Source organism: Collinsella sp. LCP19S3_C9 (assembly GCF_052121575.1).
Classification (GTDB): domain Bacteria; phylum Actinomycetota; class Coriobacteriia; order Coriobacteriales; family Coriobacteriaceae; genus Collinsella.
Genome location: NZ_JBQKDZ010000014.1, coordinates 1 through 56,985 on the forward strand (window position 1 = coordinate 1; position 56,985 = coordinate 56,985).

The 56,985-nt window shown below is 58.8% G+C and carries 53 protein-coding genes and 6 tRNA genes (1 of these 59 only partly in view); 44 read left to right on the forward strand and 15 right to left on the reverse strand.

Going from position 1 to position 56,985, the window contains the following annotated elements; genetic code table 11:
• Positions 1 to 394 precede the first annotated feature (394 nt).
• From ACTQXI_RS07215 to ACTQXI_RS07290, 16 genes are all read left to right on the forward strand, one after another.
• Complete coding sequence (locus ACTQXI_RS07215) at positions 395 to 1,912, forward strand: Mur ligase family protein (protein ID WP_441048838.1); 1,518 nt, start codon at positions 395 to 397, stop codon at positions 1,910 to 1,912.
• Positions 1,913 to 2,042: 130 nt separating this feature from the next.
• Entirely contained in the window at positions 2,043 to 2,954 is a 912-nt protein-coding gene (locus ACTQXI_RS07220; RefSeq protein ID WP_427747684.1) for an HAD family hydrolase, read from the forward strand.
• A gap of 53 nt (positions 2,955 to 3,007) precedes the next feature.
• Complete coding sequence (murI, locus tag ACTQXI_RS07225) at positions 3,008 to 3,892, forward strand: glutamate racemase (protein WP_117769301.1); 885 nt, start codon at positions 3,008 to 3,010, stop codon at positions 3,890 to 3,892.
• 53 nt (positions 3,893 to 3,945) lie between these two features.
• Positions 3,946 to 4,671 carry a ribonuclease PH gene (rph, locus tag ACTQXI_RS07230; RefSeq protein ID WP_441048839.1) on the forward strand — a complete coding sequence of 242 codons (726 nt, stop codon included), beginning with the start codon at positions 3,946 to 3,948 and terminating at the stop codon, positions 4,669 to 4,671.
• A 142-nt stretch (positions 4,672 to 4,813) separates the two neighbouring features.
• Positions 4,814 to 5,455, forward strand: coding sequence for an RdgB/HAM1 family non-canonical purine NTP pyrophosphatase (gene rdgB / locus ACTQXI_RS07235; protein ID WP_118206636.1), 642 nt, complete (start codon positions 4,814 to 4,816; stop codon positions 5,453 to 5,455).
• 3 nt (positions 5,456 to 5,458) lie between these two features.
• Positions 5,459 to 5,905, forward strand: coding sequence for a D-aminoacyl-tRNA deacylase (gene dtd / locus ACTQXI_RS07240; RefSeq protein ID WP_117797049.1), 447 nt, complete (start codon positions 5,459 to 5,461; stop codon positions 5,903 to 5,905).
• Between the two features lie 114 nt (positions 5,906 to 6,019).
• Entirely contained in the window at positions 6,020 to 6,316 is a 297-nt protein-coding gene (locus tag ACTQXI_RS07245; protein WP_118206416.1) for a Veg family protein, read from the forward strand.
• 2 nt (positions 6,317 to 6,318) lie between these two features.
• The gene (gene ispE, locus ACTQXI_RS07250; RefSeq protein WP_441048840.1) at positions 6,319 to 7,215 is read left to right on the forward strand and encodes a 4-(cytidine 5'-diphospho)-2-C-methyl-D-erythritol kinase; all 897 of its coding nucleotides are present in this window, start codon (positions 6,319 to 6,321) and stop codon (positions 7,213 to 7,215) included.
• A 49-nt stretch (positions 7,216 to 7,264) separates the two neighbouring features.
• Positions 7,265 to 7,341 (forward strand) — tRNA-Pro (locus tag ACTQXI_RS07255).
• 112 nt (positions 7,342 to 7,453) lie between these two features.
• On the forward strand, positions 7,454 to 7,729 hold the full coding sequence (tatA, locus tag ACTQXI_RS07260) for a twin-arginine translocase TatA/TatE family subunit (protein WP_195838497.1): 276 nt from the start codon (positions 7,454 to 7,456) through the stop codon (positions 7,727 to 7,729).
• Between the two features lie 106 nt (positions 7,730 to 7,835).
• A complete protein-coding gene (greA, locus tag ACTQXI_RS07265) occupies positions 7,836 to 8,306 on the forward strand; it encodes a transcription elongation factor GreA (RefSeq protein ID WP_006234960.1) in 471 nt (156 codons plus the stop codon).
• 79 nt (positions 8,307 to 8,385) lie between these two features.
• Complete coding sequence (gene lysS, locus ACTQXI_RS07270) at positions 8,386 to 10,350, forward strand: lysine--tRNA ligase (RefSeq protein WP_154514782.1); 1,965 nt, start codon at positions 8,386 to 8,388, stop codon at positions 10,348 to 10,350.
• A gap of 314 nt (positions 10,351 to 10,664) precedes the next feature.
• A complete protein-coding gene (locus tag ACTQXI_RS07275) occupies positions 10,665 to 12,233 on the forward strand; it encodes a threonine/serine ThrE exporter family protein (protein ID WP_441032103.1) in 1,569 nt (522 codons plus the stop codon).
• 313 nt (positions 12,234 to 12,546) lie between these two features.
• Complete coding sequence (locus tag ACTQXI_RS07280) at positions 12,547 to 12,939, forward strand: hypothetical protein (RefSeq protein ID WP_441548449.1); 393 nt, start codon at positions 12,547 to 12,549, stop codon at positions 12,937 to 12,939.
• A gap of 171 nt (positions 12,940 to 13,110) precedes the next feature.
• Positions 13,111 to 15,753, forward strand: coding sequence for an ATP-dependent Clp protease ATP-binding subunit (locus ACTQXI_RS07285; protein WP_441048844.1), 2,643 nt, complete (start codon positions 13,111 to 13,113; stop codon positions 15,751 to 15,753).
• A 322-nt stretch (positions 15,754 to 16,075) separates the two neighbouring features.
• Positions 16,076 to 17,533 carry an aminoacyl-histidine dipeptidase gene (locus tag ACTQXI_RS07290; RefSeq protein WP_441048845.1) on the forward strand — a complete coding sequence of 486 codons (1,458 nt, stop codon included), beginning with the start codon at positions 16,076 to 16,078 and terminating at the stop codon, positions 17,531 to 17,533.
• 80 nt (positions 17,534 to 17,613) lie between these two features.
• Here ACTQXI_RS07290 and ACTQXI_RS07295 read toward each other — a convergent pair whose 3' ends face one another.
• On the reverse strand, positions 17,614 to 18,198 hold the full coding sequence (locus ACTQXI_RS07295; protein WP_441048846.1) for a manganese efflux pump MntP: 585 nt from the start codon (positions 18,196 to 18,198) through the stop codon (positions 17,614 to 17,616).
• A gap of 248 nt (positions 18,199 to 18,446) precedes the next feature.
• Between ACTQXI_RS07295 and disA the strand changes: the two genes are divergently transcribed.
• From disA to ACTQXI_RS07345, 10 genes are all read left to right on the forward strand, one after another.
• Entirely contained in the window at positions 18,447 to 19,487 is a 1,041-nt protein-coding gene (gene disA / locus ACTQXI_RS07300; protein ID WP_370450554.1) for a DNA integrity scanning diadenylate cyclase DisA, read from the forward strand.
• Entirely contained in the window at positions 19,487 to 20,215 is a 729-nt protein-coding gene (ispD, locus tag ACTQXI_RS07305; RefSeq protein WP_441048847.1) for a 2-C-methyl-D-erythritol 4-phosphate cytidylyltransferase, read from the forward strand. Before disA ends, ispD begins: the two co-directional genes overlap by 1 nt.
• Entirely contained in the window at positions 20,205 to 20,699 is a 495-nt protein-coding gene (gene ispF, locus ACTQXI_RS07310) for a 2-C-methyl-D-erythritol 2,4-cyclodiphosphate synthase (RefSeq protein ID WP_006234975.1), read from the forward strand. The genes ispD and ispF overlap by 11 nt, the downstream gene beginning before the upstream one ends.
• 3 nt (positions 20,700 to 20,702) lie before the next feature.
• Positions 20,703 to 22,169, forward strand: coding sequence for a cysteine--tRNA ligase (cysS, locus tag ACTQXI_RS07315; protein WP_441048848.1), 1,467 nt, complete (start codon positions 20,703 to 20,705; stop codon positions 22,167 to 22,169).
• Positions 22,170 to 22,336: 167 nt separating this feature from the next.
• On the forward strand, positions 22,337 to 23,251 hold the full coding sequence (gene rlmB / locus ACTQXI_RS07320) for a 23S rRNA (guanosine(2251)-2'-O)-methyltransferase RlmB (protein WP_441048849.1): 915 nt from the start codon (positions 22,337 to 22,339) through the stop codon (positions 23,249 to 23,251).
• A gap of 3 nt (positions 23,252 to 23,254) precedes the next feature.
• Positions 23,255 to 23,932: an NYN domain-containing protein gene (locus tag ACTQXI_RS07325; protein ID WP_154514764.1), complete on the forward strand. Its 678-nt coding sequence runs from the start codon at positions 23,255 to 23,257 to the stop codon at positions 23,930 to 23,932.
• 225 nt (positions 23,933 to 24,157) lie between these two features.
• Positions 24,158 to 24,232, forward strand: a tRNA-Thr gene (locus tag ACTQXI_RS07330).
• A gap of 410 nt (positions 24,233 to 24,642) precedes the next feature.
• Positions 24,643 to 27,870, forward strand: coding sequence for a helicase-related protein (locus ACTQXI_RS07335; protein WP_441548450.1), 3,228 nt, complete (start codon positions 24,643 to 24,645; stop codon positions 27,868 to 27,870).
• Complete coding sequence (locus ACTQXI_RS07340; protein WP_441545463.1) at positions 27,864 to 28,460, forward strand: DUF4391 domain-containing protein; 597 nt, start codon at positions 27,864 to 27,866, stop codon at positions 28,458 to 28,460. Before ACTQXI_RS07335 ends, ACTQXI_RS07340 begins: the two co-directional genes overlap by 7 nt.
• Before the next feature lie 5 nt (positions 28,461 to 28,465).
• The gene (locus tag ACTQXI_RS07345; RefSeq protein ID WP_441545462.1) at positions 28,466 to 30,511 is read left to right on the forward strand and encodes a site-specific DNA-methyltransferase; all 2,046 of its coding nucleotides are present in this window, start codon (positions 28,466 to 28,468) and stop codon (positions 30,509 to 30,511) included.
• Between the two features lie 97 nt (positions 30,512 to 30,608).
• On the opposite strand, the gene ACTQXI_RS07350 is transcribed toward ACTQXI_RS07345, so the two are convergent.
• The 5 genes from ACTQXI_RS07350 to ACTQXI_RS07370 all read right to left on the reverse strand — a co-directional run bounded on the left by ACTQXI_RS07350 (position 30,609) and on the right by ACTQXI_RS07370 (position 32,913).
• Positions 30,609 to 30,785, reverse strand: a complete 177-nt coding sequence (locus tag ACTQXI_RS07350) for a hypothetical protein (RefSeq protein WP_441545461.1) — start codon at positions 30,783 to 30,785, stop codon at positions 30,609 to 30,611.
• Positions 30,782 to 31,207 carry a hypothetical protein gene (locus tag ACTQXI_RS07355; RefSeq protein WP_441032131.1) on the reverse strand — a complete coding sequence of 142 codons (426 nt, stop codon included), beginning with the start codon at positions 31,205 to 31,207 and terminating at the stop codon, positions 30,782 to 30,784. Before ACTQXI_RS07355 ends, ACTQXI_RS07350 begins: the two co-directional genes overlap by 4 nt.
• Positions 31,207 to 31,890 carry a DUF4417 domain-containing protein gene (locus tag ACTQXI_RS07360; RefSeq protein WP_441545460.1) on the reverse strand — a complete coding sequence of 228 codons (684 nt, stop codon included), beginning with the start codon at positions 31,888 to 31,890 and terminating at the stop codon, positions 31,207 to 31,209. Before ACTQXI_RS07360 ends, ACTQXI_RS07355 begins: the two co-directional genes overlap by 1 nt.
• Before the next feature lie 140 nt (positions 31,891 to 32,030).
• On the reverse strand, positions 32,031 to 32,594 hold the full coding sequence (locus tag ACTQXI_RS07365; protein ID WP_441548451.1) for an ImmA/IrrE family metallo-endopeptidase: 564 nt from the start codon (positions 32,592 to 32,594) through the stop codon (positions 32,031 to 32,033).
• Between the two features lie 13 nt (positions 32,595 to 32,607).
• Entirely contained in the window at positions 32,608 to 32,913 is a 306-nt protein-coding gene (locus ACTQXI_RS07370; RefSeq protein WP_441548452.1) for a helix-turn-helix domain-containing protein, read from the reverse strand.
• A gap of 212 nt (positions 32,914 to 33,125) precedes the next feature.
• Between ACTQXI_RS07370 and ACTQXI_RS07375 the strand changes: the two genes are divergently transcribed.
• Both ACTQXI_RS07375 and ACTQXI_RS07380 read left to right on the forward strand, forming a co-directional pair.
• The gene (locus tag ACTQXI_RS07375) at positions 33,126 to 36,275 is read left to right on the forward strand and encodes a type III restriction-modification system endonuclease (protein ID WP_441545458.1); all 3,150 of its coding nucleotides are present in this window, start codon (positions 33,126 to 33,128) and stop codon (positions 36,273 to 36,275) included.
• 37 nt (positions 36,276 to 36,312) lie between these two features.
• On the forward strand, positions 36,313 to 36,897 hold the full coding sequence (locus ACTQXI_RS07380; RefSeq protein WP_441545457.1) for a hypothetical protein: 585 nt from the start codon (positions 36,313 to 36,315) through the stop codon (positions 36,895 to 36,897).
• Between the two features lie 114 nt (positions 36,898 to 37,011).
• Here ACTQXI_RS07380 and ACTQXI_RS07385 read toward each other — a convergent pair whose 3' ends face one another.
• Positions 37,012 to 37,335 (reverse strand): hypothetical protein, encoded by a 324-nt coding sequence (locus ACTQXI_RS07385; protein ID WP_441548453.1) that lies wholly within the window; start codon positions 37,333 to 37,335, stop codon positions 37,012 to 37,014.
• 254 nt (positions 37,336 to 37,589) lie between these two features.
• Positions 37,590 to 37,745: a hypothetical protein gene (locus ACTQXI_RS07390; protein WP_441545455.1), complete on the reverse strand. Its 156-nt coding sequence runs from the start codon at positions 37,743 to 37,745 to the stop codon at positions 37,590 to 37,592.
• 293 nt (positions 37,746 to 38,038) lie between these two features.
• Here ACTQXI_RS07390 and ACTQXI_RS07395 point away from each other — a divergent pair, with 293 nt between their 5' ends.
• The 16 genes from ACTQXI_RS07395 (at position 38,039) to leuB (ending at position 49,869) form a co-directional block, all read left to right on the forward strand.
• The gene (locus ACTQXI_RS07395) at positions 38,039 to 38,710 is read left to right on the forward strand and encodes a hypothetical protein (RefSeq protein ID WP_441545454.1); all 672 of its coding nucleotides are present in this window, start codon (positions 38,039 to 38,041) and stop codon (positions 38,708 to 38,710) included.
• A gap of 86 nt (positions 38,711 to 38,796) precedes the next feature.
• Positions 38,797 to 39,738 (forward strand): hypothetical protein, encoded by a 942-nt coding sequence (locus tag ACTQXI_RS07400; protein ID WP_441548454.1) that lies wholly within the window; start codon positions 38,797 to 38,799, stop codon positions 39,736 to 39,738.
• Between the two features lie 539 nt (positions 39,739 to 40,277).
• Positions 40,278 to 40,359 (forward strand) — tRNA-Tyr (locus ACTQXI_RS07405).
• A gap of 10 nt (positions 40,360 to 40,369) precedes the next feature.
• Positions 40,370 to 40,445: transfer RNA gene (locus ACTQXI_RS07410), tRNA-Thr, on the forward strand.
• Positions 40,446 to 40,448: 3 nt separating this feature from the next.
• Positions 40,449 to 40,525: transfer RNA gene (locus ACTQXI_RS07415), tRNA-Met, on the forward strand.
• Between the two features lie 96 nt (positions 40,526 to 40,621).
• Positions 40,622 to 41,812, forward strand: a complete 1,191-nt coding sequence (tuf, locus tag ACTQXI_RS07420) for an elongation factor Tu (protein ID WP_154514756.1) — start codon at positions 40,622 to 40,624, stop codon at positions 41,810 to 41,812.
• 278 nt (positions 41,813 to 42,090) lie between these two features.
• The gene (gene rpmG, locus ACTQXI_RS07425; RefSeq protein WP_102372646.1) at positions 42,091 to 42,240 is read left to right on the forward strand and encodes a 50S ribosomal protein L33; all 150 of its coding nucleotides are present in this window, start codon (positions 42,091 to 42,093) and stop codon (positions 42,238 to 42,240) included.
• 13 nt (positions 42,241 to 42,253) lie between these two features.
• A tRNA-Trp gene (locus ACTQXI_RS07430) sits at positions 42,254 to 42,329 on the forward strand.
• A gap of 76 nt (positions 42,330 to 42,405) precedes the next feature.
• Positions 42,406 to 42,744 carry a preprotein translocase subunit SecE gene (gene secE, locus ACTQXI_RS07435; RefSeq protein ID WP_154514754.1) on the forward strand — a complete coding sequence of 113 codons (339 nt, stop codon included), beginning with the start codon at positions 42,406 to 42,408 and terminating at the stop codon, positions 42,742 to 42,744.
• A gap of 3 nt (positions 42,745 to 42,747) precedes the next feature.
• Positions 42,748 to 43,284, forward strand: a complete 537-nt coding sequence (gene nusG, locus ACTQXI_RS07440) for a transcription termination/antitermination protein NusG (RefSeq protein WP_427718370.1) — start codon at positions 42,748 to 42,750, stop codon at positions 43,282 to 43,284.
• Between the two features lie 120 nt (positions 43,285 to 43,404).
• Positions 43,405 to 43,833 carry a 50S ribosomal protein L11 gene (gene rplK, locus ACTQXI_RS07445; RefSeq protein ID WP_022093893.1) on the forward strand — a complete coding sequence of 143 codons (429 nt, stop codon included), beginning with the start codon at positions 43,405 to 43,407 and terminating at the stop codon, positions 43,831 to 43,833.
• 116 nt (positions 43,834 to 43,949) lie between these two features.
• The gene (rplA, locus tag ACTQXI_RS07450; protein WP_154514750.1) at positions 43,950 to 44,657 is read left to right on the forward strand and encodes a 50S ribosomal protein L1; all 708 of its coding nucleotides are present in this window, start codon (positions 43,950 to 43,952) and stop codon (positions 44,655 to 44,657) included.
• Between the two features lie 426 nt (positions 44,658 to 45,083).
• Entirely contained in the window at positions 45,084 to 46,619 is a 1,536-nt protein-coding gene (locus tag ACTQXI_RS07455) for a 2-isopropylmalate synthase (RefSeq protein ID WP_441545452.1), read from the forward strand.
• Positions 46,620 to 46,660: 41 nt separating this feature from the next.
• Positions 46,661 to 47,926, forward strand: a complete 1,266-nt coding sequence (leuC, locus tag ACTQXI_RS07460; RefSeq protein ID WP_441048853.1) for a 3-isopropylmalate dehydratase large subunit — start codon at positions 46,661 to 46,663, stop codon at positions 47,924 to 47,926.
• A gap of 251 nt (positions 47,927 to 48,177) precedes the next feature.
• Positions 48,178 to 48,690: a 3-isopropylmalate dehydratase small subunit gene (locus ACTQXI_RS07465; protein WP_427727054.1), complete on the forward strand. Its 513-nt coding sequence runs from the start codon at positions 48,178 to 48,180 to the stop codon at positions 48,688 to 48,690.
• A 69-nt stretch (positions 48,691 to 48,759) separates the two neighbouring features.
• Positions 48,760 to 49,869, forward strand: a complete 1,110-nt coding sequence (gene leuB, locus ACTQXI_RS07470; protein ID WP_441048854.1) for a 3-isopropylmalate dehydrogenase — start codon at positions 48,760 to 48,762, stop codon at positions 49,867 to 49,869.
• Positions 49,870 to 49,919: 50 nt separating this feature from the next.
• Here the strand turns inward: leuB and ACTQXI_RS07475 are convergent, their stop codons facing one another.
• The 7 genes from ACTQXI_RS07475 to ACTQXI_RS07505 form a co-directional block, all read right to left on the reverse strand.
• A complete protein-coding gene (locus ACTQXI_RS07475) occupies positions 49,920 to 50,630 on the reverse strand; it encodes a metallophosphoesterase family protein (protein WP_441048855.1) in 711 nt (236 codons plus the stop codon).
• Positions 50,627 to 52,543: a BMP family ABC transporter substrate-binding protein gene (locus ACTQXI_RS07480; RefSeq protein WP_441048856.1), complete on the reverse strand. Its 1,917-nt coding sequence runs from the start codon at positions 52,541 to 52,543 to the stop codon at positions 50,627 to 50,629. The genes ACTQXI_RS07475 and ACTQXI_RS07480 overlap by 4 nt, the downstream gene beginning before the upstream one ends.
• 116 nt (positions 52,544 to 52,659) lie before the next feature.
• Positions 52,660 to 53,427 carry a mechanosensitive ion channel family protein gene (locus ACTQXI_RS07485; protein WP_441048857.1) on the reverse strand — a complete coding sequence of 256 codons (768 nt, stop codon included), beginning with the start codon at positions 53,425 to 53,427 and terminating at the stop codon, positions 52,660 to 52,662.
• A 334-nt stretch (positions 53,428 to 53,761) separates the two neighbouring features.
• A complete protein-coding gene (locus tag ACTQXI_RS07490; RefSeq protein WP_441048858.1) occupies positions 53,762 to 54,556 on the reverse strand; it encodes an ABC transporter ATP-binding protein in 795 nt (264 codons plus the stop codon).
• The gene (locus ACTQXI_RS07495; RefSeq protein WP_427718394.1) at positions 54,549 to 55,472 is read right to left on the reverse strand and encodes an ABC transporter permease; all 924 of its coding nucleotides are present in this window, start codon (positions 55,470 to 55,472) and stop codon (positions 54,549 to 54,551) included. Before ACTQXI_RS07495 ends, ACTQXI_RS07490 begins: the two co-directional genes overlap by 8 nt.
• Positions 55,473 to 55,675: 203 nt before the next feature.
• On the reverse strand, positions 55,676 to 56,656 hold the full coding sequence (locus ACTQXI_RS07500) for an ABC transporter substrate-binding protein (protein WP_427747699.1): 981 nt from the start codon (positions 56,654 to 56,656) through the stop codon (positions 55,676 to 55,678).
• 158 nt (positions 56,657 to 56,814) lie between these two features.
• Positions 56,815 to 56,985, reverse strand: the 3' end of a protein-coding gene (locus ACTQXI_RS07505) for a hypothetical protein (RefSeq protein ID WP_441048859.1). The gene runs 618 nt beyond the window's last position; 171 of the gene's 789 nt are visible here — the last part of the coding sequence; its start codon lies beyond the right edge, outside the window — the gene reads right to left on this strand; the stop codon is at positions 56,815 to 56,817.

Here is a 56,985-nt window from a genome sequence, read left to right on the forward strand (position 1 = left end):
TGCGGCTTCTACGAGCATACGAGGCGCCAGATGATCGATCGTCCCCAGCCCTTCTGGGACTATTGGCAACGGCAGGGAGCGGCTACGTCAATGCTGGTCTAACAGAGAGTTGGAGAACAGCATGAGTTCCATGACGCCGACGCTCGAAAGCAGCGACGTGTCCTTGTAGAGCATGACAAACTCACTGGTCATCCCCGCATCGCGCGCATTTGTAGGGCGGGGGTTTTGTTATTTCGAATTAACCGTGCGCTGGTCCTTGCAAGTTTTTAGGGTGCTGAGACACTCGCAAGGTCAGGTGGCATATTAGGATGGTTGATAATACAGGGGCGCGACCGGATTCATCTGGGACGGTTTTTGCTCTTTTAAGGTTAGGTTTAGCGAGAAAGGTCGTTATATGTCGGGTACGACGAAGGAGAAGCTGGCTTTGATGCGCTATGTGGAGCTGCTCGAGGCCGAGGCCCTTGTTGTTTCCAAGCCGGATACTCTTTGCGACCAGCGCATCGAGTTTGCGACCGACGACTCGCGCCAGGTACGTCCGGGCACATTGTTTGTCTGCAAGGGCCGTGCGTTCAAGCCCGAGTATCTGGTCTCGGCGATTGCCGAAGGCGCCGTGGCGTACGTGTCCGAGGTTGATTACGACGTCGATATTCCCGCTGTGATCGTCAACGATATCCGCCGTACGCTCGCTGTGGTGGCGGACGCCTATTACGGTCATCCCTCGGGCAAGGTGAAGGTCTGCGCTTTTACGGGCACCAAGGGCAAGTCGACCTGCAGCTTTTATCTGCGTGGCATTCTCGCCAACGAGGCTAAGCTCACGGGCCGTCATCGACCAGCCCTCAACACGGGTATCGAGTTCGATGACGGTATCGAGGCCGGTCCTTCTAAGCTAACGACCCCCGAGTCCTTCCTTTTGCAGTCGCGTATCGCACATGCCGCCGAGGCGGGCGCTCCGTGGCTGGTCATGGAGGCGTCGAGCCAGGGCCTCAAATACGAGCGTACGGGCAAGATTGACTTTGAAGTGGGCGCCTTTACCAATATCGGTGAGGACCATATCTCGCCGATCGAGCACCCCACGCTCGAGGATTACTTTGCCAGCAAGCTCAAGATTTTTTCGCAGAGCCGCTTTGCCGTGGTCAACCTCGATATGGACCACGTCGACCGCGTGCTCGAGGCGGCGTCCCGCTGCGAGCGCACGGTGACGTTCTCGCTGACCGATGGACGCGCCGACGTGCGTGCGTTGGCCATTCGCAACGGCGATTGCGGCGTGATCGCCACGGTCCGCACGCCGCGCTTTACGCGTGACATCGTGATCCCCACGCCCGTCAAGTTCAACGTGTCCAATGCGCTTGCCGCTATTGCCTGCGCCGAGGCCCTCGGCATTTCCGAAGAGGGCATCGTCCATGGCTTTGAGGGCGTCTTTGTTCCCGGTCGCATGGAGCTCTATCCGTCTGCATCGGGCAAGATTTTGGGCGTCGTTGACTATGCGCACAACGGCATGAGCCTCGAGACGCTTTTGCGCGACCTGCGCGAGAACTATCCCGAGCGCGAGCTGGCGGTTGTCTTTGGTGCAACGGGAGGCAAGGGTGTCGATCGCCGTACTACGATGGGTATCGCTGCCGGCAAGTACGCCGATCGCATCGTGATTACCGAGGATGACCCGGGCCCCGAGGACGTCGAGGACATCTGCGCCGAGATCGCGCGCAATGTCCAGGCGCAGGGAAACGATAGCTGGCAGATCGTGTGCGACCGCGCCGCCGCTATCGAGACGGCCGTGCGCGAGACCGACCGCCCCGCTGTGGTTATCGTGACCGGCAAGGGCGAGGAGGAGTGCATGCTGCGCAAGAACGGACCCGAGCCCTGCGAGCGTGATGGCTCGGTTCTCAAGCGCATCCTTGCGGCGTACGACGCCTAAGCGCTGCTGCCTTTAGGATGGCGTCTACGGATCCTCGACGCCCGATGATGCGGTGCCTCCCAAGCGTGTTCACCTTAGGGAAAACGCGGTACCAAGATTAAGTCTTTTCTACGTAATAAATGGAGTGACCATGTCCCACAACACCCTGCCGACCGTTGCCGAGCTTTCGGGCGAGATGCGCGAGCGCCTTGCCAAGGTCAAGTACGTCTTTACCGATCTGGACGCCACGATGCTCGCGCCCGGCTCGTGCGTGCTGCGCGACAACGACGGCAATCCCTCGACCAAGCTCGTCGAGGCCGTCGTGGCGCTTGCCCGCGCTGGCATCCAGGTAATTCCCACCTCGGGTCGCAACCGCACCATGATCCACGAAGATGCCCGCGTGCTCGGCCTCAACTCCTACATTGGCGAGATGGGTGGCCTGGTCATGTACGACCTCAAGGCCAACGACTGGGAGTATCTGACCGGCGACATGCCTTACGACCCCGCCTGCGGCCTTACGCCGCACCAGGTGATTGAGCAGACCGGCGTGTGCGAGAAGATTCTCGCTCGCTGGCCGCACAAGATCGAGTACCACAACGACATGTCGACTGGCTATAAGTACCGCGAGGTCACCGTCGGCATGCGCGGCGATATTCCCGATGACGAGGCGCAGGCCATCCTCGACGAGGCCGGCTGCGGTCTGGTCTGGGCCTGCAACGGCCACTTGACTCATCTGTCCAAGCCGACGACCCTCGAGCTCGATCGCGTCGAGGACGGTCGTGCCTTTAACATCAATCCGTCGGGTCTCGACAAGGGCGTGGCGGTCGCGCGTTTCTGCGAGCGTCTGGGCATCGAGCGCGACGAGACGCTGGCACTCGGCGATTCCGAGTCTGATTTCTACATGGCCGACCACGTGGGCACGTTCTGCCTGGTCGAGAACGGTCTGACCAGCGCCGGCGCGTCCGAGTTTCTTGCGTCCTGCGATAACGCCTTTGTCACGCGTGGCAGGATCGTTGACGGCTGGGCGGCGACGGCGGAGCTGCTCGTCGCGGCCCGTTCATAGCGCAGTGCCGTTACGCTTGGCCATATCTTTTCGAGAGAGAATCTGGTGAGGTAATGTCCGATATCGAGAATCTGGCCGGTGATACGCGCCCCATCGGCGTGTTCGACTCGGGTCTGGGCGGCTTGACGGTTGCGCGCGCGATTGCGACGGCGCTTCCGCACGAGTCCGTCTACTACTTTGGCGATACCAAGCGCTGCCCTTACGGCACCCGCACCGAGGACGAGGTGCGCTCGTTTGCGCTACAGGCGGGGCGCTGGCTTTCGAGACACGACGTCAAGATCATGGTCATCGCCTGCAATACGGCGACGGCAGCGGCGCTTCGCCTGGCTCAGCAGGTGCTCGATGTCCCCGTGATTGGCGTAATCGCGCCGGGCGCGCGTGCCGCCATCAACAGCACCCGCACGCGCCGTGTGGGCGTGCTCGCCACCAACCTCACCATCCGCTCGGGCGCCTACACGCGCGCCATCCAGGACTTGGATGCCGGCGTGGACGTGTATGGCTGCCCTGCCTCGAGCTTTGTCGAGGTTGTCGAGCACGAGCTCGCCTCGGGCGCGCATCTGCAGGAGCAGTGGCTCGAGAACGAGGATATTTTTGATACGCCAGCCGTTCGCGCGCTGGTCAACGCCACAGTCGAGCCACTGCACGATCGTGGCATCGATACCGTGGTGCTCGGCTGTACGCACTTTCCGCTGCTGGTGGGCCCCATCCGTCATGCGTTGGGGCCCGGGGTGCGCGTGGTGAGCTCCGCCGAGGAGACCACCCGCGAGCTGACCGATATCCTCACGCGCCGTGAGCAGCTGGCGGGCAACACCGCCGAGCCGCAGCATCGCTTTGCCACCACGTCCGACAACATTGCCGAGTTTGCGGTGGCGGGCAGCTTTATCTTTGGCCAGCCGCTCAAAAGCATCGAGCATGTCGATATCGACGAACTCGGTTAGGCACGCAATGTCGCCGGAGTCCTCGCCACATCTTTTGCCGAAAGGATAGTTCCATGGAATACATGCAAGTCAACCGCGCCAACGGCCGCGCCGCAAACGAGCTGCGTCCCGTTAAGCTCACCCGCGGCGTCATGAAGCACGCCCACGGCTCGTGCCTGGCAGAGTTTGGCGACACGCGCGTGCTGTGCGCCGCCACCATCGAGGAGGGCGTTCCGGGCTGGCGCAAGGGCGCCAAGGCCGGTTGGGTAACGGCGGAATATGCGATGCTGCCGGCGTCGACCGGCAAGCGCTGCAAGCGCGAACATGCCAACCGCAAGGGCCGTTCCATGGAGATCGAGCGCTTGATCGGCCGCAGCCTGCGCACCGTCGTCAATATGAAGGCGCTCGGTGAGTACACCGTTACCGTTGACTGCGATGTGATCCAGGCCGATGGCGGCACGCGTACGGCGAGCATCACCGGCGCCTGGGTGGCGTTGCACGACGCCCTTGCCATGTGGGCCGAGGCGGGCAAGCTCGAGCGCATTCCGCTTACCGGTCAGGTTGCCGCTATCTCCATGGGCGTCGTCGACGGCAACACCCTGCTCGACTTGGATTATTCCGAGGACAGCCACGCCGAGGTCGACATGAACCTCGTTGCCACCGACTCCGGCGAGATGATCGAGCTCCAGGGTACCGGCGAGCAGGCGCCCTTCGACCGCAAGCGCCTCAACGCCCTGCTCGATCTGGGCGACAAGGGCATCGCCGAGCTCATCGAGCTTCAGCGTCAAGCCCTCGCCTAACCTGCCAAAAGGGGATGTTGATTTTGGCAGGTTTAATCTGCGAAAACGCCGAAGTATAAGACTGCCGTTGATTGAGAGGGGAGAGGCCGAGGCCCTCGTCGTCCTCTACACGGCATTGCTATAAGAGACAAGGAGGCCAGCTATGGCACTTGAGAAGATTGACATCGACACCCTCGACCCGGCGGCGACCATTGTTGTGGCCACGGGTAACGCCCATAAGCTCACCGAGATCGAGGCCATTTTGGGCAAGGTCATGCCCGAGGTGCGCTTTGTGGCGCTCGGCCAGCTGGGCGATTTTGAGGACCCCGAGGAAAACGGCACGACGTTTTTGGAGAACGCCATCATCAAGGCGCAGGCTGCGGTCGAGGAGACGGGCCTTATGGCCATCGCCGACGATTCCGGCTTGGTCGTCGACGCGCTGGACGGCGAGCCGGGTGTGTATAGCGCGCGTTATGCGGGCGTACACGGCGATGATGCCGCCAACAATGCCAAACTTCTCGTTAATCTGGAAGGCGTGGCAGACGAGGATCGCACCGCACGCTTTATGAGTGTCGTTGCGCTCATCGACCAAGACGGCCTGGTCACCTATGGCGAGGGCGCCTGCGAGGGCGTTATCGCACACGAGGGCCGCGGCGACCACGGCTTTGGCTACGACCCGCTGTTCCTGCCGGTCGATACGCCGGGCAAAACTATGGCCGAGCTCACAGCGGACGAGAAGAACGCCATCAGCCATCGTTTCCATGCACTCGAGCACCTGTCCGCCAAACTCACGGGCGAGGAGTAGGCCGTGCGTGCGGTGGTGCAGCGCGTGCTCAACGCCGGTGTGACGGTCGACGGCGAGTGCGTGGGCCGCATTGGGCGCGGCTATCTGGTATTGCTGGGCGTGGGCCATGGCGATACGCGTGCCGAGGCCGATAAACTATGGGGCAAGCTCCGCGGGCTGCGTATCAACGAGGACGAGAACGGCAAGACTAACTTGGCGCTTGCCGATGTCGACGGCGAGGTGCTCGTGGTGTCGCAGTTTACGCTGTTTGCCGATTGCCGCCACGGCCGTCGTCCGTCGTTTACGGATGCTGGCGCGCCCGATGTTGCCAACGAGCTTTACGAGTACTTTCTGACGCTCGTCGCCCAGGACGTCGACCACGTGGCGCACGGCATCTTTGGCGCCGACATGAAAGTCGACCTGGTCAACGACGGCCCGTTCACCATTGTCCTCGATACCGACAATCTGTAAGTAGTCTAATTAGCTACTTGCGTGGGGTTGTAACAGGGTGCTATAGTATTAGAGTTTTGTCTATCTTAGGGGTATTATCCCCTTTTTGAATTGCACCTTCTGGAGGCCCTGTTCATGGAAGAGATGGAAGTCAATTACGTCGACGACATCCACGAGAAGCTGACCGATATGGTGGGCGATCGCGTCAAGGTGAAGGCCAACATGGGCCGTACCCGCGTTGTCGAGCGCATGGGTACCATCAAGAGCGTCCACCCGGCTGTCTTTATCGTCGAGGTTGACGAGCGCCGCGGCCGCAAGTCGCGTCAGTCCTACCAGTACATCGACGTCCTTACCGGTCAGGTTGAACTGTTCGACCCCGAGAGCGGCGAGCACATCTTTACTCCGCTCGGCAACCAGCTCGAGGAGCATTAACGGTGACCGATCGGTCCCTCATCCTTACTGCGCCGGCAAAGATTAACCTCTACCTGGGGGTTCATACCGAGCGCGATGCCCGCGGCTACCACAAAGTCGATTCCCTGATGGCAGCTGTCGGCCTAGCCGATACCGTGACGGTCACGCCGGCGCAGGCGTTGACCGTCCAGACGGTTCCGGCATCAGATTTTCCCATGCAAAAGAATACTGCCTACCGCGCCGCCGTCGCCATGGCCGATCATTTCGGGCGCGAGGCAAACGTGTGCGTGACGATTGAGAAGCGCATTCCGCTGTGCGCCGGCCTGGGCGGCCCCTCGACGGATGCCGCGGCGGTTATCGTTGCCCTGGCTGAGCTGTGGGGCATCGACCGCACTGATCCTGCGCTGGACGAGATTGCGCGTGGCATCGGCGCCGACGTGCCGTTCTTTTTGCATGCGAGCCCCGCATTCTACGTGGGTGGGGGAGACGTTCTGGCAACTGAGTACCCCGCGCTTCCTGTGACGCCCGTTGTGCTGGTCAAGCCGCGGGAGGCGAGCGTTTCGACAATTGAGGCCTATCGACGTTTTGACGAGGCCCCGGTGTCCGCGACTGCGCCCGGTGCCATTGCATCGGCTCTTAGCGTGAGTGATGCGAAGATGGCGTATTCGCTCATCCATAACAACTTGGGCGTCATTTCTGCTTTGATGGAGCCGCAGATCCAGGCGGTTCTCGACTGGCTGCGCGCACAGGAGGGAACCGTTGCCGTGGACGTGTGCGGGTCGGGTGCCTGCTCGTTTGCCATTTGCGACACCGCCGCCACGGCCGAAAGGCTTGCCGGGGCTGCCCAGCAAAATGGCTGGTGGTCCTGCGCGACTGAGCTTATTCCCAACACGGTTCAAATCGACGCGCCAAAGAAATAAAAATTTCTCTAGCACGCGGCGAAAAACTTTGTTACTATAGTCGAGCTAACGGGTTGTGGCTCAGTTTGGTAGAGCACTGCGTTCGGGACGCAGGGGTCGCTGGTTCAAATCCAGTCAACCCGACCAGAGCATGAGAAGGGACCGCTTCTTGCGGTCCCTTTTTTTAGCTATTGTTGTGATACCGCGATACCCGCGGTATACTCATTCGAGCTTGTCTCGCTGTTTTGTGGAGGTCTACATGTTTGGACTGAGGGCTCCTGAGCTCATCATTATTCTCGTCGTTGTCCTGATTATCTTCGGGCCCAAGAACCTGCCGAAGCTCGGCAAGTCCCTCGGCTCTACCGTCAAGAATATCCGCGAGGGTATGGAGGGCGACGATAAGGACGAGACCAAGCAGGCCGAGGACGTTGTGGTCGAGGAGTCCGAGGAGGACAAGAAGATCGCAGAGCTCGAGGCCCAGCTCGCCGCTGCCAAGAAAAAGAAGGCAGAGGACGGCGACGCGGACGCAGAGTAGTCCCATCCCTTTGGGGTGAGCACCTGACCGGCTTGCCCGCAGGCTAGCCGGTCTTTTTCGTTATGTTGACAGTTGATTGTTACATCATAGTTGGGGAGATATCCGTATGGACGCAAGCCAGATCGTACTGACCGCTGAGGGCCGCCAGAAGCTCGTCGAGGAGCTCGCTTGGCGTGAGGGCGATTACGCCAAGGAGATCGTCGAGGACATTAAGGAAGCCCGCGCGTTTGGCGACCTTTCGGAGAACTCCGAGTACGATGCCGCCAAGGACAAGCAGGCTCAGAATGCTGCTCGCATTGCCGAGATTCAGGCTATTCTCGCCAACGCTCAGGTTGCTGCCACCACGGGCGATCTGACCGTCTCTATCGGTTCCACCGTTTCGCTGATTGATCCCAACGGTGAGGTCATGGAAGTCACGCTCGTCGGTACCACCGAGACCAACTCGCTCGAGCACAAGATCTCCAACGAGTCCCCGGTCGGCCACGCCATCATCGGCCACGGCGAGGGCGACTCCGTCGAGGTCGTTACGCCTTCCGGCAAGACTCGCGTCTACACCATCGCCAAGATCGCACGCTAGACCACGGTCCCGCGTAAAGGTATGTTTTCGCTCCCTGGGACCGAATCCTGGGGAGCGTTTTAGTTTGAGGAGCTAACTTATGGCAGAGAACCAGAACGCCGCCGAGCAGGCATCGACGCTCAACGACGAGCGCGCCACGCGCCTGGCCAAGCGCGCCGCCCTGTTCGAGGCGGGCCAGAACCCCTATCCCGAGCACTCCGAGATCGAGGACTACGTTGCCGACATCGAGGCTAAGTATGCCGATCTTGCCGATGGCGAAGACACCGAGGACGTCGTGAAGATCGGCGGCCGCGTGGTCGCCAAGCGTGGTCAGGGCAAGATCATGTTCATCGTCGTGCGCGACGCAACGGCCGAGATTCAGCTGTTCTGCCGCATCAACGACATGGATGAGGCAGCCTGGAATACGCTCAAGGCCCTCGACCTTGGCGATATCCTGGGTGTGACCGGTGTGGTTGTGCGCACTCAGCGCGGCCAGCTCTCCGTCGCCCCTAAGAGCGCGACCCTGCTCTCCAAGGCCGTTCGCCCGCTGCCCGAGAAGTTCCACGGTCTCTCCGACAAGGAGACCCGCTATCGTCAGCGCTATGTCGACCTGATCGCCAACGACGATGTCCGCGAGACCTTCCGCAAGCGCTCGCAGATCCTCTCCACCTTCCGTCGATTTATGGAGTCCGACGGCTACATGGAGGTCGAGACTCCCATTCTGCAGACCATTCAGGGTGGCGCTACGGCTAAGCCGTTCATCACGCACTTTAACGCTCTCGATCAGGAGTGCTACCTGCGCATTGCTACCGAGCTGCACCTCAAGCGCTGCATCGTCGGTGGCTTTGAGCGCGTCTTCGAGATCGGTCGTATCTTCCGTAACGAGGGCATGGACCTCACCCACAACCCCGAGTTCACCACGATGGAGGCCTACCGTGCCTTCTCCGATCTCGAGGGTATGAAGGCGCTCGCCCAGGGCGTCATCAAGGCTGCCAACAAGGCCATCGGCAACCCCGAGGTCATCGAGTACCAGGGCCAGACCATCGATCTTTCCGGTGAGTGGGCAAGCCGCCCCATGACTGATATTGTCTCTGACGTGCTCGGCAAGAAGGTCACCATCGACACGCCTGTCGAGGAGCTTGCTGCCGCCGCGCGCGAGAAGGGCCTGGAGATCAAGCCCGAGTGGACTGCCGGCAAGATCATCGCCGAGATTTACGATGAGCTGGGCGAGGACACCATCGTCAACCCGACCTTCGTGTGCGATTACCCCATCGAGGTCAGCCCGCTCGCCAAGCGTTTTGAGGACGACCCGCGTCTGACCCACCGCTTTGAGCTGGTCATCGCCGGCCACGAGTACGCCAACGCATTCTCCGAGCTCAACGACCCGGTCGACCAGGCTGAGCGCTTTGCCGCCCAGATGGCCGAGAAGGCCGGCGGCGACGATGAGGCCATGGAGTATGACGAGGACTACGTGCGCGCCCTCGAGTACGGTATGCCTCCCGCGGGTGGCATTGGCATCGGTATCGACCGCGTGGTCATGCTGCTCACCAACCAGGCTTCCATCCGCGATGTCCTGCTGTTCCCGCACATGAAGCCCGAGAAGGGTTTCCAGTCCGGTGCCGCTGCCGCCAAGGCTGCAGAGGCCGGCAACGCCGCGAGCCCGTTCGTTAAGTCGCTTAAGCCCACGCTCGATTACTCCAAGATCGCCGTTGAGCCGCTGTTTGAGGAGTTCGTCGATTTCGATACCTTCTCCAAGAGCGATTTCCGCGCTGTGAAGGTCAAGGCATGCGAGGCCGTCAAGAAGTCCAAGAAGCTGCTGAACTTTACGCTCGACGACGGTACCGGTGCCGACCGCACCATCCTCTCCGGCATCCACGAATACTATGAGCCCGAGGACCTGGTCGGCAAGACCCTGCTTGCCATCACCAACCTGCCACCGCGCAAGATGATGGGCATCCCCAGCTGCGGCATGCTCATCAGTGCCATCCACGAGGAGGAGGGCGAGGAGCGCCTCAACCTGATCCAGCTCGACGCCTCCATTCCCGCCGGCGCAAAGATGTACTAATTGGTTCCGCCGTTCTACCGAACGGCGGACCAGCCGACGCTGCGCGCCGCCCAGGGCGACAATTTGTCATTCAAAAGGCAAGGCATGACCAGAAGGTCTATGCCTTGCCTTTTTCATGCCAACTTGTTCGCCCTGGACGTCGCTCGCTGTCGTTGCCAAAACATCGGCGTTGCCGGAGTAGTCGTTGGGGACGTTCTTAAACGACTACCCAATGGCTATTGCACGCATGGCTCGCATGACAGCCGTCTCTTTTATGTTTCCTTTAGCCGTCGCTGTCTAGGATGGGGGTTAGTCGATAGGAAGGGAGCACCGGGATGGACGATGCGAGCGAGCGCGCAATCGAAGAGGACATGCTCGATCAGTTCAATTACTTTGATGATGAGGACGAGGAGCTGATCGACCGTCGCGAGCCAGCGCCGCTTGATTCCTTTGATCTGGTCGATGAAGAGACTGATGAGGTTGAGGACGAATCAACGGAGTCCCCACAGTCTTCGCGCCTTAACTCGCTGCTTTCGAGAGCCCCCATGCACCACGGCGTTCGTGCCGGCGCGCTCCATATGAAAACTGACTGGCACCAGATCGTGACGGCAGGCGATGAACTTGCCGTCGATGCGCCGCTCACCGATAAATCATCCATCGTCTGCCGCACCGGTATGCTTATGCTCGCGAGTGGAACGGGTGCCTGGCGCGTACGCGATACCATGAATCGAGTCGCCGCCGTACTCGGTGTCACCATCCATGTTGACTTAAGTCTCCTGTCGTTTGAGTGTACTTGCATCGAAGATGGCCACTGCTTTAACGAGGTCGTCAGTCTGCCGACAACCGGCGTCAACACCCATCGCATTTGGATGATGGAGAGTTTCCTCAAGGAAATCGAGACCTATGGTCGTCGCTTCACGGTGCACGAGTATCACGAGATGCTCAAGACCGTTGAGAGTTCAAAACCTGATTACGCGCCTTGGCAACAGGGCCTTGCGGCAGCCTGCGCCTGTGGCGCCTTTGTCTTTTTACTTGGTGGCGGTCCCATTGAGATGGCATGCGCGTTCGTGGGCGCGGGTGTCGGCAACTTTGCCCGCTCCCATATTCTCAAGCAAGGCCTTGGTCAGTTCAGCGCTTTGACGCTCGGTGTCGCACTGGCCTGTATCTCATATTTGCTGGCATTGCTCGGCCTCGCCCAGGTTGTTCCGGGTGCAATGTCGCACCAAGAAGGCTATATCGGCGCCATGCTCTTTGTGATTCCTGGCTTTCCGCTCATTACGGCAGGTCTCGACATCGCTAAGCTCGACATGCGAAGCGGTATCGAGCGTCTTTCGTATGCTGTGTCGATTATTGTGATGGCGACCCTCGTAGGTTGGATGGTTGCCGAGTGTGTGGGACTGGCGCCGGACGACTTTGCCCCATTGGGCCTTTCGCCGCTTGCCCTTACGCTCCTGCGCGTGGTGATGAGCTTCGTTGGCGTATTCGGCTTCTCGGTGATGTTCAACAGCCCGGTAAAGATGGCCGCGGCAGCTGGGTTGATCGGCGCCGTGTCAAATACCCTGCGTCTGACCCTTGTCGATGCGCCGACGATGATTCCCTTCCTGGGCCTCAGCACGGGAATGCCTCCCGAGGCAGCAGCGTTTATCGGCGCGCTGGTATCGGGTCTGCTGGCAAGCTTGGCCGAAGTCAAGCTCACCTACCCGCGCATCGCCCTCACGGTGCCTTCGATTGTCATTATGGTGCCCGGCCTGTATCTCTATCGCTCTATGTATTACATGTGCACCTTCGACACAGTCAATATGCTCGGCTGGTTTGTGCGCGCAGTGCTCATCGTAGCGTTTCTGCCCGTTGGGCTGGGTGTGGCGCGTACGCTCACCGACCCTCGCTGGCGCCACACCAGCTAATTGGTACAAGGGGGGACAGGTTACTTTGCACCAAATGAGTTGCGGTGAAATAGGGACTGAATTGCTGCTTAAAGGGTCAAAACAGTCCGTATTCCACTGCAACTTATGGGGTCGGGGGATTATCGGTGCCCTGCATCTTCATAAACTCAACGCTTACGAAGCGTGTGCTGTTCGTGTTAGGGTGGTTCCACCACATAAGTAGTCGCAGACGCACGTACCACGGGCGGGCGAGATGAAGTCCCAGTAACTCCATCTCGCCCGCCCGTTTTTGTTGGCGGCGCCGCGACGCAACACAGAAAGGACCATGCCCTTTATGCCTATCAACAAACGAGAGAGCCTGCTGTTCACCTTTATCATGTGCTTTTGCATGGTGCTCTGGATGAGCATCTACAACGTTGCCCTGCAGCACGGGGCCATCAACGGCGAGGTCATTGCCGCCGCGTGGCTCGGCTTCCCCGTTGCCTATGTCTTTGCCATGTGCTGCGACTGGTTTGTTGCCAGCCCCCTTGCCAAGGGTTTCGCTTTTAAATTCCTGGTCACGCCGGGGTTGCTCGCTTTGTCTTCCGACGCGCCTTCCCCATGGGAACCGTCTTTGAAGAGCAGCATATGGAGCTCGTGCGCATGCCGGGCGCTTCCGTTGCCGATGTCGACGATGACGATGCCGAGAGCATGGACGCCGAGCCCGCCTCTAGGCAAGAGCCTCTAACCTAGAGCGCCCGCCGCACCCGGCGATTCCTTTTTTGTAGACGTTGTCGTATGGCTGCACGCGGAAAAGGCCACAGCGGTTAACATATACTCCATATGGGTAAAGAGACCAAAGCGCCGCCACGAGTGGCGCTTTGCGTTTGAAAAACTAGCTCGTCTAAGAGGAACTAGCATGTTGGACCGTTTTACCGATCGCGCGCGCAAGGTCATGTCCATGGCCAAGCAGGAGGCGCTCGATCTTCACTCAAATAAGGTGGGTACCGAGCATCTGCTGCTCGCGCTCGCCAAGGAGGACGAGGGCATTGCCGCCGAGGCACTGCGCTCACTCGATATCTCCTACGATGACATCATGGACACGCTCAAGGAGGTCCAGACCACCGTTCCCGAGCCCAGCGAGGAGACCGAGGCCGCTAAGCTCGCTTTTACGCCGCTCGTCATCAGCGTGATGGAGCGTTCCTTCCGCGTGGCGCGCGAGAACAACCAGACCTATGTGTCGACCGAGCACCTGCTCATCGGTATCGTCGAAGAGGGCAACGGCATGGCCATGGACATTCTCATGCGCCTGGGTGTTTCGTCCGCTTCCATTAAAAAAGCCATCGAGAAGCTTACCGCCAAGGATCAAGACAAGAAGCGCCCGCTCGCCGGTGCCGGTGCCGGGCGTCCCGGTACAGGCCTGCCGTTCTTTAGCGGCTCGGACGCCTCGCAGCAAAAGGGGAGCGGCACCGACACGCTCAAGCAGTTCGCCACCAACCTTACGCAGAAGGCGCGCGACGGCGAGCTCGACCCGGTGATCGGTCGCGAAAAGGAAGTCCAGCGCATGATGGAGATCCTTTCGCGCCGCACCAAGAACAACCCACTTATCTTGGGTGACCCCGGCGTGGGCAAGACGGCCATCGTCGAGGGCCTGGCGCAGCAGATCGCTGCCGGCAACGTGCCCGAGAACCTTATGAACCAGAACATCTGGACGCTCGACCTGCCGGGTCTTGTCGCGGGCGCCAAATATCGCGGTGAGTTTGAGGAGCGTCTCAAGAACGTAATCCAGGAGGCAACCGAAGCCGACGACGTCATCCTGTTTATCGACGAGATGCACACCATCATCGGTGCCGGTTCTGCCGAGGGATCCATCGATGCAAGCTCCATGCTCAAGCCCGTGCTCGCGCGCGGCGCTTTCCAGATCATCGGTGCCACCACGGCCGAGGAGTTCCGCAAGTACCTCACCAAGGACCCGGCCTTCGAGCGCCGCTTCCAGACCATCGATGTTGAGGAGCCAAGCGTCGAGGACACGGTCAAGATCCTGACCGCGCTCAAGCCGCGCTACGAGGAGCACCACCACGTGCGCTATACGCAGGGTGCCATCGAGGCCGCCGCGAACCTCTCCAACCGCTACATCCAGGATCGCTTCCTGCCCGATAAGGCCATCGACCTCATCGACGAGGCCGGCGCCCGCGCCCGCATTGCCGCCAACCGTGCGCCTGAGCCGGTGCGCGAGGCCGAGCATCGCGTGGAGGAGCTCAAGGCTGCCGCGCAGGAGGCCACCGAGGGCGACGACATGAACAAGGCCGCCGAGATTACCGAGCAGCAGAAGGCTGCCGAGATTGAGCTCGCCGAGGCCAAGGCAGCTTGGACGGCCGAGCTCGACGCCAGCCCGCTCACCATCGATGTCGCCCAGGTTGCCGACATCGTGTCCGTGACCTCGGGCGTGCCGGTGTCTTCGCTCACCGAGAGCGAAAGCCGTCGTCTGTTGCAGACCGAAAGTGTGCTCAAGACCCGCATTATCGGCCAGGATGAAGCTGTCGAGGCCGTGGCCAAGGCAGTGCGCCGCAGCCGCTCGCCGCTCAAGGATCCGCGTCGTCCCGGCGGCAGCTTCATCTTCTTGGGTCCTACCGGCACAGGCAAGACCGAGCTCGCCAAGACGCTCGCCGAGTACCTCTTTGGCAGCAAGGACGCGCTCATCAGCTTCGACATGTCGGAGTTTGGCAGCGAGTTCGAGGTCTCCAAGCTTATCGGTAGCCCCCCGGGCTACGTGGGCCACGACGAGGGCGGTCAGCTCACCAAGGCCGTTCGCCGTCACCCGTACTCGGTCGTGCTGTTCGACGAGATCGAGAAGGCGCACCCCGATATCTTCAACATCTTGCTGCAGGTGCTTGAGGAGGGTCGCCTGACCGATAGCCAGGGCAAGACGGTCGATTTCCGCAACACCGTGATCATCATGACGTCCAACGTGGGCGCCCGCGAGATTGCGCAGGATGCGAGCGTTGGCTTTGGCACCACCGGTGAGCAGGGTCTTACCTCGAGCGAGATTAAGGGCCGTGCGATGGGCGAACTCAAGCGCCTGTTCCGCCCCGAGCTGCTCAACCGTATCGATGACATCGTGGTGTTTCAGAAGCTTTCGGGCGAGAACTTGATCAAGATCGCTCACCTGCTGGTGGACGACCTGCGCCAGCGCCTGATTGCCAACGGCATGAACATCAAACTCACCGATGCGGCCTACGACAAGATCGTAGCCGAGGGTACCGACCTCACCAACGGCGCACGTCCGCTGCGCCGCGCCATCCAAAAGCTCATCGAGGATCCGCTGTCCGAGGAGCTGCTGGCCGGCGAGTGGGGTAGTGGCGATACCGTCCTATGCGACGTGGCCGACGGCAAGTTCGTCTTTAGCCACGGTACGGGCGAGATCCCAGCGCCGCGTCCGGCAGGTGCGCTTGGGGGCGATACCGCTCCGGAAGCGCCGCACACCGGAAACGCCGCGCCTGTGAGCAGTGGCGTAAGCTCGGGCCCCGGCGGCATGATGCAAGCCGGTTCCGGCGCGCTGTAGGGCGTAACAAAACCTTGTGTCCACGAGGGCGTTCCAAAGGAGCGCCCTTTTTTGTTGGAAAGGCCCCTCGTTCAAAGTACATCTCATTAAACATACCAACGGTGTATGCATAAGCGTTGATCAAGCGTTGAGGTTGGTTGAAGGGCCCAACGTCCCTTCGGCGCGGTCCGTCTACCTGCTTTATCTTAATAAAGTGGCGTTTCTCCGCCGTTAGCCGATGATGCGAGAGCGCTCGGCGTTTTCGACTGGTTTATGCAAACGAAGTCTGGGAATATACAAGGCGCATGTCTTATTGTCTAACCAGTTGCGCCAAGGAGGCACCATGGACTACAAGATCACCGGCTATGAGCCCGCCCAGCTGTTCCATTTCTTTGAGGAGGTCAGCGCGATCCCCCGTGGGTCTGGCAACGAGAAGGGCATCAGCGATTTCCTGGTTGCGTTTGCCAAGGAGCGCGGCCTCGATGTGTATCAGGACGAGGTCTACAACGTCATCATTCGCAAGCCCGCATCTGCCGGTGCCGAGAATGCCCCGACCGTGATGCTTCAGGGCCACATCGATATGGTGTGCGACAAATTGGGCTCCGTTGAGCACGACTTTACGACCGATGGTATCGACCTGCTCGTCAAGGACGGCGTTCTCACCGCTAACGGCACCACGCTGGGCGCCGACAACGGCATCGCCGTCGCTCTGATGCTCACTGTTCTCGATGACGATTCGATTGTTCACCCCGCCCTCGAGTGCGTATTCACCACCGACGAGGAGACTGGCCTGGTCGGCGCCGAGACGCTCGACAAGTCTCAGATTAGCGCCCGCACCATGATCAACCTTGACTCCGAGGAAGAGGGCGTTGCCACCGTCAGCTGCGCCGGCGGCGTCGTCGTTACCTACACCTGCCCGATCGCGCGCGAGCACAAGACCGGTAGCACCCTCACGTTCGACATCTCCGGCCTGCTGGGCGGTCACTCCGGCAGCGATATCCACCTGGAGCGCGGCAACGGCAACCTCATCATGGCCCGCATCATCGACCGCCTGATGGTTGCCGGCGAGCCCGCCATCGTTAGCTTTAACGGCGGCACCAAGGACAACGCCATCAACCGTGAGTGCAAGGCTGTTCTGGTCTACGCCGACCACGCTGCCGCCGAGGCCGCGGCCCAGATCGCAAAGGGCATTATCGCCGACGTCACTGCCGAGCTCGAGGTCTTCGACCCCGGCTTTACCTGCACTGTCGAGATTGCCGACGACGCCGAGGTCGAGGCCATGGACGAGAGGTCCGCGCTTGCCCTCATCCGCGCCCTGCGTCTTGCCCCCAATGGCGTGATCCGCCGCAACGTTGCTACCGACGGCTCCGTCGAGGTTTCCTCCAACATCGGTGTGGTTGCCACTTCTGACGACGAGGTCAAGATCATGCTGTCCCCGCGCTCCTCGATCACCTCGCTGCAGAACGAGTTCAAGGACCGCCTGCAGACGCTGGCCGATGTCCTGGGCTTCGACGCCAAGTTTGAGTTCGAGTATCCCGGCTGGAGCTATGCCGAGCATTCGCCGGTCCGCGACGTCTTTGTCGAGAGCTATCGCGAGCTCTTTGGCTCCGAGCTGCGCATCGAGTCCATTCACGCCGGCCTTGAGTGCGGCCTGTTTGCCGAGGCCCTGCACGGCCTGGACGCCATCGCCGTGGGCCCGACGCTCTCCGATGTCCACACCCCGGACGAGAGCATGGAGCTCGCTTCTGCCGAGCGCTTCTACGAGCTGCTCATCGACGTCCTCAAGCGCCTTGCCGCGTAAAGGTCGCCTTGGTTAAGCCGCTCTAAAACGGCTGGCTATGAAAACGGCCGCCTGGCGTAATGCCGGGCGGCCGTTATTCGTCACAGTGCGAGGATCCCAAGGTGCTCAAGCAGGATCTTAAGCCCGATGAGGACGAGTACGACGCCACCCACGATGGTGGCGGGTTTTTCGTAGCGCGCGCCAAAGGTGTGGCCGATCGCTACGCCGGCGACGGAGAAGATAAACGTTGTGACGCCGATAAGTGATACAGAGGGCACGATATCGACCGAGAGCGCGGCAAACGAGATGCCCACGGCGAGCGCGTCAATCGAGGTGGCGATGGCAAGGATTAGGTACTCGCCCAGGTCGATCTTTTCGGCATCCTTGCCGTCGTCTTCGTCCTCATCCTCGTCTTCGGTAAAGGTTTCCCACAGCATCTTGCCGCCGATAAAGGCCAAAAGGATAAAGGCGATCCAATGGTCTATGGGACCGATGATGCCCATGAACTGGCTGCCGAGTGCCCAACCGATTACGGGCATGCCGGCCTGAAAGCCGCCAAAGAACAGGCCGAGCACAACGGCGACTTTAAGGTTGATCTTTTTCATGCCGAGACCCTTGCAGATGGAAACGGCAAAGGCGTCCATCGAAAGGCCAACGGCGAGCAACACGAGCTCTGCGAGTCCCATAGTCTGGCCCCCTCTCTGCGGGCGAACCCGATTACACGACCACTCCCTCATTTATATGAGACCCGATGCTACCACATAAGCAGCCAAAAGAGCCCCGTCCCAAATGAGCTACCTAAGCGGTGTTCGCTCATTCTGTAAGCATCGGAATTTGCGGGCGTCACAGGGGCAAACCGTGAGAAACTTATTGACGTTTATGGAGCGTATACGATGGGAGCGATGCCTTGGATAAGAACGAGCTGCAAAAGCGTATGGAACAGGCCATCCGCCTGACGGCACCTGGTCAGCCGATCCGCACCGCCCTTGACATGATCATCGCCGGTCACCTGGGCGCGCTTATCTGCGTCGGCGATACCGAAAACGTGCTCGCTGCCGGTAACGACGGCTTCCCGCTCAACATTTCGTTTACCTCGAACCGCCTGTTCGAGCTTTCCAAGATGGACGGCGCCATCGTCATCGACGGCGACCTTACCCAGATCCTGCGCGCCAATTTCCACCTCAATCCCGATCCCTCGCTCGCCACGAGCGAGACGGGCATGCGTCACCGTACTGCCGCTCGCATGTCGGTGCTCACCGACGCCATCGTGATCTCGGTCTCGGCCCGTCGTGCCGTCGTCAACGTGTATGTGCACGGCAAGAGCTATGAGATTCAGCCCGTCACCACCATCATGAGCTCGGTCAACCAGCTCGTCGCTACGCTTCAGACCACCCGTCAGTCGCTCGACCGCTCCCTGCTGCGTCTGACGGCCCTCGAGCTGGACGACTACGTCACGCTCGCCGACATCACCGGCATTTTCTCGAGTTTCGAGATTATGCAGCAGGCAAAGACCGAGCTTAAGGATTGCATTGTCAAGCTGGGCAACCAGGGCAAGCTCGTGCAGATGCAGCTCGAGCAGCTCGCCGGCTCCAGCATGGATACCGAGTACGACTTGATGATTCGCGACTACGCAAGCGATTCCTCCGAGGCAAACGCCGAGAAGATCCGTGCCGAGCTTAGCCGCATGACGCCCAAGGACTTGTCCGACCCGCAGCATGTGGCGGCGGTTCTGGGCTACGACGACTTGGACGAGGACTCCGTCATGACGCCGCTGGGCCTGCGCACGCTTTCGCGCGTGTCCGTCGTGCGCGACGGCGTGGCCGAGAAGATTGTCGACGAGTATGGCTCGCTGCAGGAGCTCATGGACGACATCAGCAAGGATCCGGAGCGCCTGGGCGACTTTGGCGTTAACAACCCTGCCATTCTTGCGGACTCCCTGTACCGCATGAAGGGCACCAAACAGGGGAACGCATAATGGCGCCCGTATGCGCCGTGGTCGTTGCCGGTGGCAGCGGCCAGCGCTTTGGTAATCCCGGTGGCAAGCAGCTCGTCAATGTAGCGGGCCGTCCGCTTATGAGCTGGTCCATCCGCGCGTTTGACCGTAGCGATAAGGTCGGCCATATCGTCGTGGTTTGCCCTGCCGAGCGTCGTGCCGAGATGCGCCGCCTGGCCATCAGCCCGTATTCGTATGACACGCCCATCAGCTTCGCCGATGCCGGCGATACCCGCCAGGACTCCACTCGTGCCGGCGTGCATGCGGTGCCGGCAGGCTTTGAATACGTCGCCATTCACGACGGCGCTCGTCCGCTTATTACTACCGAGGTCATCGATCACGCTATCGACGTGCTCGTGAGTGACCGCTCGCTCGACGGTGTCGTGTGTGGCCAGCCCGCGATCGACACGCTCAAGATCGTCGATGGGGACAACATCGTCGAGACGCCGCCACGCGAACTCTATTGGGCCGCGCAGACGCCGCAGATCTTTAGTGTCGACGCCATGAAACGCGCCCATGCCGCGGCGATTGCCGAGGGCTTTATCGGTACGGACGATTCGTCACTGGTCGAGCGCATGGGTGGGCGCGTCCGCTGCGTCCAGAGCCCGCGCGACAACCTTAAGGTGACGGTGCCCGAGGACTTGCGTCCCGTAACCGCGATTTTGCTCGGTCGCATGGCCGAGGGAGAGGACCTTCCCCATGTTCAGTAACCTGCGCATTGGCCACGGCTACGACGTCCACCGTTTGGTGGAGGGGCGTCGATGTATCATCGGCGGGGTCGACATTCCCTACGAGCGCGGCCTGCTGGGCCACTCGGATGCCGATGTGCTCGCGCACGCGCTGGCCGACGCTATTCTGGGCGCCTGCCGCGGGGGAGACATTGGCAAGCTGTTCCCCGACACCGACCCCGCCTACGAGGGTGCCGACTCGATGGTGTTGCTTGCCCGCGTAATGGACTATGCGCGCGAGCTGGGCTTTGAGTTTGTCGATGCCGACTGCACCATTGCCTGCCAGCAGCCTAAGATCACCCCGCACCGCGATGCCATGCGTGCCAACTTGGCCCATGCCCTGGGCGTTGACGTCGAAAACGTGGGCGTCGCCGCCACCACGACCGAAAAGCTCGGTTGGGAAGGTCAAGGCGAGGGAATTGGCGCCTGGGCCGTCTGCCTGCTACAGAAAACCGTTAAGGAGTAACGAATGCGTATCTACAACAGCGCTACCCATAAAAAGGAAGAGTTCCAGCCCATCGAGCCCGGCAAGGTCCGTATGTACGTGTGCGGACCCACGGTTTACGACAACATCCACATCGGCAACGCCCGCACGTTCATCAGCTTCGATGTGATTCGACGCTGGCTCATCGCGAGCGGCTACGAGGTCACGTTCGCCCAGAACCTTACCGATGTCGACGACAAGATCATCAAGCGCGCTAACGAGCAGGGCTGTACGGCCGCCGAGGTCGCGACGGAGTTCTCGGATAAGTTTATTGGCGTCATGCGCGCTGCCAACGTGCTCGATCCCGATGTGCGCCCCCGCGCCACCAAGGAGATCGGCCCCATGATTGCCATGATCAAGGCGCTCATCGAGCAGGGCCACGCTTACGCCGCCGATAACGGCGACGTGTACTTTTCCGTGCGCAGCGATCCCAACTACGGTCAGGTCTCGGGCCGCAACATCGACGACCTTATGGTGGGTGCGCGCATCGAGGAGAACGAGGACAAGAACGACCCGCTCGACTTTGCGCTGTGGAAGGCCGCCAAGCCCGGCGAGCCCAGCTGGCCGAGCCCCTGGGGCGAGGGCCGTCCCGGTTGGCACACCGAGTGCGCCGCCATGGTGCACCGCTACCTGGGTACCCCGATCGACATTCACGGCGGTGGCTCCGACCTTGCCTTCCCGCATCACGAGAACGAGTGCGCCCAGGCTGCCTGCGCCTGGCACCAGGGCTTCTCCAACACCTGGATGCACACGGGCATGCTGCTGGTCGACGGCGAGAAGATGTCCAAATCGCTTGGTAACTTCTTTACGCTGGCCGAGGTGCTCGAGCAGCACTCCGCTGCCGCCCTGCGCCTGCTGATGCTGCAGACGAGCTATCGCTCGCCGCTCGACTTCTCCTGGGAGCGCCTGGAGGGTGCCGAGAATTCGCTCACGCGTATCGCCGGTACGGTCGAGAACCTGCGCTGGGCCGCGAACCATGCGACGGCCGATGCCGATGAGGCAGCATCTGAGGCGTTTGCCGCCAAGGCTGCCGAGACCCGTGCCACCTTTAAGGAGTGCATGGACGACGACTTTAACACCGCCGGTGCCATGGGCGCCGTCTTTGGTTTTGTCACCGAGTGCAATCAGTATCTGGAGCAGGCGGGCGACGCTGCCGACAAGGCCGCGGCTCTTGCTGCCGCCGATACGCTGGTCGAGCTGCTCGATACGTTTGGCGTTGAGCTTCCCGAGCCCAAGGTCGAGCTGCCGCTGGGCCTTTTGGGCGTTGCCGCCGGCTTGGTCGCCTACACTGGTGACGACGTGGACGAGGCCGCTGCCAAGATTCTCGAGGCTCGCGCCGAGGCCCGTGCCGCCAAGAACTGGGACTTGGCAGACGCCATCCGCGATCAACTCAAGGACCTGGGCCTGACGATTGAAGATACCGCCGCCGGCACCCGTATCAAATCCCTCTAACCCCCGCGGGTTTCCCAAGCACCCGACCGCCCGAGCCACGGCACCTTGCCTTTCAATCGTCGGGCATGACCTCAAGGTCTATGCCCTCTTCTTTCAAGGCAATCTGCCGCACCTCGGGCGGTCGGTCTATTTGTTTCGTTTGATAGTTGTATTTAGGAGGCCGTCCTATGGCCGACAATCGCAAGCGTGCGCCTCGTGGCGGCAAGCAGGCCGCTTCTGGCTCGCGTCCGATTCGCCGAAATGACCGCGCTGCCGCTTCCAAGGGCCAGCGCGATCGTACCCAAGCTGCGCGTCCGCAGCGCGATCGCAACCGCGACGCTGTCCAGGCTCCCAAGGGCGAGTTTATCGAAGGTCGTCGCGCTGCCGTCGAGGCCCTGCGCACCGGTTTTCCCATCAAGTGCGCACTTATTGCCGAGGGCGGGGAGCGCGATGCCGCCTTGTCTCGTCTGGTCGATGACCTCAACGCCGCGGGTGTCCGCATTAAGTACGTGCCGCGCGCGCAGCTCGATGCGCTGTCGAGCCATGGCGCTCACCAGGGTATTGCACTCGAGGTGGGCAACTTCCCTTATGCGGATGTCGCCGATATCCTCGACCGTGCAGGCGAGGGTCCGGCACTTGTCGTGGTGCTCGATCACGTGACCGATGACGGCAACTTTGGCGCCATCGTGCGCTCCGCCGAGGTCGTGGGCGCGGCGGGCGTCATCATCGCCAACAAGCGCGCTGCCGGCGTGACCGTGGGCAGCTACAAGACCTCAGCCGGCGCCGTCATGCATCTGCCTATCGTGCAGGTCCCCAACATTGCCCGTGCGCTCGACGATCTTAAGGCCGCTGGCTTTTGGGTGGGCGGTGCCTCCGAGCACGCCGAGGGCAGTTGCTGGGATGCTCCCTTCGAGGGCCGCGTGGCGCTCGTCATGGGCTCCGAGGGCGACGGCATCTCGCGCCTGGTGCTCGGGAAATGCGACTTTTTGACCAAGCTTCCTCAGCGTGGCATGACCGAGAGCCTCAACGTTGCCCAGGCAACGACGGCACTGTGCTTTGAGTGGCTACGTCGCAACGCCGGCGAGCTCATGGGGGAGGAGTAGCGCATGTCCAAGAAGAACCGCGCCAAGTCTAAGGCCAAGCGCTTTGGCGAAGGCTCGGCCAAGCCGATTGTCTCGGCCGCGACCTACGGCGTGGGCGGCAATGCGTTTGCGCAGGCTATCGCCGACCCGGTCTCGACGGTTCACTCCAATAAGCCCGAGCTGCTGGTGGTCGACGGCTACAACGTGATCCACTGCACGCCGCGCTACGAAAAGCTCGTGTACGACCATTCCGACGATCCGTATTCCAGCGACGTTCACGATATGGCGCGCACCGCCCTTATCAACGACGTCGCCGCCTTTGCCCAGGGCCGCTACGAGGCCGTAATTGTGTTTGACGGTGCAGGCAATATCTCTAGCGAGCGTCCCAACTTGCCGGCTCGCGGCGTGCGCATCGAGTTTTCGCCGACGGGCGTATCGGCCGATACCGTGGTACAAAAGCTCTGCATCGAGGCGCGCGAGGAAGGCCGCGCGTGCTCCGTGGTATCGAGTGACGGCACAATTCAAGCCGTCGTCATGGGCAAGGGCGTTACGCGCATCTCGAGCCGCATGCTGGTGGACGAGATCAAACAGATCGATAACGACGTCCGCGAGGCAGAGGAAGCTCCGCAGATCAAGATGACTCTGGGCAGTCGCCTGAGCCCCGAGGCACTGGCAAAGCTCAAGGCCCTGCGCGGGAGGTAGGTAAACCTTCTATGGGGAGCTGCTTTCTCGATTGATCAACCAACTGGTTTGTAATCAATGGGTTGCGGCTTGGCATCGCCAAAACGAATAGTTATTGGTTCTGGCGAACAGATAAAACTATTCGTTCTGACGAATAGTTTTGAGATATGGTCGATCAAAGGGCCTGTTGCGCCCCGTCCGCAATTCCTTTATTCTTAATTGGCTTCGCGCGAAAGCGCCAAGTGTGCCAGTGTGGCGCAACGGTAGCGCAACTGATTTGTAATCAGTGGGTTGCGGGTTCGATTCCTGTCACTGGCTCCATGAGAGTTTCGGGCTCTGTTCCCTAGTGGGACAGGGTCCGTTTCTTGTTTTGGCGAGTTGTCGGGCTCGGTATTCGTCTTGTTTTCCAGTTTGTCTCGAGCTGTAACACTAAGACGGGCATTTTGCTTCTATCTGTTACAGATCGAGATGGAAGGTTGAAGGCTGCCCGTCTGTCTCAATCTGTAACAGATAGAAGCGGAATAACGGTCTAGATGTTACAGATTGAGATGAAAGTCACACGCCATTTCTCGTGCTTGCGTCGTCGCGCTGACCGAATAATTGACATCCCCGCAAGGCGTTTTGCATATCTCGGTTTAGACTAATAGCTTAGGTGCCGATGAGGCTCGACAGCGATGCAAGAAGCGGCGCCGAGCATTTTGTTTCCAGACGCTGCGTCCGAAGGGCGTTTTATGAATCTGAAGAGCTTTGATAACCAAAACGAGCTGCTTAAAGATGGTCTAATTGAAGCAATCAATAACGGAGATCGAATTTCAGTCGCTGCGGCGCTGTTCTCGATTTATGGATATGGCGAGCTCAAAAAACAGCTTGAGGCATGCGATTCCTTCCGGTTTATTTATACGGAACCGACCTTCTTATCCGTCAAAGCCCAGAAGGAGCAGCGTGATTACTATATCCCGCGTATGGGGCGCGAGAGCAGTATTGGCGGCACGGACCTCGAGATTAAGCTCAAGAATGAACTTAGGCAGAAAGCTGTCGCTCGTGAATGCGCCGAGTGGATTAGAAAGAAGGCAGAGTTCCGCTCATACCGAGATGCCAATCGCGCAGCCGGTGGCTATCTCGTCGTCGACGGTACCGAGCCTGCGGCGTTCCAGCCTATCGAGGGCCTGACGACGTCCGCTCTGGGTACAACGCCCAGCAAGCAGCTCACCATGACTATGGGCATCCCGGGGGACATGGCGCGCCAGTACCTGTGTCAGTTCAATGCCGCCTGGGATTCGGGCGAGCTTGAGGACGTTACCCAGGCGGTAATCGACTCCATCTCCACCATGTATCGCGAGAACCCGCCCGAGCTGGTCTACTACGCCGCGCTCTACCGCATCTTTAGCGAGTTCCTCGAGGACGTCTCGGTGGATGACCTCGCAAAAGAGGGGACCGGCTTCAAGGAGAGCAAAGTCTGGAACCTGCTCTACGATTTCCAGCAGGACGCGGCGCTTGCCATCATCAACAAGCTCCAGACCTACAACGGCTGCATCCTCGCAGACAGCGTCGGACTGGGCAAGACGTTCACTGCCCTCGCGGTCATTAAGTACTATGAGCTGCTCAACCGCAACGTGCTCGTGCTCTGCCCCAAGCGCCTCTCGGACAACTGGCTCACCTATAAAAAGAACTACGTCAACAACCCCATCGCCGCCGATCGCCTGCGCTACGACGTGCTCTACCACACTGACCTGTCCCGCGATAAGGGAATGACGGTGGAGGGTAACGACCTCGAGAAGTTTAACTGGGGTGCCTACGACCTCGTCGTCATCGACGAGTCCCATAACTTCCGCAACGGTGCAGACACCTCGTCCAAGGTCGAGGACGAGACGCAGGGCAACCGCTTCGAGAGGCTCCTCAACAAGGTGATCAAGGACGGAGTCGAGACGAAGGTTCTGATGCTTTCGGCAACCCCCGTCAACAACAGGTTCCGCGATCTACACAACCAGCTCAAGCTTGCCTATCAGGGCGATCCCGACGCATGGTCGAAAAAGCTCGGACTCGACAAGCCGGTCGATCAGGTATTCCGCGACGCGCAGGCGGCGTTTCGCGACTGGTCGGAGCTGCCCGCGGCCGATAGGACCACGACGGCGCTGACGGACCGGCTCGACTTCAACTTCTTCCAGATTCTCGACCGCGTTACCGTTGCGCGCTCGCGCAGACATGTGCAGCGCTACTACGATGTATCCGCGATCGGTCCGTTCCCCAAAAGGCTTAAGCCGGTATCGTTGCGGCCGAGTCTGGCCACCTCGGACGAGGCGGGCACCTACTCGCAGATAGCCGACACGCTCGCCTCGCTCACGCTCGCGGTCTACCTGCCCACGGTCTATCTCCATCCCAGCGCGGCGCCCAAGTACGCCGACGAGCACGGTCGTCCTCCCACCAGCGGTCGCGAGCAGGGAATGGTCAAGCTCATGTCCTCCATTCTGCTCAAGCGCCTGGAGAGCTCCGTCTACGCCTTCGAGATCACGCTGGGCAAGATTATCGAGGTCATTAGGCACAATCTAAAGGTTATTGAGGACTATCGCGCCGGCGCGTCCGGCGCGTCGGTCGAGGCCGTCGAGTCCTTTGAGTATGAGGAGGGGGACACCGACTTTACGGTCGGCACCAAGAGCAGGTTCTCGCTCGAGGACATGGACTGGATTAGCTGGGAGCGCGATATGCTCAAGGACCTCGAGGCACTCGAGGACATCCGACAGCTTATCGCTCCTATCGATGCCGAGCATGACGCGAAACTGGCCAAGCTCAGGCGCGTCATCGCGGACAAGATTGAGAACCCCATAAACCCGGGCAACAAGAAGCTGCTGATCTTTACGGCGTTTGCTGACACGGCGGACTACCTCTACAAGAACATCGGCGCCTACGTCGAGGAGCGCTATGGGCTCGAGGTCGCTGAGGTCGCTGGCGGCTCGCAGAGCGCCCGCTGCTCGGTCGAGGGCGTTCGCAACGACATGAACGAGGTCATTACCTGCTTCAGCCCGGTATCGAAGGACCGCGACGTTGCGTATCCGAGACTCAAGGGCAAGGACATCGACGTGCTCATCGCGACCGACTGTATTTCCGAAGGCCAGAACCTGCAGGACTGCGACTGCGTCATCAACTACGACATCCACTGGAACCCGGTGCGCATCGTGCAGCGCTTTGGCCGCGTCGACCGTATTGGCTCCAAGAACGCCTGCATCCAGCTCATCAACTTCTGGCCCGATGTTGAGCTCGACGAGTACATCAACCTCAAGGCACGCGTCGAGAACAAGATGCATGCGCTGGTGATGGCATCGACGGGTGATGACGACTATATCAACGAGGACGAGAAGGGCGACTTGGAGTATCGCCGCCAGCAGCTTGAGCGCATGAAGGACGAGGTCGTCGATCTGGAGGATGCCCAGGGCGGCATTTCCATCACCGACCTTGGCCTCAACGACTTCCGTATGGACTTGGTCGAGTACCGGAAGGAGCATCCCGAGATCGAAAACGTCCCATACGGCATCGAGGCAGTCGCTGCCGGCGAAGAGCCGGGCACGATATTTGTGCTGCGCAACGCGAATGGCAACATCGACAGACTCTCCGGCAACCCCATCCATCCCTTCTACCTGGTGTACGTTGGCGAGGACGGGTCGATCCTGCATGGCTATGCCACGCCCAAGGACATCTTGGACGAGATGAGGCGAATCTGTCGAGGCGTCCAGGAGCCGGTTGAAGACCTGTGCCGCGCTTACAACGCTCAGACCGACGACGGGCGTGACATGGCTGCCCAGACGGACCTACTGGCAAGTGCGATCGGCTCCATCGTCGAGGGCAAAAGCGAGTCCGATATCGACAGCTTCTTCAGCGGCGGGACGACGGGCTTTTTGGAGAACGACATCGAGGGCATCGACGACTTTGAGCTCGTGTGCTTCTTGGTGGTGAAAAAACCATGCTAGGACTTCCGGCCACGACCGAGGTGGGAAGGCGTCTGCCCAAAGAGGCCTTCTACCGTCATATGGACGTTGATGCTGCCACCCGGCGTGACCTTACGGGTGGCGTGGCGTCAATTATCGTCGCGAACTCCATCAAGCCGGCTACGACCAATATCGCCGACGGCAAAGCGGTACACGAGATTCTCGTGCTGAGGATCGATCCCAAAGGGGAACGGGTGCCCGAGCGCGCCGTGCGCCTGGTGAGCAACGCGACGCCCAACAAGGCCGTGATTGTCGACGGCGGATCCGGCGATATCGCGATTTGCGAGGAGGGTCGCCTGCTGGAGACGCGGGATATCAAGCGTCTTGCCTTGAACGGTTTCAATCTCGACATGGTATGGGATTCCATGCTCGCCCAAGTCGCGTTGGGAGAATTCGATGGTCACGACGTCTGGGCGAGAATCGATCGCCGTGAGAAAATAGACGGGTTGCGTGCGGAGGTCTCCGCGCTCGACACCAAGGCCCGCATGGAACGACAGATTGTCCGAAAGAACGAGCTATTTTTACAGATGAAAAAGAAGCAAGCCGAGCTTAGGCGGCTTGAGGAGGAGTAGCAACGATGGAGAAGATCAGCCGGGAGACCCCCGACCTCACGCAGGAGAACATCGCCAAGATCGCCGCGCTCTTCCCTGACGTAGTGACCGAGGCGGCGGACGCCGACGGCAACGTCAGGCTCGCCATCGACTTCGATGCCCTGCGCGACGACCTCTCCGGGGAGGTCGTGGACGGCCCGCGCGAGCGCTACCAGTTCACCTGGCCCGGCAAGCGCGAGGCCAAGCTCGAGGCGCGCCGCCCCACCAAGAAGACTATGCGCCCCTGCCCCGAGAAGTCCAAGGACTGGGAGAGCACCGAGAACCTCTACATCGAGGGCGACAACCTCGAGGCCCTCAAGATCATGCGCGAGACCTACGCCGGCAAAGTTAAGCTGATCTATATCGATCCACCTTACAACACGGGTAGTGACTTCGTGTACGACGATGACTTCTCCAAGGCGCGGGCGGAATACGACGCCCAGAACGGCGACTACAACGAGGAGGGTGGCCGCCTTGTAGCCAACCCCGAGTCCAACGGCCGCTTCCACTCCGACTGGTGCTCGATGATGTATCCGAGGCTCATGCTGGCTAGGGATATGTTGAGCGACGACGGTGCAATCTTTATTAGCATTGACGATAACGAGTCCAAGAACCTTCGCGCCATCTGCGGCGAGGTGTTTGGTGCTTCTTGCTTTGTTGGAGATATTGCCTGGCAGAAGACCTATTCGCCGAGAAACGATTCGAAGGGGATTCCATCTGAGGTTGAGCATATCCTGGCGTACTCGAAGAGCCCCGAGTGGATACCGGGCAGACTGCCAAGAACTGCCGAGATGGATGGCCGCTACTCGAGTCCGGATGGCGACCCGCGCCCCTGGAAGGCGGGGGACGCGTCGGCACCCGGTGCCGCTACACACCAAGGTATGGTATATGCCATTCAGCATCCACTCACAGGCGAGCTACTGTACCCGCCGAACGGTCGATGTCGACCGTTCGGCGGGTACAGCATGCTCAGCTTGATGAGTGAATGGGCTGATTATGAATGGGTTGATATTCATGATGAAGAGCGCCGAGCGCAGATATGTAATCTGCCTGCTAACGAAGTACGTCGGGATGTTAAAGCCCTCATGCTAAAGAATCCTGATGAGACAACATACGCACGATCCAGAGCACGATATGAAGAGGGCAGCTGGCCCGTCTTGTACTTTACAAGTGGTGGTAATGGGGGCATGGCCTGTAAGCGCTATCTTGACGAGATGGATGGGAAGATGCCCACCAACCTATGGTCCTACTCCGAGGTTGGTCATACCGACGAGGCAAAGAAGCAGCTCAAATCTCTCTTCGACGGCTCCGCACCTTTCGACACCCCAAAGCCCGTTCGCCTGGTCGATCGCATCCTAACCATCGCCAGCGACAAGGACTCCATTGTCCTGGACTTCTTCTCTGGGTCTGCCACCACAGCAGAAGCCGCTATGCGCAAGAATGCCGAGGACGGTGGCAATAGGCGCTTTGTCCTCGTTCAACTGCCCGAAGAGACTCCTGGCGGCTGGGACAATCTGTGCAACGTCGGTGAGGAGCGTATTCGCCGAGCTGGCGAGAAGATTAAGACCGAAATCGACAAGGCCAACGAGCAGCTCGAACTCGGCGCCGAGCCCAAGCCCGTGCCCGATATCGGTTTCCGCGTGCTGCGTGTAGATGACTCCTGCCTCAAAGATGAGTTCGCTGCACCGGACCAGTACGACCAGACTCAGCTCGACCTCTTCGCCGACAATGCCGCCGAAGGCGCTGCGCCGCTTGGCCTGCTCTTTCAGGTCCTGCCCGCATTCCGCATCGAGTACTCCGCCAAAATCGCTGAGCGCGAAATCGGCGGCAAGGCGTGCTTCGACGTCAACGATGGCCAGCTTATCGCCTGCTTTGACGAGGATGTCGATACCGTGGCGTTGGAGGCAATCGCCAAAGAGCGTCCGCTCTACGCGGTCTTCCGCGACGCATGCTTCTCCAACGACGCCGCCGTGGCAAACCTCGAAGAGCTCTTCAAAACCTTCAGTCCCGACACCATCCGTAAGGTGATCTAAAGTGCATCGGGCCGCCGCTGGTTGAGTGACGGCCCGATTTAATGACGGGTATCAACTCGTTGAATGTAACTTTGAGCCATGGCGGCTCAAACAAGACCTAGTCGCCCGTTTCGCTTGCGGGGTCCACAACTTCGAAATCTTCCGGCGGATACAGGTAATCCTCTCCGCTGTCGTCGACAATGCGATACCAGTCCTTTTCTACGGATAGGACCGTGTAGACCTTACCGTTGGTAAGCTCGAGGAATGAAGTTTCGCCCAGGTATTTTACTTTCACGACAACCACCTCTTAATCTTGAATTTGACCTTCGGTTGGCCAGAGGCTTCGAACCAATGAACTTCGGCTTCTCTGCTCTGCCCGTTGTAATCAACGACGCCGATTCCTTTGACGTGCTTCCAATCGCGAGGGCGCCCTCCAATTTGTTGACTCAGGCCTAAAGCAACTTTTGGGTTGAGTTTGTTTCTTACACCTTTGCCGGCAAACACCTCTACATTGCGTATGGTTGTGCCCTCTAGAAATCTAAAGATCCGACCAGTGTGGGGGTCTTTAATGTCGTAGTTTAAGGCTTTAGCGCTTAGGCTGCGACCGATTTGAATGTTGACCTCGGGAAGCGTCTCGGGTTCAAATCCAGCCAGCGGCAATTTGCCTGATCCCCAGGTCGCGCCAAAGTCTAAGCCTCGTCCATATCCCCCGCCCATTATGCCGCCTCCGTCTGATGGGCTAGCGCAGTTTGCGTTGGATAGCTTTTAACGTTGACCCCTGCGTCCAATGCGGAATCAAAGATGTCGTCTGGCGCTGTTCCATAGACGATGATGTTTTTGGGGCGGAGGCGAGAGACAGACTCATCGACATATGCCTTGAAGACTGCCCTGTCATCTGCGGTGTTTAATGCGCCGATCGTACCCATGGCTATGGTTGCTTCGGTCGGAATGCCGTCAAAGGCGTATATATAGCTACGCCTGTCGGTTGGCCTTATGTTCGGTATGCATGCTCCGCCACAACGCTCATAGAGGCTTCCGAGCAGCCTTCCCCTGAAGCAATTCCAGTATTGCAGGGCAAACGGCATGTTTCTGTACATGCTGAAGTCCCAGGAAACGATTCCTGGATGTTCGAGGAGCCGATCCATGTATTTAAAGGGGTTGTTCCAGAAAGGACGGAGCTTGACGTCGTACTCATATGGAACCACCCATGCGGAAGGGTCGTCGCGCTTGCGAGATTTTGAATCAGAAAAGCGAACGACTCGTTCGGGTATTTGATCGGTCCCGTTAATTACGGGCATTTCGAAATCTCCGGTGTAGGTTACGCCAGAATAGTATCTGGTATGAAAAGTGTCATAGTTACTTAAGCTGCCCATGGCAACCTCATTTCTATCGATATTCAACTTGTTTTTTTTGGCTTGCGCTGAATTCGACAGGAATATAGGCATAACGGAAACAATGAAGCCTATACTAAACGCAGCAACGCGAGTCCTTGTCGACTCCAGATCGGCTGCTTCTGTTGGCGCAGGAGCAGCCGTTTTATCTAAGCACGCCCAATAAGACCGCCTCCTCTCCATACGGCGTTACTAACAAGCCACTGCTCATGGGGTTCCCAGAATGAATTTTCCTTGCGACGGTTATTTGCTTGGTCTATGGCAAAACTGGCGCATTTGCCGCTGACGCCAAAACGTTCTGTAACGGCAGCGCCTTTTGGCAACGTTAGTATTAATGGGTGTGGGACCAGTAGGTATCCAGCAAAATAGTCCGCCTCTGCTTCCTTAAAGGGGTTTTCTTCGCTGTGCCCTAAAAAAATATGAGCCAGCTCGTGGGCGCCCGAAAAGCGTGACCTGTTGTAGGTTGAGCCACTTACATCGTTGACAGCAAGAGTGGCCGAATTATATTCGGCGTCGGCAATGGTGAAGGCATCGCTCGATACGGCAAATGCCGCATTTCGCATATGAGGGTCGAGGGAAGAGTAGGGAACGATCTTAACCCCTAGCGCTTCCGCAGCTGCTCCTACGCTTATCGGGTATTTCGCAAGATCGTAATCTTGCAGCATCTCGATAACGGCTCGTTCGATTTCTTTCTGGTGCTGGCGTTCGAGCAATGAATTCCTCCTATTAACGCTTGGCTAAGGCGGCGATTAATTCGGCCCTTTGTTCCTCGCTGAGGCTGTGCGCATTGCGCGCTATCAGACGAATTGCATCATCGGTCTCTTTTTGATTGTTGTTTCCTGTGATTGCTTCGGGTGCAACATTGAGTGCTCTTGCGATGGCGGCAATTGTAATGGGTCGCGGCTCTCGTGCTCCGCTGACGTATCTGCTAATAGCTGCTGGGGTAAGTCCGGTTTTCGCGGCAAGCTCCTTCTGGCTCATTCCCTTATCTGCCAAAAGTGCGCCCAGCCTCCTTCCAACTAAAGATGCCATACGTGCTCCTCTCACATAGTAGATGGTAACAGTTACCATCTACTGGTAACTGTAGCTATGCCCATATTAACCTGTCAAGCCTCTTTTTGCTGCACAGTCAATTTATAACGGCCAAAATCGGATTAAAATGCCAGGTAATGAAGTATTTTGCGCTGGAACTATTCGAGCGATAATCATTGTCACTTTGATGGAAACAGCAATGGAGTGCTCAGATGCAGTTCAAGTTCAAAATTCAGCCGTATCAGACTGAGGCTGCGCGCGCGGTGACCGATGTCTTTGCCGGCCAGCCCAATTCTGGCGCCTCGCTCTATCTGCGTGATCTCGGTCGCGCGGTGGGCGGCGACGGCACTGAAGTGCTGCCGGGTCTTGAGACACAGGTTCAGGCATCCGAGGGCTACGCGAATGCCCCGATTGCCCTTGGCTCCGCTACGCTGCTCGAGAACATTCACAAGGTGCAGCGCCGCAATCGCATCGTCGAGTCTTCGTCGCTTGCTGCTGGCCCCGCCCCGGTAAACCTTGACGTGGAGATGGAGACGGGCACGGGCAAGACTTACGTTTACACCAAGACCATGCTCGAGCTCAACCGTCTCTATGGCTGGACCAAGTTCATCATCGTGGTGCCGTCCGTCGCCATCCGCGAGGGCGTCTACAAATCGCTCAAGAATACCGAGCAGCACTTTTTTGAGCAGTACGGCAAGGCCATCCGCTACTTTGTCTACAACAGCAGCCGTCTGGGCGATATCGACCGCTTCTCGGCGAGTTCCGATATCAACGTCATGGTCATCAACATGCAGGCGTTCAACACGTCCATGAAGGAGGGCGGACGCTCCAAGGAGGCCCGCATCATGTACTCCGAGCGCGACGAGTTCGCGAGCCGTCGCCCCATCGATGTGATCGCCGCCAACAACCCCATCGTCATCCTGGACGAGCCGCAGAAGATGGGCGGCAGGGCCACCCAGGCGGGCATCGCCCGCTTCCGCCCCATCGCGTGCCTCAACTATTCGGCGACGCATCGCGACCGCCACGACGCCGTCTATGTGCTGGACGCACTCGACGCATTCAACCAGCGCCTGGTCAAGCGCATCGAGGTCAAGGGTTTCGAGCTCAAGAACATGCGCGGTACCGACGGTTACCTATACCTTCAGGATATCAAGATCTCCAAGAACAAGCCGCCTCAGGCCGTTATCGAGTTCAAGAGACTCAACGCCTCTGGCTCTATCTCCAAGCGTGCACAGGGTTTCTACGAGCAGGACGACATCTATCCCGCGTCCGGCGAGCTCGAGGCGTACCGCGACGGGTTCACCGTGTCCGAGATCGTCCCGGACAGCGATGCCCAGCTGGGCTACGTCAAGTTCCTCAACGGCATCGAGCTTTGCCGCGGCGACGTCTACGGCGACTCCTCCGATCGCGATATGCGCCGCGTTCAGATCCGCGAGACTATCAAGAGCCATCTGGAAAAGGAAGAGGCACTGTTTGCGCGCGGCATCAAGTGCCTGTCGCTCTTCTTTATCGATGAGGTCGCCAAGTACCGCGTCTATGATGACGACGGCGAGGAAGACCTGGGCGAGTACGGCCGAATCTTTGAGGAGGAGTACGTACGCGCCATTGATGAGTACGGTCGCGGGCAACAGAACCTCGACGCCTCGCTCGATGCGGGTCTCGGGGAGGTGCGCCGCCGCTACCTGGAATGGCTGGGCGGCATCGACGTCCATGCAACGCACAAGGGATACTTCTCCATCGACAAGAAAGGGCATTCGGTTAACTCCAAGCTCAAGCGCAACAGCGATGAGTCCGATGATGAGAGCGCCTACGATCTCATCCTCAAGGACAAGGAGCGCCTGCTGTCGTTCGACGAGCCCACGCGCTTCATCTTTAGCCACTCCGCCCTGCGCGAGGGCTGGGACAACCCCAATGTGTTCCAGATCTGCACGCTCAAGCATTCCGACTCCGAGACCGGTAAGCGCCAGGAGGTGGGCCGCGGCCTGCGCCTGTGCGTGAACCGGGAGGGCGAGCGACAGGACCTGGAGGCGCTGGGCGAGCAGGAGGTGCAGCGCGTCAACACGCTTACCGTCATCGCCAGCGAGAGCTACAGCGACTTCACGAAGTCCCTGCAGAAGGACATCAACGATGCCCTTCGCGAGCGTCCCAAGGCGGTCACGGAGGAGTTCCTCAAGGGCTTTGCCGTTCAGGCGGACGAGGAGAAGACCTATGCGCTCACGCAGGAAGACGCGCACGATGTCTACTTCGCGCTCGTACAGCACGGCCTCATCGACCGCGAGGGCGTGCCCACGCAAAAGTTCAAGGAATCGGGGCTCACATCCGTTACCGATGACGACTTGCCCGAGCATCTCTATGCCTATCGCAAGGATATCGAAGCGCTGGTGAAGAGCGTCTACGACGAGCATGCGCTCGACGACTACATCCGTAACGGCAACGACCCCAAGGTTCGCGAAAACCCGCTCAACGCCAACTTCGCGCGTGCCGAGTTCCAAGAACTTTGGAACAAGATCAACTCCAAGCACTCCTACACCGTTGATTTTGACGACGATGAGCTGCGGGCTAAGGCAATCGACCGAATTAACCGCGAACTGTTTGTGGCCAAGGCATCTTATGTTATGACGACCGCCGCGCAACGCTCGACTCAGACGCGGGAGAACCTTGAGCGCGGCGAGTCATTCGGCGATGCCACGAGGCGCGACTACGAGGTGGGCGAGGACGCCTCGGGCGTGACGTACGACCTGCTGGGCGAAGTCGCTACCGAGGCACGCATTACGCGCAGGAGCGCGGCGGCGATCCTGAAGGGCATCGCCCCCGTCAAGTTCCGCATGTTCCGCGATAACCCCGAGGAGTTTATCGCCAAGGTCTCCCGTTGCATCCTGGCCGAGAAGGCGACGATGGTGGTGGACCACATCACGTACCATAAACTCGACGAGCGGTACGATTCCACCATCTTCGCCGAGCGCATGCCCGAGAACGTTGGCCGGGCGCTGGAGACGAGCCGCTGCATCCAGGACTACGTGTTTTGGGATTCCGAGGGCGAGCGCGATTTCGCACGAGACCTCGATTCTGCTGAGGGTAAGGTTGCGGTTTACGCCAAGCTGCCGAGGTCCTTTAAGATCCCGACGCCGGTGGGCAACTATGCGCCTGACTGGGCCATCGCCTTCGAGAAGGGGAGCGTGCGCCACGTGTTCTTCGTCGCGGAGACCAAGGGTAGCATGGACAGTCTCACGCTGCGCGACATCGAGCGCGGCAAGATCGCCTGCGCGCGCAAGCTTTTCAATGAGTTCTCGGACGAGGACGTGCGTTATGACGTGGTGCACAGCTACGAGGATTTGCTGACCGTGATCCAGGGGACGGAGTAATCCCTGATTCCTGTTGCCTTCCGATTGGGACGTTGAGATGCCGACAGTTATCGATATCGATCAATTTCCGTCGATGGGGGAACGACGTTACGCGGTGGCGTGGTTGGATTCTCCGATGCCGCATTATGGGAAGCTTGTCTTGGTGGGCAATTACGTTCTCGAGACCGAGCTCTTCCATTTTCGATTTTCTGACCCGGATGACATCTTGAAGCGTCCCTTTATCGGTCTCGGTTGGGATAAGGTTGATATTCCGCCTGATGAACTTTTTGCCGAGGACGTTATCCCTGTTCCCATCAAACGGCCGAGCGGGCGACGTGACATTTCGAGCCTTTCCGGCATGTTCGAGCCACAGGTCGAAAGCATTCTCGGTAGAGAGCGATATGAGGAAGACGATGGAGAGCGGCATGAAACGTATTCTCAGATTATCCGCTCGATGACTCCGGCCCGGGCAAAAATCTGGCAGGCAGAATCTGAGATGCGGCTAAATACGCGTTTCGGTTGCCGTCTCAGCAAGGAGGATTTCGAGGCCATTTTCGAGATTCGAGGGTTGGAGCCAAACGAATGGACCGGCAAGTTCGTTGAAGATCTGCTTCCGATCAAATCAAAATGGCGTCGCTGGTGAATCCCGTCTTCCAATTATTGGGAGACTTGCATTGCGGTTTGGGGCGTTGCTATGAAGTCCGAATCGAACCGCACGTACATGAATTGAAGCGTATGGTTCGATTCCAGTGCACAGCTATTTTCGATTACCCGCCGTTAGCTTAAAAGCTTTCAGGTACAAGATGCCGCCGATAACGTACATGCAGGCATCAAGCGGATCTGGGGTACTAAACTCGAGCACCATGGGCGCAAGTACTTCCCAGCAGATTGAGCATCCCACCGATAATGCCAAGCTACTTGCAAAGTTGCATATCAGCGTTTTCCCGCTCACCGTTTCGCAGAGGACGTTTACGTAGGCGGGAAAAATGATTCCTCCGCACAGATCTCCGAGCTGATAATGGGCGAAGTCGTAGGGGAGGAAAAAGTCGAAGCTCGCAATGTATCTGTTAACGAGATACACGATGCCGGCAAGCAGCGGCAGAAGATTTGCGCTGGAAATAAGTGCAGATCTGAATCGTTTAGCCACAGACCGCAAACATAGTCAGGCCAAGGCAAATGCCCAAAGCAATGATGATGATCTGGCTGCAGCCGTTACCCGAAGGGACCATGACACTCTCTTTCTCGATACATTAGTAAATTAAAGTATGCCACAGGAGGCAGCGTATTTGTTGAGCAACAACCTGTGGCCGCCGGCACGCTTTCGGTTTGTATCGCCTAAAACGTCAGTCGAATGACCGGGTGCTCGCCGTGATAACTCTTGACAATAGCGCTGGCGTTATCGACAGCCACGAGATTCCTGAGTCTATTGGGGAATCCGCCCGCAATGAGGGCAAATACGACGGCGATGGCAAGGGCACAGTACGTGACCAAGCGTGCCTTCTTGCGAAATTCCCCAAGCTGATCGACCTTATCTCAGTAAAACATTCTGGTGATGATTAGTTGCTTGTGGAGTGTCGCACATGCGGAGGTAGAGGGTGGGGCGTCTCGGCGACGTTGCGTATGGGTGCACCTGCAACGGTATGTGATTCCGCCCAGTTAACCCTCCAGCCCACAATAACCAAGCACTGCTTGGTCGTTTGATATGGCCCCACAAAAGAGAATGGGATCAACAAGGTCAGCGAAACGGAATCGTTGGCATCAGGTCTACGGAAAGGAAAAAGACCATGATTTACCCTCTTTGCGACATTGCCGGCAGGGACAGGGCAACAGATAGGCCGATCGTCAGTACTTGTGTCATGGATATGCAGATGCAGCTACTACGCTACTTTCGCGATTATGGCTTGGATAACGATCCGGATTGGCGCGAGTCCCTCGATGCCATCCTCGAGTCTCAACGAGAAGACGGTTGTTTTCCTCTGAGCAGCTATTGCCATATGCCCAGTGATGCACGTGTCGATTTTCTCTATCGACCTACGTACGCTTGCTGCCAGATCATGATGCGAGCCCTATTGGGTGGAAAGCTATCGGACGAGCAGGAGCAACGCGTCAAAACTGCCCTGTCTCGCGGCCTTGCTTTTTCCTGCGGGCGTGGTCTTAATGGTCACGGTATCGAAGATCTTGAGCGCCAGTGCGAGGATGTTGCCGATTTTGGCCATGCGGGGATTACGGAAATAGCCGAGCGTTATCCCATGCTGTGCCCCGAGTTTTTCTCTCTCATTAACAAAATTGGAGACGAATACGTTGAGCGAATCGCCAACGGGGATGTGATTTACTACTTTGGATCAAATCTTGCACAGAAGATTTTGACGGCGGCAGAGTCCCTGGGCCGGACTAATCTGTCGCTCGACAAAATCCAGCGCTATCTTGAGGTGGACTCGAAGAGAAAAAATCGATAGGTTAAAGATTAGAAAGGCGGGCGCCGCCAATGCTGCTTGGACAGTTCATAAAAAGAAACATGCCAGATGCGGCCGAGCTCAACGATATGATTTCCCGTCCAGGCGAGGGATATGCTATTAGCCAGATGGCGGTAGCGCCCGTCGATACGGGGAGCTTGCGTATGCGCATCAAAGCATATGCAAATGGACCCGATGGTCCATATTTGGAGGGACGCCTTGCTCTCTACCATCAGGTGCACGAGCTTTTTGCGCTGCTTGCGGCCGAGCCGCCCAACAAAGGCATGAAGGGCTACGAGCTCAAGGATTCCTTTATTGGCGGTGAAGAGGCAGACCTGATTATGCTCACCGTTTCCCACGAAGAGCGCTCGCAGGAAGACATCGCCTATAACGTTTTGCTGTGTAGCAAGAACGCGGTGGGGGAGCGCCGTGCCAGGATTCGCGATGGCGTGCGTATCGGCGGCATGTGCGTAGCCGAGGAGTTTGGGTATCGCGGCGAATTCAGGTCCTCGGTGCACCCGCTGGCGCTGCCGCTCAATTTGAGCGAGGTCTATGTGCTTATGGACGCGCTGGCTGCCTATGAGCGCGGATGCAGCCGGTTTGATCCCCATGGTAGGACGGCTCGGCGTATTGCAGGCATGATCAAGCGCGAGCTGAGCGGTTACGCTAAGGAGAAACTTGGTTCGCGTTTGGAGGGGATGGGCTTTGCTCAACTGGAGGAGGTCGACCCCATGTTTGTTCCTGATATTCCAGGGGATAAAGTGCCTGAGGGCAGATCTTCGCAGGTTGCCAATTGGCTCTTATATGAAAAGGCTGGTCGCTGGGCGCGTGTGTGTCTCGCGGGTGGCGGGAGCGTGCAAGGGATTATCTTGCCGCGAGCTGAGCTTGGCCGCTTCTTTGCGAGTCGTCCACAAGCGGCGAGGGATGGTGCGGCCCAAGCGGATTCACGACCCAAGTGTGTCGTCTGGCGAAGCGATGATGACTACGACGTTATCGATTGGGCAGATGTCGTGGATGTAAGGCGAGAATAGATAAATGTCTCGATCTGTAACACGAAGGGGCGGAAAACCGTTCTAACTGTTACAGAATGAGACGTAAGCTAGGGTCTCTGCGAAACATCTCGATCTGTAACAACTAGGGAAGGAAAACCGTTCTTGCTGTTACAGATTTAGATAAACGGGAGACCGCCAGGGAAACATCTCGATCTGTAACAGATAGGGGAGAAAATGTTCTCTAAATGTTACAGATCGAGACAAAGGCCGGACTGGTCCCAGTCATCCTGGTTGAGCGAGGATATTCGGTCGCACGAGGATCGGTATCGAAAGTCGATACCGCAAGGGTACTCCACCACACCAAAGTGTTCCCTCGGGAAATGTCGCCAGCGCAGCCAAATCCGCCGTCCTTCATATCTAAATTCAGCAAAACCGCAGGTCAAAGGTATATAGATACGCCCGGTACCGTGTATTTAGAGGTTTTCGTTGACAGCCCCCAAGGTTGCATCGTATTATCTTTTTCGTTCGCGGGGGCGGAGGCCCAAAAGACCAAAGAACCTGCGGATACTTGAACGATTGGGAGTTTGCCCGAGTGGTTAATGGGGACGGGCTGTAAACCCGTTGGCTCTGCCTACATAGGTTCGAATCCTATAGCTCCCACCCGTCAAGTGCCTGTATAGCTCAGTCGGTAGAGCACTTCGTTGGTAACGAAGAGGTCACCAGTTCAAGTCTGGTTGCAGGCTCCATCCGGCGGTGTAGCTCAGTTGGTTAGAGCACACGGTTCATACCCGTGGCGTCACTGGTTCGAATCCAGTCACCGCTACCATAGGTAACACGGTGGCTTCTCAATAGTATGTTGAGAGGCCACTATGGTATAAAGGCAAAGTCCCGTCCGGGGACGACCTGTTTAGAGGAGGGCTTTATGGCCAAAGAGAAGTTTGAGCGCACTAAGCCGCATGTTAACATCGGCACCATTGGTCACGTCGACCACGGCAAGACCACGCTGACCGCTGCCATCACCAAGGTTCTCTCCGAGACCGAGGGCTGCAAGGCTGACTTCACTGCGTTCGAGAACATCGACAAGGCTCCCGAGGAGCGCGAGCGCGGCATTACGATCTCCGTCTCCCACGTCGAGTACGAGACTGCTGCCCGTCACTACGCTCACGTTGACTGCCCGGGCCACGCTGACTACGTCAAGAACATGATCTCCGGTGCTGCTCAGATGGACGGCGCTATCCTGGTCATCGCCGCTACCGACGGCCCCATGGCTCAGACCCGCGAGCACATCCTGCTCGCCCGTCAGGTCGGCGTTCCCTACATCGTCGTCTTCCTGAACAAGTGCGACATGGTTGACGATGACGAGCTCATCGACCTCGTCGAGATGGAGACCCGTGAGCTCCTTTCCGAGTACGAATTCCCCGGCGACGACATCCCCGTCATCCGTGGTTCCGCTCTGGGCGCTCTCGAGGGCGACGCCAAGTGGATGGACGCCATTCGCGAGCTCATGTCTGCCGTCGACGAGTACATCCCGACGCCTGCTCGTGACAACGACCTCCCGTTCCTGATGGCCGTTGAGGACGTTATGACCATCTCCGGCCGTGGTACCGTTGCTACCGGCCGTGTCGAGCGCGGTGAGCTCAAGCTCAACGAGCCTGTCGAGATCGTCGGCATCAAGGATACCCAGAACACCGTCGTTACCGGTATCGAGATGTTCCGTAAGTCCATGGACTTCTGCGAGGCTGGCGACAACGTCGGTCTGCTGCTCCGCGGCATCAAGCGCGAGGACATCGAGCGCGGCCAGGTTCTCTGCAAGCCCGGTTCGGTTACCCCGCACACCAAGTTCACCGGTGAGATCTACGTTCTGACCAAGGAGGAGGGCGGCCGTCACACCCCGTTCTTCGATGGTTATCGTCCTCAGTTCTACTTCCGTACCACCGACGTTACCGGTACGGTCAAGCTCCCCGAGGGCACCGAGATGGCTATGCCTGGTGACCACATCACCATCGAGGGCGACCTCATTCACCCGATCGCTATGGAGGAGGGCCTGCGCTTCGCTATCCGCGAGGGTGGCCACACCGTCGGTTCGGGCATCGTCTCCACGATCATTGAGTAAATTAGCTCTCTGATACAGCTGACTTAGAGAACCCGGCACTTATATGGGTGCCGGGTTCTTTTCTACGTGGGTCTTTTTGCCTGATGATTACGCTTAGCTCGCTCTTAAGTTGAGCGTGAGGAATCGATTAGATCTCGTTGGCTCCATTGATGTGTTCCAAATATGAATGGATCTACCGAGAACCAATTGATTCGAGGTTTTCGTTGACAGCACTTACGTAGAGCTGATAAAGTACCAACTCGTGCCCGTACGGGGCGGATATGAAAGGTTCAGGATACATGCGTACTCTAGTTACTCTTGCGTGCACTGAGTGCAAGCGCCGCAACTATACGACCACTAAGAACAAGGCGAACATGCCTGATCGTATGGAGATCAAGAAGTATTGCCCCTGGTGCCGTCACCACACGCTGCACAAAGAGACTCGCTAGTCTCTAGTCACATACGCCAGTAGTTCAATTGGTAGAGCATCGGTCTCCAAAACCGAGTGTTGAGGGTTCGAGTCCTTCCTGGCGTGCCAGTCATTATTCCGTAAGCTCCCATTTGGGGGCTTACGGTTTACTCATGTATAAGCGCATTGCGCGGAGGTAACCCAAATGGCCAACAAGAAGAACAAGAAGAAGGCACAGCAGCAGGCGCCTGCCAACAAAGCTGCCGCCAACTCCAAGGTTGAGGCCAAGAAGGCCGTTGCCAAGAAGAGCGAGAAGGCTGCGAAGTCCAAGAAGAACGAGAAGCCCGGTTTCTTCGCCCGCACCAAGAAGTATTTTGCTTCGGTGAAGTCCGAGATGAAGCGTGTCACGTGGCCCGATAAGAAGGAGCTCGTGAACTACTCGGTCGTCGTTTGCGCTTCTCTGATCGTCGTCGGCGTCGTCATCGCTCTGCTCGATGCTGGCTTTGGCGAGGCTCTTGCTCTGTTCTCTGGATTGAGGGGCTAAACCATGTCTAAGCGTTGGTACGTCGTCCACACTTACTCTGGATACGAGAACCGCGTTAAGTCCGATCTCGAGCATCGCATCGAGACCATGGGCATGCAGGATCGTATCTTTGATATTGAGATTCCTATGGAGCGCGTCACCGAGATCAAAGAGGGTGGCAAGCGCGAGACCAAGGATTCTAAGATTTTCCCGGGTTATGTCCTGGTTCGCATGGAGATGGATGACGATGCATGGACGTGTGTTCGCAACACGCCCGGCGTCACCGGTTTCCTGGGCGGCAACGGCAAGCCCGCTCCGCTTTCCCGCGACGAGTACAATAAGATGACTCGTCGTCCCGGTAAGGGCGATTCGCCCAAGCGTACGTCGGTTGATATTGAGGTTGGTACGTCCGTCCGCGTCACCGATGGCCCGCTTACCGACTTTGATGGCAAGGTCTCCGAGGTTAACGCCGAGGCAGGCAAGCTCAAGGTCACGCTGATGATCTTTGGCCGCGAGACGCCGGTCGAGCTTGACTTTAACCAGGTCGCTGTCATCGCTTAAGTTTTCGTCCGTTCGCGCGAGCGTGCTTCTTCTGTGACTGCTCATCTCAGGAGTGCTTCTAACACGTGCGTGCTTACGATATAGCAAGTACTTCACACTCGTGATTCGAAAGGAATGACCATGGCTGAGAAGAAGGTTGCCAACGTCATTAAGCTCCAGATTCCTGCTGGTGCCGCTAACCCCGCTCCTCCCGTCGGCCCCGCCCTGGGCGCTGCTGGCGTGAACATCATGCAGTTCTGCCAGGCCTTTAACGCCGAGACGCAGGACAAGAAGGGCGACATTATCCCCGTTGAGATCTCTGTCTACGAGGATAAGTCCTTCTCCTTCATCACCAAGACTCCGCCGGCGGCTCACCTCATCAAGAAGGAGCTGAACCTCAAGTCTGGTTCCGCTAAGCCCCAGGCCGACAAGGTTGGCCAGCTCTCTCAGGAGCAGCTCACTAAGATCGCCGAGATCAAGATGCCGGACCTCAATGCCAACGACATTGACGCCGCCAAGAAGATCATCGCCGGTACCGCCCGCTCCATGGGCGTCACCATCGCTGAGTAGCGTTTTTCTAGGTAACGACGGGTGCTCCGACCGGGGCGCCCGTTAAATGTGTGCAATAGGGCACACGATACGATGTGGGAGGGCTCACGCCCGTTTAACCACAGGAGGTAATGCACATGGCTAAGCATGGTAAGAGCTATAACGCCGCTGCCGAGAAGGTCGACCGCGCCACGCTCTACACCCCCCTTCAGGCTGCCAAGCTCATCAAGGAGCTCGACACCGCCAAGTTCGACGAGACCGTCGAGGCCCACTTCCGTCTGGGCATCGATACTCGTAAGGCTGACCAGAACATCCGTGGTTCCATCTCCCTGCCCCACGGCACCGGCAAGACCGTTCGTGTTGCCGTCTTCGCCGAGGGCGAGAAGGCCCGTGAGGCCGAGGCTGCCGGCGCCGACATCATCGGTTCCGACGAGCTCGTCGCCCAGATCCAGAAGGGCGAGATCAACTTCGACGCCGCTATCGCTACGCCGAACATGATGGCCAAGGTTGGCCGCATCGGTAAGATCCTTGGTCCCCGTGGCCTCATGCCGAACCCCAAGCTCGGCACCGTGACCATGGACGTCGCCAAGATGGTCTCCGAGCTCAAGGCCGGCCGCGTTGAGTATCGCGCCGACCGTTATGGCATCTGCCACGTGCCCCTGGGCAAGAAGTCCTTCTCTGAGCAGCAGCTCGTTGAGAACTACGCTGCCCTGTACACCGAGATCCTGCGCGTCAAGCCCTCTTCTGCTAAGGGCAAGTACGTCAAGTCCATCTCTGTGTCTTCCACCATGGGCCCTGGCGTCAAGGTCGATCCCGCTGTCCAGCGTGACTTCCTGGCTGAGTAACTTCTAGTTACTGCCTGAGCAAAGCAAGCATTGCTAAAGGAACCCGGTTCTGTCTCGTGCAGGACCGGGCTCCTTGCTATTACGGGCCAAAACCAACACGAAGGAGATAGGCGCCTTTGTGGTGGTTTTGGTTCAAAATTCCCGTTGCGCGTCGTTTTGCCTGTGTTACACTTTAGCCTAGTGTAGTGAATACCCGAGGCTGAAAGGAGCCAGACATGTTCTATAACAAACAGCAGCTCCTAGGCCTAGCGCTACTAGATTGGATAGCGCGCTAGGGTTGTAATTTCGCTATAACGATTAGTTGTACCCGGGTGCGCTATCTTCCGCCGCTTTTGGGCGTGATGGGCGACACGGGTATTATTCTATCTTGAGGCACTCCATCTCTCCTGAAAGCCATCTGTATCTTTAGCCTGTCAGGAGGAAATCATGAGCCGCAAAATCGCAATCTTTGACACAACGCTTCGTGACGGGGAGCAGTCTCCCGGCGCCAGCATGAATACCGAGGAAAAGCTCGTTATTGCACGCCAGCTGGTACGTATGAATGTCGACGTGATCGAGGCGGGATTTCCTATTTCGAGCCCCGGTGATTATCGTTCCGTACAGGAGATTGGCAAGATCGCGGGTGACCGGTGCACGGTATGCGGTCTCACCCGTGCGGTCGACAGGGATATCGAAGTGGCCGCAGAAGCCCTCAAGACGGCTCAGAGGCCCCGTATCCACACCGGTCTGGGTGTGAGTCCCAGCCATTTGCGCGACAAGCTCCATATGACCGAAGACGAGGCTATCGAGCGTGCCGTTCACGCTGTAAAGCACGCTCGTAAGTTTGTCGACGATGTCGAGTTTTATGCCGAGGATGCGGGCCGCTCCGATCAGGAGTTCCTGGTCCGCATTATCGAGGCAGCGATCAAGGCCGGCGCTACGGTCGTGAATATTCCGGACACCACGGGCTATAACATGCCTTGGGAGTTTGGCGCCCGTATTCGCGATCTGCGCGAGCGCGTGGCCGGCATCGAGGACGTTACGATTTCGGTCCACACGCATAACGATCTGGGCATGGCCACAGCCCTTGCACTCGAGGCGGTCCGCAATGGCGCGACGCAGATCGAGTGCACCATCAACGGCTTGGGCGAGCGCGCGGGCAACACGGCGCTCGAGGAGGTCGTCATGGCCATGAGGATGCACGAGCAGGATCTGGATGCACATACCGATATCGTAACGACCGAGCTCACGCGCGCATCTAAGCTCGTCAGTTCAATTACTGGTATCAACGTGCAGCCCAACAAGTCCATTGTGGGCGCTAATGCGTTTGCCCACAGCTCGGGCATTCACCAGGATGGCGTGCTCAAGGCGCGTGACACCTACGAGATTATCGATCCCAAGGACGTGGGTGCAGCGGGATCCGAGATTATCCTTTCGGCACGTTCGGGCCATGCGGCGCTGCGCCATCGTCTCGCTGAGCTGGGTTATACGTTTGGCGATGAGGAATTCGAGTCGATCTATCAGCGCTTCTTGGAGATTGCAGATCAAAAGAAGGAAGTCTTTGACGAGGACCTGGAGTCGATGATTCAGGAGCGCCAGCGCGAGGTCAAGGCGATCTACACCCTCGACGCGCTTCAAGTTTCCTGCGGCGACCCGCTTATTCCTACGGCCACGGCAACCATCACGGACGAGGACGGCGCGACACGGGTGGTTTGCTCGACGGGTACTGGTCCGGTTGATGCGGCCTACAAGGCGGTCGACAAGGCCATCTCTGCCCATGGCGAGCTGACGGAGTTCAACGTTAAAGCCATCACGCGTGGCATCGACGCCATCGGTGAGGTGACGGTGCGCATCACCGCCGAGGATGGAAAGATTTACACCGGCCGCGGCGCGGATACCGACATTATCGTGAGCTCGGCCAAGGCTTACATCAACGCTATTAACCGCATGATTCAGACCAACCGTTCCAAGGCGGGCAAGTAACGATATTCGGCAGGGCAAAGCCCGCTTGAGAGGGGAATCACATGGCACGTCCCATGACCGTAGCAGAGAAGATTTTGGCGGCACACGCCGGGCTCGAAGAGGTAAAGCCGGGCCAGCTGGTCGAATGCGACCTGGACATTGTGCTCGCCAACGATATTACCGCACCTATCGCGATCGATGTCTTTCGCGAGCTGGGTGCCACCGAGGTGTTCGATCGCGACCGCATTTGCCTGGTGCCCGATCACTATGCGCCCAACAAGGACATCAAGAGCGCCGAGCAGACCAAAAAGATGCGAGATTTTGCGCACGAGCAGCATGTGACGCACTATTACGAGCAAGGCTGCGCGGGCATTGAGCATGCCCTGCTGCCCGAGCGCGGCGTGGTGGTGCCGGGCGATCTGATTATCGGTGCCGACTCGCATACCTGCACGTATGGCGCCTTGGGTGCGTTTTCGACCGGTGTGGGCTCAACAGACGCCGGCGTGGGCATTGCCACGGGGCACGCATGGTTTAAGGTGCCGCCGACGATTCGCTTTGAGATTAATGGCGAGCTTGAGGACGGCGCCACTGCCAAGGACATCATCTTGCACATTATCGGCATGATCGGCGTGGACGGTGCCCTGTACCAGGCCATGGAGTTTGCCGGCAGCACCATCGAGGGCCTGTCGATGGAAGGTCGCATGACAATTTCGAACATGGCGATCGAAGCGGGCGGCAAGGCGGGCATTATCGAGGTCGATGATGTTGCCCGCGCCTGGCTCAAGGGGCGCTGCGAACGTGATTACGTTGAGTATCACGCCGATCCAGACGCCGAGTATGCCCAGGTTATTGCCATTGACGCGGCCGACATTAAGCCGTGTGTATCGTGGCCGCATCTGCCCAGCAACACCCATCCGGTGAGCGAGAGCCGTCACATCATGATCGACCAGGCGGTAATCGGCTCGTGCACCAACGGACGTATCGAGGATATGCGTGCTGCGGCCGAAGTCATGCGCGGCCATAAGGTTGCCGACGGGGTGCGTTGCATCGTGATTCCGGCGACCCAGGCGGTCTTCCGCCAGTGCATGAAGGAGGGATTGACCGACATTTTCCTAGATGCCAACTGTGTGTTCTCCACGCCCACGTGCGGTCCGTGCCTGGGCGGCTACATGGGCATCTTGGCGGCGGGGGAGCGTTGCGTTTCTACGACCAACCGCAACTTTGTCGGCCGTATGGGCGACCCCACGTCCGAGGTCTATCTGGCCTCGCCGGCCGTGGCGGCTGCTTCTGCCGTGGCGGGGCACATATGCTTGCCGTCTGACCTGTAGGGGCTACGGGGTCCTTCGACCTTTGCTCGCTACTGCGGACAGTCCTGGCACTTTTTTGTTCGCCGAAGGCGAACGCTAACTTTCCATTAGCTTTTTTGTAGCCGAAACGCGAACGAGGGATTTGATATTTGCTTGCGTCGAGTTCCGCACGAGCCGGAGAGCACTTAATGTGCTCTCCGTGCGAGCAGGACTGTCCGAGTAAGTAAGTAAATATCAAATCCCCCGCATTCCATGTTTGAACGGAGAATGATATGAACTTTGAAGGTTCGGTTTTTCGATATGGTCGTGACGTTGATACTGATGTGATTATTCCTGCTCGGTATCTGAACTCGTCCGACCATGCGCACTTGGCGGCGCATGCTATGGAGGATATTGATCCCGCGTTTGCCTCTGCCGTGAGGCCCGGTGACATCATTGTGGCTGAGGAGAACTTTGGTTGCGGTTCTTCGCGTGAGCATGCCCCGGTTGCCATTAAGGCTGCAGGGGTGTCGTGTGTTATTGCCAAGAGCTTCGCACGCATCTTCTATCGCAATGCCATTAACGTGGGCCTGCCCATTATGGAGTGCCCCGAAGCTGTCGATGCGATTTGTGCCGGCGATACCGTGAAGGTCGATACCGATGCGGGTGTCATCACCAACGAGCGTACTGGCGAGACTTTTACAGCTGAGCCGTTCCCGCCATTTATTGCCGAGATTATCGAGGCCGGCGGTTTGGTTGCGCGCACGCGTGCCAAGATTGTCGCGGCAAAGGCTCAGGAGGCGTAAGCGATTATGACGGTCAAGCTGGATAATCCGTTTGCAAACGGGCCGAGTAGCGAGAGCTGGAGCTGCAACGTGAAGAAGACCTATAAGATCTGCTGTCTTCCTGGTGACGGCATTGGGCCCGAGGTCATTGCCGAGGGTAAGAAGGTGCTGGCTGCCGTGGGCAAGCGCGCTGGCGTAGAGTTTGCCTTTGAGGATCACCTGATTGGTGGCGCGGCGATCGATGCGTGCGGCAATCCGCTGCCCGATGAAACCCTTGCGGCGGCAAAGGCGTCGGACGCCGTGCTGTTGGCATCCGTCGGTGGCCCAAAGTGGGATTCGACCGATCCGGCGGTCCCGCGCCCCGAGCAAGGCTTGCTGCGTATCCGCAAAGAACTCGGCCTCTATACCAACCTTCGCCCTGTAAAAATCTACGACGCACTTGCCAGCGCATCGACGCTTCGTCCCGAAGTCATCAAGGGCGTTGACATGGTACTCGTCCGCGAACTTACCGGTGGCATTTACTTTGGCAAGCACGAGCGCTTTTATGACGAGGGCGGTGCGGGCACCGACGGTGTGGCTGGCCAGCGCGCGGTTGACGTAATGGAGTACCGCGAGTACGAAGTTGAGCGCATCGCCCGCCAGGCGTTCGAGGCAGCTCGCAAGCGCCGCGGCAAGGTGACAAGCGTGGACAAGCGCAATGTATTGGAGACGAGCCGCATGTGGCGTGAGGTCGTGCATCGCGTGCATGACGAGGAGTATCCAGATGTAGAGCTTGAGGACCTGCTCGTCGACAACGCCGCCATGCAGCTCATTAACCGACCGGCCGACTTTGACGTCGTAGTTACGGAGAACATGTTCGGCGACATTCTCTCCGACGAGGCGGCGCAGATTACCGGATCGCTCGGCATGCTTGCCTCGGCTTCGCTGGGCGATGGTGTGTCGCTGTTTGAGCCGAGCGCCGGCAGCGCGCCCGACATCGCGGGGCTCGGTATCGCTAACCCGCTCGCGCAGATCCTGTCGGCGGCAATGCTGCTCACGTACGCGCTCGACATGGGTGAGCAGGCTGCTTGGATCGAAAATGCCGTGGCACGTGTGCTTGACGAAGGCTGGCGTACCCGCGACATTGCCGATGCCAGTACCCCTGCCGATAAGATCCTCGGCACGACCCAGATGGGCGATAAGGTCATCGCCGCGCTGTAGCGTCGAGATGTCCGGAACCACCACAAAGGTGCCTGTCCCCTTTGTGGTGGTTACCAGGGGGTTCTGGCGGTTGAGGACTCTATTGCCTCGTGGCGCTTGAGTTCGCGGCGCATGGTTTGCGAATTGAGCCAGGCTGCCTGCCAGCCACGGATGGGGTAGCGCGCCTCGTCAAGCTCAAACTGCGTATAGCCGCAGGCGTTGATAATCGTCGTCCCGCATGCGTGCTGGCGTTCGCGTTGAAAGTCGCGAACATAGCATTGGTGCACATGCCCGTGCACCATGTAGTCGGGATTCCATGTCTCGAGCGCTGTGTTAAAGCATTCGAATCCCCGATGCGGCAGATCGTCCAGATCGCCCATGCCGGCGGCGGGCGCATGGGTGAGCAAGATGTCGCAGCCGCCGACCATCCTCACTTTGCGGGACAGCTTGCGCACGCGCTTGGCCATCTCGCGCTCGGTGTACATGTTAGCGCCATCTCGATAGCGCATGGAGCCGCCAAGCCCCGCAATGCGGACGCCGCGATACACGTACACGGTGTCTTCGACACAGATGCAGCCGCCCGGTGCATGACGCGCGTAGCGGTCATCGTGATTGCCACGCACGTAGATGAGTGGTCTGTTGATGACCGTGACCAAAAACTCAAGATAGTCCGGGTCTAGATCGCCAGCGGACAAAATTAGGTCGACACCCTCAAAGCGTTCCTTGCGAAAGCACTCCCACAGGCATCGCTCTTCGGTATCGGCTATGGCAAGGATTTTCATAGAGCACGGACCTTCGGCTCATCGTCAGGCTGCGGAATGGTGCCCACCACGTTGTCTGCCAGCCAGTCCATCTCGATGATTTGCGTGCTCGGCAGTGGGGGAAAGCCCTCAATCTGCACCACGCCGTCTTGGCTATGGAGCTCGCCGCCAAATGGATTGATGGAGCCCTCGACGATGCCATTGCGGAGGAGCTGAACAAGCTTGCGCGTCTGATAGGGCAGGCCCGGAGCGTAGCGAATGTCGATAACGCCCGAGCTCATGCCATACCAGTAGTTGACGGCGCGGACCTGGCTGTCGTCACTGGTCTCGTCCCAGGTGCCATGCAGCAGACTTCGCACGATAAGCTCGTAGTATCGGCCCCAGTTCCATACCGGCATGGCGATGCCGACGACCTTGCCATCGACCAGGCGGTGGAGTCCGTAGGCCGTGGGGTCTTCGAGCGACTTTGACATGTCGGCGCCGGTCATGACGCTCACGCCTTCGCGGCACATGGCCTCGGCAAGGCCTCCGGCGGGCACATCGCCCCAGGTCAGGATAATTTGCGCACGGGGGTCGAGCAGCGAGGCGCCAATCGCAAAGGCGTTGATCTCGCTGAGTGCGCCCGAGGCGAAGACCGACGCGTGGTAACCGATGCGGTGGTTGTCCGCCATGCTGGCGGCAAGGGCGCCCAGGAGAAACTTGGCTTCGTACATCTTGCCAAAGTACGAACGGACGCTTTGGTGGGGAAGGCCGATGGAGCAGTTAAGGAACCGAACCCGGGGATATTCAACGGCAGCCCTGAGCGTGTATTCCATCAGGCGGTGTGAGGTCGAGAAGATGACGTTTGCTCCATGTTTGACAGCCGTTTCCACGGCGGCGTAGAACACGTCCGGATCGTGACAGTCCTCAAACGCCTCGGTGCGCACGATACCGCCAAAGTGCTCATCGAGATACCGACGCCCTTGGTCGTGCAGGCTATCCCAGCTCGACGTCGCACAGGTGAATTCATGGATAAAGGCGATGCGCAGGGGGTTGGCCGCCGAATAGACGGTCTTGCCCATAAAGAAGTTGAGCATGCCGGAGGTGGACTTGGCGGGCGACTCCTCCTCATCGACGTTCGGCGCTTCGACAAGATCGACCTTGTCCTCGTCACTTTTCCCGGCGATGACCAGTTCGCGCCAGATCTTGCACAGGCGGTTTACGACGATATCCGTCGGCGTATCCAGCAGGCGGTCCTGGTTGTACACATTGAGGTAGACGAGCATGGCGTCGGCGGGCGTAATGTCCAGGTGGTTGCCGCCCGCGCGAAGGTAGGCGCGCTTAAAGAGTAGGAAGGTGTGGCGCAGGTAGTCGACCTTTTTCTGGGGCCATTTTTCGATAAGGTTCTGACCGAGCATCTTGGCGAGCGTTTCGTAGCTTCCTTCGCGCGAGAACTCGATCTCGTATAGGGGGCAGACACGCCAAAACGCGCAGAACTCACCGTACAGGCGGCTTTCGACGGAATCCCATTTGCCGGGGTAGAGGCGGGTGACCTTGGCCGAAACCGTCGGGGCGTCCAGGAATTTGAGGACGCTGACGCGTTTGTTGCCTTCCTGGACATAGAACCTATGCATGAACTCGGTGACGATGATGGGGTCGCGATAGCCCTCGGTTACCTGAATGTCGTAGAGGTTGGACCACTTGCGGGCGAACTCGGTGCTAAACGGCAGCAGGGGCATAAAGTTGCATGAAAAGGCGGACTGACGGCCCTTGGTAACCGTGCCGACAACCATTTCGAGCGGAATATCCCGCAGGCCGACATTCTCTCGCTGACCTAGGGGGAGCTGGGCAACCAAACTGTCGAGGTCCGTAAGGTATGGATGCTCGCTTTGGCTAATGGCGCGTCGACGTCCTTGCTCGCCGCGCTTGCGTGCTTGACGGTAGGCCTCTTCCATAGTTTGCTCCCTTAGTCGTTTAAACAACTGTATGAACTATGGTACCACGAATGAAAACCTCCCATTTCCCGATGTCAAAGAAATGGGAGGCAGTTCACTGTCCCCTTTGTGGTGCTTTAGGCGATGATGGGAGCGATAGCGCGGATGCAGGCGTCGGCAGCGGTGAGTGTGGTGCTGTCGTCACTGACGATAAAGATGATCTTGCCCTTGATGCCAAAGTCGCCGATTTCGCTAAAGAGCACGTAGGGCTCCTGGTCAAAGCCCGAGATGGGCGAGACGGCCGTTTTGGTGGCGCTGGTCAGCTCGTCTGCCAGCGCGTCAAGGGAAGCCCATTTAGACGTATCCTTTACGACAACGGGCACGGCCACACGTCCAAAGGGCATCAGATGCACGAGCGTGTCCTTGGAGATGTTGGAGTTGGGCACAATGATGGTCTGCCCGTAGGCATCCTCGATGGTCGTGTGGCGCCAGGTGATGTCCTGGACCACGCCCGAAACGCCGCCAACCTCGATATTGTCGCCGGGCTTGATGATGCCCATAAAGGTCACCTGCATGCCGCCGATAAGGTTCGACAGCGTGTCCTGAAAGCCGAGCGAGATGGCAATGCCGCCGACGCCAAGAGCGGCGACGAGCGCGTTTGCGTTAATGCCAAAGCAGTTGTCGAGGATAAAGCTGCCGCCGATCATCCAGATGACGGCGCGCGCAATGTTGATGAAGATACTCGATGCCGGAAGCGGGTTATCGTCGCGGTTGAGCAGGTGACGCAGCGTCTTGGAAACGACTTTGGCGGCAACGGCGGTGCCTATCGCCAAGATACCAGCCCAGATGATGTTGTGGACCCACCACTGCTCAAAGAAATGAAGAATCGGCTCAAACAATTCCATGTAGGGAAAACCTCCTCATGATCGTTCAACCATGATACCCACCAAAAAGCCCGTCCGATCACAACGGACGGGCCGATAGCTTGAGATGGGGCGTCCGCGGTGGCGTAAGCTGGGGCGCCGGCGAGTACGCTGGCAAGGAGTGCGGCGGTCAAGCAAGACGAGGAAGAGATCCTCTCATGGCAGTTTCCTTAGTTCTTAACCAGTGGTCCCTGCTGACGCTGGATTATCGACATAATATGCGAAAACCGCCGCAAAGGTGCCTGTCCCTTTGCGGCGGTTTTGACGTCTGCGCAGATAAAACCTGCCAAAATCAACCTGTCCCTTTTTGGTAGGTTTAGCTCAGCAGCATGCGGTCGTTGGCGAGCTCGCCGCCCGAGACCTCCTCGAACTTCTGAAGCAAGTCGGTCACGGTGAGCGATTTCTTCTCATCGCCCGCCACGTCGTAGATTACGTGGCCCTCGTGCATCATGATCAGGCGATTGCCCAGACGGATAGCGTCGTTCATGTTATGCGTGACCATGAGCGTGGTCAGGTGGTTCTCGTCGACGATCTCCTCGGTCAGATTGAGCACCTTAGAGGCCGTCTTGGGGTCGAGTGCCGCGGTATGCTCGTCGAGCAGCAGCAGGCGCGGCTTGGTGAGCGTGGCCATGAGCAGGGTGAGTGCCTGGCGCTGGCCGCCCGAGAGCAGGCCGACCTTGGCGTTGAGGCGCGTGTCCAGACCAAGGTCCAGACGCTTGAGCAGCTTGACGTACTCGTCCTTCTCGGCCTTGGTGACGCCCCACGAAAGGCCGCGACGCTGGCCGCGACGCTTGGCGAGTGCCAGGTTCTCGGCAATTTGCATGTCGGCTGCGGTGCCGCGCATGGGGTCCTGGAACACGCGGCCCAGGTACTTGGCACGCTGCGACTCGCTCAGACGCGAGATGTCGGTGCCGTCGAGCTCGATAACGCCCGAATCGAGCGGATACACGCCGGCGATCATGTTGAGCAGCGTGGACTTGCCGGCGCCGTTGCCGCCAATCACGGTTACAAAGTCACCGTCGTTGAGGGTAAGGTCGACGCCGGTAAGAGCGCGCTTTTCGGTGACGGTGCCCTTGTTAAAGGTCTTCTTGACGTGCGAGAGCTTAAGCATCTGCCTCATCCCCCTTCGTGTAGGAGCTGCGGAGCTTATAGCGCTCCCAAACCACGGGCACGCATAGGGCCACGGCGACAATCACGGCGGAGAGCAGCTTCATGTCGTTGGCGTCCATGCCCAGCTGCAGCACGATGGCGCGGATGAGGAAGTACACTACGGAGCCAAAGACGGCGGAGGCAAGACGGACGCTAAACTGCGTGAGACCGCCGGGCAGCAGGCGGCCGAGCACCTCGCCGATAACAATGGCGGCGAGACCGATAACGATGGCGCCGGTGCCCATGCCAATGTCGGCGTACTTCTGGCTCTGGCAGATGAGCGCGCCCGAAAGGCCAATGAGGGCGTTGGAGAGCACGAGGGCGATCATCTTAGTGGAGTTGGTGTTGACGCCCAGGGCACGGATCATGTACTCGTTGTTGCCGGTGGCGCGCAGCGCCGAGCCGATCTCGGTGCCAAAGAACCAATACAGGATGGCAACGATAGCCACGGCGAGCAAGATGCCCAGGATGATGGCAACGGTGGACTGCGGCAGGCCCGTCATATTGCTGACGGCCGAGAACACGGTGCCCTTGGCAAGGATGGGCGTGTTGGATTTGCCCATGATGCGCAGGTTGATGGACCACAGGCTGATCTGGGTGAGGATTCCGGCGAGGATCGCGGGAATCTCAAAGACGGTGGTCAGAATGCCCGTGACCGCGCCCGCAATGGCGCCGGCGCACATGCCGGCCAAAACGGCGAGCAACGGGTCGGCATTGTTGTTGACGATGAGCACGGCGCAGACGCAGCCGCCGAGGGCAAAGCTGCCGTCGCAGGTCATATCGGGGATGTCGAGCAGGCGGAACGTGATAAACACGCCAAGCACCATAATGCCCCAGAGGACACCCTGCGAAACGGCGCCCTGCAATGCAATGAGCATGCTTCATACCTCCTAGGATAGGGTGGACACGTGATTTTCCATAATAGCGGTACCAATGCATAAAAGAGCAGCGGACGGACATTTTGTTTTACCAAAAACAAGCAGGGCGAACGCCGGTCTTTAGCGTTCGCCCCAATGACTCAGATATTGAATAACGCAGCTATGGCGCAAGCGCGTGCCTAGCTGCGTTACCGCGCATGGCGCTACTCGTCTAGAGCGGAAAGGTCGATGCCCAGGGCCTCGGCCATCTCGTCGTTCTTGATGACGACCAGATCCTTGCTCGGGAGGTGCTTGATCGGCATATCCTCGGGCTTGGCCTCGCCCTTCAGAATCTTAACGGCCATCTCGCCCGCGGCGTAGCCCAGGTCCTCATAGTTGATGGAAAGGGTGAACAGGCCGCCGGCCATGCACATGCCCTCCTCGCCGGTCACAAAGGGAAGCTTGTTCTCCTTGCAGATCTGACCGACCTGCGAAGCGCCCGCGGCGATAGTGTTGTCAGTGGGAGAGTAGAGCGCGTCGACCTTGCCCACGGCAGACTCGACGACGGACTGGATCTCGTTGGAGCTCGAGACGGTGAAATCGGTGTACTCCAGGCCCAGCTTGTCGAGTTCCTTCTTGGCGGCCTTGATCTGGACGTCGGAGTTGGACTCGGCGGTGCAGTAGAGCAGACCGACCTTTTTAACGTCGGGCAGGACCTTCTGCATCATCTCGAGCTGCTCGGCGACCGGGGTGAGGTCGGAGGCGCCAGTGACGTTGGTGCCGGGCTTGTCGTTGTCCTGGACCAGGCCGGAGGCGGCGTAGTCGGTGATGGCGCAGCCCACGATGGGGATATCGGCCGTGGCGCCGGCGGCAGCCTGTGCGGCAGGCGTGGCGATGGCGTAGATCAAGTTGACGTTGTCGCCCACAAACTTGTCGGCGATGGACTTACACGTGGACTGGTCGTTCTGGGCGTTCTTCTGGTCGATCTTGACCTTGAGTCCGCTCTTCTTGATGGCCTTGACAAAGCCGTCGTTGGCGGCGTCGAGCGCGGAGTGCTCAGTGAGCTGCAGAACGCCGATGGTGTAGTCGGAACCGGCGGCTGCAGAGCCGGAACCAGAGTTGCCGCCGCATCCGGCGAGCGGGGCCAGTGCGAGCAGGCCGGCGGAGACCAGAAGGCTCCTGCGGCTGATGGTGATGTCGTTCATGTCATTACCCCCAGTATAGAAATTGCTGGAAACACTGCACTCAAACAAAGTGCAAGTGGGTCTATAGTAGCGCCGATGCCCATTTTTTCAACAACCTGTCGGGTTTTTTAATACTGAACCGGATGGACGGCGGGGGATTTGGCGGGCAACGGCAAGACTTAGGCGGCGGGCGCGGGCCGCTCCCCCTCGTCCAGCGCGGCAAAGAGCTTCTTGCCGTCGAGCAGGCGCGTGCTAACGTTTCTCATGCGGCTGACCTCGACGGTGCGTAGGGTGTCGTCGGAGCCGTGCCCGTCGACGACCGTTCCCAGCAGATACGAGACACCGTCTCG

Excerpts from the sequence above, each read along its gene's own strand:
- leuC (WP_441048853.1), top strand. The coding sequence starts at position 46,661 with ATGGCACGTCCCATGACCGTAGCAGAGAAGATTTTGGCGGCACACGCC.
- ACTQXI_RS07500 (WP_427747699.1), bottom strand. The coding sequence starts at position 56,656 with ATGAACGACATCACCATCAGCCGCAGGAGCCTTCTGGTCTCCGCCGGC.
- ACTQXI_RS07370 (WP_441548452.1), bottom strand. The coding sequence starts at position 32,913 with ATGGCATCTTTAGTTGGAAGGAGGCTGGGCGCACTTTTGGCAGATAAG.
- ACTQXI_RS07355 (WP_441032131.1), bottom strand. The coding sequence starts at position 31,207 with ATGGGCGGGGGATATGGACGAGGCTTAGACTTTGGCGCGACCTGGGGA.
- ACTQXI_RS07400 (WP_441548454.1), top strand. The coding sequence starts at position 38,797 with ATGATTTCCCGTCCAGGCGAGGGATATGCTATTAGCCAGATGGCGGTA.
- ACTQXI_RS07220 (WP_427747684.1), top strand. The coding sequence starts at position 2,043 with ATGTCCCACAACACCCTGCCGACCGTTGCCGAGCTTTCGGGCGAGATG.
- secE (WP_154514754.1), top strand. The coding sequence starts at position 42,406 with ATGGCCAACAAGAAGAACAAGAAGAAGGCACAGCAGCAGGCGCCTGCC.
- ACTQXI_RS07215 (WP_441048838.1), top strand. The coding sequence starts at position 395 with ATGTCGGGTACGACGAAGGAGAAGCTGGCTTTGATGCGCTATGTGGAG.
- ACTQXI_RS07345 (WP_441545462.1), top strand. The coding sequence starts at position 28,466 with ATGGAGAAGATCAGCCGGGAGACCCCCGACCTCACGCAGGAGAACATC.
- ACTQXI_RS07495 (WP_427718394.1), bottom strand. The coding sequence starts at position 55,472 with ATGCTCATTGCATTGCAGGGCGCCGTTTCGCAGGGTGTCCTCTGGGGC.
- ACTQXI_RS07455 (WP_441545452.1), top strand. The coding sequence starts at position 45,084 with ATGAGCCGCAAAATCGCAATCTTTGACACAACGCTTCGTGACGGGGAG.
- rpmG (WP_102372646.1), top strand. The coding sequence starts at position 42,091 with ATGCGTACTCTAGTTACTCTTGCGTGCACTGAGTGCAAGCGCCGCAAC.
- nusG (WP_427718370.1), top strand. The coding sequence starts at position 42,748 with ATGTCTAAGCGTTGGTACGTCGTCCACACTTACTCTGGATACGAGAAC.
- ACTQXI_RS07325 (WP_154514764.1), top strand. The coding sequence starts at position 23,255 with ATGTCCAAGAAGAACCGCGCCAAGTCTAAGGCCAAGCGCTTTGGCGAA.
- disA (WP_370450554.1), top strand. The coding sequence starts at position 18,447 with ATGGAACAGGCCATCCGCCTGACGGCACCTGGTCAGCCGATCCGCACC.
- ACTQXI_RS07485 (WP_441048857.1), bottom strand. The coding sequence starts at position 53,427 with ATGGAATTGTTTGAGCCGATTCTTCATTTCTTTGAGCAGTGGTGGGTC.
- ACTQXI_RS07375 (WP_441545458.1), top strand. The coding sequence starts at position 33,126 with ATGCAGTTCAAGTTCAAAATTCAGCCGTATCAGACTGAGGCTGCGCGC.
- ACTQXI_RS07245 (WP_118206416.1), top strand. The coding sequence starts at position 6,020 with ATGGAAGAGATGGAAGTCAATTACGTCGACGACATCCACGAGAAGCTG.
- ACTQXI_RS07285 (WP_441048844.1), top strand. The coding sequence starts at position 13,111 with ATGTTGGACCGTTTTACCGATCGCGCGCGCAAGGTCATGTCCATGGCC.
- ACTQXI_RS07380 (WP_441545457.1), top strand. The coding sequence starts at position 36,313 with ATGCCGACAGTTATCGATATCGATCAATTTCCGTCGATGGGGGAACGA.
- rph (WP_441048839.1), top strand. The coding sequence starts at position 3,946 with ATGGAATACATGCAAGTCAACCGCGCCAACGGCCGCGCCGCAAACGAG.
- tuf (WP_154514756.1), top strand. The coding sequence starts at position 40,622 with ATGGCCAAAGAGAAGTTTGAGCGCACTAAGCCGCATGTTAACATCGGC.
- greA (WP_006234960.1), top strand. The coding sequence starts at position 7,836 with ATGGACGCAAGCCAGATCGTACTGACCGCTGAGGGCCGCCAGAAGCTC.
- ACTQXI_RS07275 (WP_441032103.1), top strand. The coding sequence starts at position 10,665 with ATGGACGATGCGAGCGAGCGCGCAATCGAAGAGGACATGCTCGATCAG.
- lysS (WP_154514782.1), top strand. The coding sequence starts at position 8,386 with ATGGCAGAGAACCAGAACGCCGCCGAGCAGGCATCGACGCTCAACGAC.
- ispD (WP_441048847.1), top strand. The coding sequence starts at position 19,487 with ATGGCGCCCGTATGCGCCGTGGTCGTTGCCGGTGGCAGCGGCCAGCGC.
- rplA (WP_154514750.1), top strand. The coding sequence starts at position 43,950 with ATGGCTAAGCATGGTAAGAGCTATAACGCCGCTGCCGAGAAGGTCGAC.
- rlmB (WP_441048849.1), top strand. The coding sequence starts at position 22,337 with ATGGCCGACAATCGCAAGCGTGCGCCTCGTGGCGGCAAGCAGGCCGCT.
- cysS (WP_441048848.1), top strand. The coding sequence starts at position 20,703 with ATGCGTATCTACAACAGCGCTACCCATAAAAAGGAAGAGTTCCAGCCC.
- ACTQXI_RS07480 (WP_441048856.1), bottom strand. The coding sequence starts at position 52,543 with ATGGAAGAGGCCTACCGTCAAGCACGCAAGCGCGGCGAGCAAGGACGT.
- ACTQXI_RS07490 (WP_441048858.1), bottom strand. The coding sequence starts at position 54,556 with ATGCTTAAGCTCTCGCACGTCAAGAAGACCTTTAACAAGGGCACCGTC.
- ACTQXI_RS07290 (WP_441048845.1), top strand. The coding sequence starts at position 16,076 with ATGGACTACAAGATCACCGGCTATGAGCCCGCCCAGCTGTTCCATTTC.
- murI (WP_117769301.1), top strand. The coding sequence starts at position 3,008 with ATGTCCGATATCGAGAATCTGGCCGGTGATACGCGCCCCATCGGCGTG.
- ACTQXI_RS07295 (WP_441048846.1), bottom strand. The coding sequence starts at position 18,198 with ATGGGACTCGCAGAGCTCGTGTTGCTCGCCGTTGGCCTTTCGATGGAC.
- ispF (WP_006234975.1), top strand. The coding sequence starts at position 20,205 with ATGTTCAGTAACCTGCGCATTGGCCACGGCTACGACGTCCACCGTTTG.
- ACTQXI_RS07475 (WP_441048855.1), bottom strand. The coding sequence starts at position 50,630 with ATGAAAATCCTTGCCATAGCCGATACCGAAGAGCGATGCCTGTGGGAG.
- ACTQXI_RS07280 (WP_441548449.1), top strand. The coding sequence starts at position 12,547 with ATGCCTATCAACAAACGAGAGAGCCTGCTGTTCACCTTTATCATGTGC.
- ACTQXI_RS07335 (WP_441548450.1), top strand. The coding sequence starts at position 24,643 with ATGAATCTGAAGAGCTTTGATAACCAAAACGAGCTGCTTAAAGATGGT.
- ACTQXI_RS07340 (WP_441545463.1), top strand. The coding sequence starts at position 27,864 with ATGCTAGGACTTCCGGCCACGACCGAGGTGGGAAGGCGTCTGCCCAAA.
- rdgB (WP_118206636.1), top strand. The coding sequence starts at position 4,814 with ATGGCACTTGAGAAGATTGACATCGACACCCTCGACCCGGCGGCGACC.
- ACTQXI_RS07395 (WP_441545454.1), top strand. The coding sequence starts at position 38,039 with ATGATTTACCCTCTTTGCGACATTGCCGGCAGGGACAGGGCAACAGAT.
- tatA (WP_195838497.1), top strand. The coding sequence starts at position 7,454 with ATGTTTGGACTGAGGGCTCCTGAGCTCATCATTATTCTCGTCGTTGTC.
- rplK (WP_022093893.1), top strand. The coding sequence starts at position 43,405 with ATGGCTGAGAAGAAGGTTGCCAACGTCATTAAGCTCCAGATTCCTGCT.
- ACTQXI_RS07465 (WP_427727054.1), top strand. The coding sequence starts at position 48,178 with ATGAACTTTGAAGGTTCGGTTTTTCGATATGGTCGTGACGTTGATACT.